Below are 57,671 nucleotides of genomic sequence, written 5' to 3' on the forward strand. Positions count from 1 at the left end.
GCGGGCGTGGTTGGAGGCGGATGCGATAGGCCGCGGGCGTGGTTGGGGGTGGGTGTGATGGGCCGCGGGCGTGGTTGGAGGCGGATGCGATAGGCCGCGGGCGTGGTGCTTGGGCCGTGTTGGCTGTTTGACTGACTGGGCCAGCGGTGGCTTAGTTCTAGCTACTCCCAGTCGTGGTGCTCAGTGGCGTATAACGAGGCCGCCACCGAGCTCGGCAGCCCCACCGAACTGGTGTGGGTTTGTGAAGAGTGCGTGTATGACGAGCCCTGGGACGTCGGCATGGTGGTCGTGAGGAATGCGAGTACTGCATCCTCGGTCAGCTTGGTCATCCCTTGCCAGTTAGCTTCATCGGAGGCATTCATGCCGTATAGAGCGTGAAACGCGGGCCCGTGCGCCATGGGGAAAGAGCACAGCGCCACGATGATCACGTAGAGGTCTTCCGCGGAGACGCCGTAGCGAAATGCACCGATGTCGTGGCCTCGCATTAGCACGCGATCGAGTTGCAAGATAACAGGCGATTGCTCCAGTTCCACCGTTGGTATCTCGTTGCTTTCCCTGCGACCCACATTGTCGGCCACGATGAAAGCGACCTCCGCTGGATGCTGATGGAAGCGGTGGAAAGTGGTGCTGACCAGGTGGCGCAGCGCGTTGACAGGGGTGAGGGTGTACAGCTCCTCATCCATGACCGCATCGAGGTTTTCGTCCAATTCCGGCCAGATCTGAGCGTGCGCGAAGCGCAGACACTCCCCATACAGCTCCGCAATATCCGCGAGTGGCCGCTGGGTCGCGGGTACTCCGCTGCGGTGAGCGAGCTCTTCTTTTTCCTGCTCACTTACTTCTTCTCGACGCCCCGCTAGCAGCGGTAGCGCCTCTGTCATGAGTCTTAGGTAGTCACCGGAAGGTAGCCCGTATCGTGCAGCAGATTGGGGGAGGTTGGACATGTTCCACATCCTACCCAGACGGAAAACCGCAGCGACGGCTAACCTCGAGAGGGTAGCAAGAACCGAGGGATAGTGGTTTTCGCTTAAGGATCACTGGCTCGGCGCACGCACGCTCAATGGAAGGATTACAGAACATCATGAATCAGCAGGTTACGAACCAGCAGTTAGCAAACAATGGCTCCACGCTGAACGATAGTTTCCCAGTTACGGTGACTGTCACCGGCGCGGCTGGTCAGATCGGCTATTCACTCCTCTTCCGGTTGGCTACTGGCGAGGTTTTCGGTCAGCGCAAGGTCAATCTGCGGTTGCTGGAGACGGAAGAGGGCGCGAAGGTTGCCAAGGGCGTAGCCATGGAACTGGCCGATTGCGCGTTCCCCTTGCTGGGTGAGGTGACGATTAGCACTGATCCCGCAGAGGGCTTTAAGGGCGCCAACGCGGCTTTTCTTGTGGGAGCAAAGCCTCGCCAAAAGGGGGAGGAGCGGTCTGACCTGCTCCAAGCCAACGGCAAGATTTTCGCACCGCAGGGTAAAGCGATTGGTGAGGTAGCCGCAGATGACATTCGAGTACTGGTGGTCGGAAACCCAGCAAATACCAATGCGGCCATTGTGGCTGCGCACGCTCAGGGTGTGGCCCCGAAGCAGATTACGGCCCTGACTCGCTTGGATCATAATCGTGCATTAGCGCAGGTCGCAGAAAAGTTGGATGTGGCCGTGACAGATCTGACAAACATGACTGTGTGGGGTAACCACTCGGCCACTCAGTTCCCGGATGTTACCGAGCTAAAGGTCAAGGGGGAACCCGCAGAGGACAAGCTTGACGACCAGTGGGTCAACGATGAGTTCATTCCGCGTGTGGCTAAGCGTGGCGCGGAAATCATCGAAGTTCGTGGGCGTAGCTCCGCGGCGTCTGCTGCTTCTGCGGCATGTGATCATATGCGTACTTGGATTAACGGAACTGCTGAGAATGACTGGGTTTCCGTTGCATTGCCTTCCGATGGCTCGTACGGAGTTCCAGAAGGCCTAGTGAGCAGCTTCCCTTGCCGCAGCGTGGACGGGCAGTGGGAGATTGTCCAAGGTCTAGAGCTCTCAGACGATCAGCGTGACCGGATTAACAATTCCGTGGCGGAACTGCAGGAAGAGCTAGATGCAGTGAAATCTGCTGGATTGGTTTGACAAAGCGCGTTGGTGGGAGCCGTCGCTATATAGGTTGTCAGTCCCCCAGGTGAGCTTGCCAGTCCCGCAGGTGAGGTTGCCAGTCCCCCAGGTGCGGTTGTTGGAGACTAGGTAGTTCGTGAGGGGATAGGAGGCGCTCCCGAACGCCTCAGTGCCGGTGTTTTCGCGCGCAAAGCAGTGCCGGAGCGCTCCCGAACGTACCAGTGCCGGAGTTTTCGTGCGCAACACAGCGCCGGTGTTTTCGCGGTGAAAACGAATGTGCAGCAGAAGTCCAACAAAATCGCGGGAAGGGTCAGGCGGTGAATGCAACATCTTCGGATGGATCGAGGTTAAAGAATACTTCCCTCGGGGTCAGCCCATCTAGCACCACCCGTGGAGTGTCGTTGATCAGGTCTTCATATTCCTGGAGTTGCTCATGGGTCACCGTGGCAAGATCGGTGCCTTTCGGAATGAATCGGCGTAGCTCGGCATTAATATTCTCGTTACTCGGCCGCTGCCATGGGGAGTGCGGATCGCAGAAGTAGAGCTTCAACCCCTCAAAATGTTCGGCCAGCTGACCACTGGCAGCCATTTCCGCGCCCTGATCCCAGGTCAGGGTCTGGACGCGACGGTCTGGGGCGATAGCCATCTGGTTGATCTGCCCGAGCATGTCTTTCAACGCGGTGACCACGGTCTGGGACGTGTGATCGGTGGTTAACAACCTGGCCATGAACAACCGGCTATGCCGTTCTATCAAGGTGATGATCGCGTGCTTTCCACCCTGAGCGCCTCACACGAGATCACCTTCCCAATGCCCTGGCACCGCCCGGTCAGCAGCGTGTGGTGGGCGGGTGGAATATTGTCGCGCCATGAACCCATGGTTTCGCCCCGCGCCCGCGAGTCGGTAGCTTCGAGCGGGGTCGTCGTCCTGTGCGACCTGATCGAAAGGGCGTAGTCGACGGTTAACTCATGGCGTAGCCCACCAGCTGCTTGGACGTAGAGGGCTTGGTACATCGTTTCGTGTGACAAGGTCAACTCCTGATGAATGCCGGATAAACGTTTCAGCCTAGCTACAATACGTTTCGGTGAGACCTGCCGGTTCAAGCAGTCGAATGACGATACGTCGTAACGTGGTATGAGCATCAAGTTTTCGCGGTTTCGGGCGTTTGGCTGCATCGATGCTGCGTTGCTGGGCTATCAGTGGGTGATACACCCCGTCGATACTGTTGCGGGTTACCTCGCGGCTGATCACGCTGGGATGCCTGCCGAGTTGTCGGGCGGTGCGGCGGATGGAATAACTCTGATCTAGGCAAAACTTGATGTAGACCCGGTCGAACGCGGTTAAGCGCATACCCCGGCCGACTTTGACTGTCGCTGGCTGATAATTCACCACCACGGGGTCTACTGACAACACAATGGGTTGATCACGGTTACTTGTCGACGATACCGACGGGCGGGACACAGGCATGACAGAATTATGTACCCACCGGTACACGGTAACTGGGTGGACACCAGTTCTGGCGGCAATATCGTGATCACTTCGCCCAGCACATGCTAAGAACATGACCATCATCTGCGTGGCTGTCTTGTGGGTGGCAAGACCACCACCACGTCCCCGCGCAAGGCGCGCACCTTGGCTTGTGATGTAGTCCCGCAACGCACGGTCGGTACAGCCAGTGGCTTGGGCTGCGTGCAGTGCGCTGTAGCGGTGGTTCGCGATCAGGTCGAAAGCAGCAACAACAGCAGGATCGGGAGTGTAGGACATCATCAACACCTCATGAACAAATCAGGGTGTTGCATTCACCACTAGACCCCACCACGCGTTTTTGTTCGACTTCTGCTGCACATTTTGCATGCTGTGGGGCAGCGTGTCCGGTGGCGGGCACTTCGCTCCGCGTGGTTCGTTCTCGGGGTGCGTGGGGCCAGCGTGTCCGGTGGCGGGCACTTCGCTCCGCGGTGTTTGTTCCCGGGGTGCGGGGGCCAGCTTGATTTTCCAGCTCGTCGCAGCGAGCCATACCGTTACTCACGACCCCAAAAAAATTTTGCGCGGGAAACCGAAATTCGGCCCGCCCCTCGCAGTTGCGTGCCACGATGATGATTATGACGAATTCCGGTGCCAATTCTCACAAACAGTTCCCCGAATCCGCCGATACTCCATCTGTGCCCCGTTACGCGCAAGCTCCCCGAGCGCAAACGCTTCCGCAATATGATCTTTTCACACGGGCCATGGCCGTCGGAAGCAGGGCGATGACCGCGCTCCCTGCGCCTCTTTTGAAACTAGCTGGGACACGCACGAACCGCGATGGCAATGTCTTAGACTCTGACATCGCCCTCACCCTCAAAGTCCTCGGAATCATTCACAGCAAACAATATTGGGAGGTGACCATTGATGAAGCTCGTCAAATGATCGATGACGAAGCTTTCATGGGAGCAGGAAATACGCTTCCCGTAGGAAGCGTGACGGAGCACGACGTGCGGGGAGTGCGCGTTCGCCACTACCGACCCCAGGGGGCGGAATCCCCTGATCGAGCTCAAGCGACCGTTGTTTACTTCCACGGCGGCGGGTGGACCCTCGGCTCGCTGGATTCCCATGATTCGACCTGCCGCTGGATCTGCAACCGGGCAGAAGTAGCGGTACTGTCCGTGGATTATCGCCTCGCACCCGAGCACCGTTTCCCCGCGGGGTTTGACGATGCTTATGCGGTCGTGGATGCTGCCATGTCCACAGGGGAAATCGCTGGCGTGGATTCGCAAAGGATCGCGGTGGCGGGGGATTCCGCCGGCGGTAACTTCGCTGCAGCGGTTTGTTTGCGGCGTCGAGATGAAAAGAAACCCCAGCCGGCCCTGCAGGTACTGATCGTGCCTGTGACCAACTTGGCACAACCCCGATCGGAGAGTTACCACGAGTTTTCCGAAGGGCTTTTCCTCACCAGCGAGCAGATGGATTGGTACGAAAAACAGTACCTCGGGCCAGATGGCGATCGCCAGAATCCCTACGTATCCCCACTTTTGGCGGCCGATGTGGCGGGTGTGGCACCGGCAAATGTGGCGGTCGCGGGCTTTGATCCCCTGCGCGATGAGGGCGAAGCCTACGCAAGGAGGCTGGCGGAGCACGGGGTGCCAGTTACACTGCGACGCCACGCGGGCCTCGTTCACCCATTCGCGAACTCGACGGGGATTTGGTCTGGCGCTCGGCGTGCCATGGATGAAGCGGTGGGAGCTATCCGTTTCGCGCTGCAAGTTTAAGCCGGACCAAGGGACAAATGCGCGTGATCGAGGCAGGTGTATAACGCTTTCCGGTCAATCCCGGCTGTGCAGTGGTGTGTTAGCTGACGAGCTGCAGGGGATGTCCGTACTGTCTACTACACTGGTTCACCGTGAGTGAAAATAGTGAAAACCGTGCGTCCGAGGCCACCGCTGTGCGTGGCACCATTGGTCCAGATCGTTCTGGAGCCCTGCCCAAGGCATGGGACCCATCGATCGTAGAGACAACCCTCTACAACGGCTGGGTTGAGGCCGGTTATTTCACGGCGGATACCAGCAGCGATAAGCCCCCTTTCAGCATTGTTCTGCCACCACCAAACGTGACCGGGCAATTGCACATGGGCCACGCTTTGGACCACACCCTGATGGATGCCATGGCCCGCCGCAAACGCATGCAGGGTTATGAGGTTTTGTGGTTGCCTGGTTCTGACCACGCGGGCATCGCTACCCAAACCAAGGTGGAAGCCACACTCAAGGAAACCGAAGGCAAAGATCGCTTCGACTACGGTCGTGAAGAATTCATTGAGCGCGTGTGGAAGTGGAAGTACCAGTACGGCGATGTTATCTCTAGCCAAATGCGCGCTGTTGGTGACTCCGTCGACTGGTCCCGCGAGCGTTTCACTTTGGACGACGGGCTGTCCCGTGCGGTGCAGACCATGTTTAAGGAACTGTACGACAAGGGATTGATTTACCGCGCCAACCGAATGGTGAACTGGTCGCCAGTACTACAAACTGCCATATCCGACATCGAGGTTGTGTACTCCGATGACGAGGGTGAGTTGGTGAGCATTCGCTACGGTTCTTTGGATGACAACGAACCACACGTGGTCGTTGCCACCACCCGTGTGGAAACGATGCTGGGAGATGTGGCTGTGGCCGTGCACCCAGACGACGAGCGGTATGCGGACATGGTTGGCACCAGCCTGCCACACCCATTCTTGCCTGATCGCCAGATGGTAATCGTGGCCGATGATTACGTGGATCCGGAATTCGGTACCGGTGCGGTGAAGATCACGCCTGCACACGACCCGAATGACTTTGCGCTGGGGCAGCGCCACAACCTGCCAATGCCAATCGTTATGAACGAAACCGGCCATATTGCGGATACCGGCACAGAATTCGACGGCATGGATCGTTACGAAGCCCGTGAGAAGATTCGCTTGGCTCTCGAGGAACAGGGCAGGATTGTGGAACGCAAGTTCCCTTACATCCACTCTGTGGGTCACTCCGAGCGCAGCCACGAAGCGATCGAACCTAGGTTGTCCCTGCAATGGTGGGTGAAGGTGGATGAGCTGGCCAAGATGGCTGGCGATGCCATTCGCAGTGGTGACACCGTGATTCACCCTAAGTCTCAAGAGCCCCGTTGGTTTGACTGGGTCGATGACATGCACGATTGGTGCATTAGTCGTCAGCTGTGGTGGGGGCACCGCATCCCGATTTGGTACGGTCCTGATGGTGAAATTGTCTGCTGTGGTCCCGATGATGAGCCCCCCACGGGTGAGGGCTGGACACAGGACGAAGATGTCCTAGACACCTGGTTCAGTTCCGGCCTGTGGCCATTTTCCACCATGGGTTGGCCCGAAAAGACCCCGGAGCTGGAGAAATTCTATCCCACCTCTGTGCTGGTGACCGGGTACGATATCTTGTTCTTCTGGGTAGCGCGCATGATGATGTTCGCAACCTTCGCGGACAGTTTGGGTACTTCCGTATTAGGCGAAACCAATGGCGGTGAAGGCCATGCCACCCGTACCGATGGTGCAGTGGCTAACGCAGACCACGGGGATCGCCCTCAGATCCCTTTCAAGGACGTGTTCTTGCACGGCTTGGTCCGTGACGAAAAGGGCCGCAAAATGTCCAAGTCCTTGGGCAACGGTATCGATCCGATGGATTGGGTGCGGGACTATGGTGCGGATGCTCTGCGCTTCACGCTTGCTCGCGGTGCCAACCCAGGTTCCGACTTGCCCGTTGGCGAGGATTCTGCGCAGTCGTCCCGCAACTTCGCCACCAAGTTGTTCAATGCAACCAAGTTCGCATTGATGAATGGTGCTCAGGTGGGGCAACTACCGGCCCGCGAGGAACTTACCGATGCTGACCGATGGATTCTGGACCGCCTGGAGCAAGTGCGTGCGCTAGTTGATGACGCCCTGGATCGTTACGAATTCTCCTTGGCTAACGAGAACCTATACAAGTTCGCCTGGGGCGAATTGTGCGACTGGTACCTAGAAATCGCCAAGGTACAGATCCCCCGCGATTGGGATGTGGCAACGGCGGATGAGGTTCAACGGGGCATCAATACCCAGTTAGTGCTGGGCCGTGTGCTGGATGCCGTCCTGCGCCTGCTGCACCCTGCGATGCCATTTGTCACGGAGACCCTGTGGAAGAGCTTGACCAATGGCGCCGAGGGTTACCCTGCTTCCCTGGTCATCGCTCCATGGCCTGGCCAGGAACTCACCAATGGCGGTGCAGAGGCCGACCACGTGGCGGCGCGCCGCATCGATGACATGGTGAAGCTAGTGACCGAGCTGCGCCGGTTCCGTTCAGACCAGGGCGTCAAGCCAACTCAAAAGGTGCCAGCACGAATGGACTTTGCCGCAGCAGATTTGGCGGAGCTCGAACCTGCGACCCGCTCGTTAGTGAAGCTGCAGCAGCCAGCTGAGGACTTTAGGGCAACAGCGTCCATCGAGGTGCGCCTATCCCAGGCAACGATCACCGTGGAGCTCGATACCTCGGGCACGGTGGATATCGCCGCTGAGCGCAAGCGCTTAGAGAAGGATCTCGCCGCAGCGCAAAAGGAACTGGACAATGCAGCTAAGAAGTTGAGCAATGAATCGTTCTTGGCCAAGGCGCCAGAAAAGGTAGTAGAGGGTATCCGCGAACGTCAGCGCGTTGCGCAAGACGACTTTGATCGCATCACTGCCCGTTTGGAGGGACTTCCGAAGGCATGACAGATTCGCAACGCGGGCTCCACAACGACTATGAGTCCGACGACCACGAGCCCAATGCCCCCAAGGCCAATGACCTCGACCACCTCGAAGAAGTCAGCATGGGGGACCTTTCACTCGGAGACACCGGGTTAACACTTCCCATCGATGCAGGCCAGGGGCGATTGGACAGCGGGTTACCCTCCGGTGGCACCACCGCAACCCAAGGTGGTGAGGGTACCGGGTTGCCAGGCCCAACCGGAGCAGATGGCCCGTTGGTGGATGCCGATGGGGAGCAGGTGGTGCCCCCGCGTCCTATCACCACGGAGGACATGAAGGACCTCGCGGAGGTCGAAGCGGAACTGGACCAGCGGTGGCCGGAAACCAAGATCGATCCCACGCTGGAGCGTGTTCAGCTGCTGATGGATTTGCTGGGCAATCCCGAGCGAGCGTTTCCCGTCATCCACGTCGCCGGGACGAACGGTAAAACGTCCACTGTTCGTATGATCGAATCGCTGATGCGTGCGTTCCACCGTCGAACGGGGCGTACTACCAGCCCCCACTTGCAGATCGTTACCGAGCGCATCGCGGTCGACGGCGAACCCATCCACCCTCGTGACTACATAGCCACATGGCGCGAGATTCAGCCATACGTCGAGATGGTGGATGCCAAGAGCCAGGCTAACGGCGGGCCCAAGATGAGCAAGTTCGAAGTGCTCGTCGCGATGGCCTATTCCAGTTTCGCAGATGCCCCGGTGGACGTGGCGGTTGTGGAAACGGGTATGGGCGGCAGGTGGGATGCCACCAATGTGGTCAATGCCGACGTGGCGGTGATCACACCCATCGGGCTGGATCACATGGATTACCTCGGAGACACCATTGAGGAAATCGCTGCCGAAAAGGCGGGTATCATCAAGTCCCGCTGGGATGCTGACGACCTTCTCACCCCACCGGATAATGTCACGGTGATCGCTGAGCAAGACCCCGATGCAATGCGGGTAGTACTGGCAGAAGCCGTTGATAAGGATTCCGCGGTCGCTCGTGCCGGCAGCGAATTCGGTGTCGCTGACGCGCAGATTGCCGTCGGTGGTCAGCAGATCACGCTCAGGGGGCTGGGCGGTATGTATGAAGACATCTTCTTGCCCCTGTCCGGTGAGCATCAAGCGCGCAACGCGGCTGTGGCCCTGGCTGCTGTTGAAGCGTTCTTCGGTGCAGGTAGTGGCCGTCAGCTGGATATCGATACTGTTCGCGAGGGCTTTGCCAAGGTCACCTCACCCGGTCGCCTAGAGCGTGTGCGCTCGGCCCCCAGTGTTTTCATCGATGCCTCACACAACCCCCACGGCGCCAAGGCCTTGGCCGCCGCGGTTGCTCGGGATTTTTCTTTCCGACGCCTCGTTGGTGTCGTCGGCGTGCTTGGCGATAAAGACGCCCGAGGCATCCTTGCAGCTCTAGAACCCGTGCTCGATGAAGTTGTTATCACTCGAACGCAGTCGCCGCGGGCGCTGAATGAAGAAACCCTAGCGGAGTACGCTCGGGATGCTTTCGGGGAAGAACGGGTGCATGTCACCACCAACCTGCCCGGTGCGGTGGAGTTGGCTATCGAGCTGGCCGAAGATGACGGCGATGAAGGCATGGTCAGTGGGGCGGGGGTGCTCATCACCGGCTCGGTGGTGACAGCGGGCGAGGCCCGTACGCTATTCGGCAAGCAACCGTGCTGATCGCCTGCCCCGGTCAGCACAGCGGCTTCGGGTCCAGCGTAACGGGCACGAGGTTTTCGTTACCTCCGCACCCAGGGGGTAGCGTTAATTCCTATGCGACCCTGGGACGTGGGGTCGCGTGGCGTCGGGTGTAAAAAACCACGAGAAATCAAGGAGAAGCAGTGGCAAAAAACCGTGCTCACGATCTGCAGATGGGCCCATTTGGCCCAGGGCATGAGCCGGCGGCGGACCCGCTGAAAGGCCTACGGGGTGTGATGGCGGGTACCCACATTTTGGAGGCTCTCGTTGTCCTACTGGGGCTGACTGTGGTGACCCGGATTCACGACGGGGAATACGCGACAACATTCAACATTGTGTACGTGACCGTCGTGGGCGTGGCGATGATTGTGGCAGCTTTCCTGCAAAAGGCGAAGTTCGCTGACATCTTGAATATCGGGTTGCAGGTTTTTGCGATCGCAGGGTTTGTGGTGCACCCGTCCATTGGTGCGATGGGCCTGCTGTTCGCAGCGGTCTGGTGGTATATCTACCACCTGAAAAAGAATCTCATCGAGCGCATGAAGCGCGGGCTGTTGCCCTCCCAGCACGTGGGACCGGACGGTAAGTTCGATTCGATCAAGCCTGAGTAAGCAGTGCGGAGTACAGCACGGTAGACTTTTGGGCATGACTGAACGTACTTTGATTCTGATCAAGCCAGACGGTGTTAAGAATGGCCACGTAGGCGAGATCATCGCTCGCATCGAGCGCAAGGGCCTGAAGCTGGCTGCTTTGGACCTGCGCGTTACCGACCGGGAGACCGCAGAGAAGCACTACGCGGAGCACTCCGACAAGCCATTTTTCGGTGAGCTCGTGGACTTCATCACCTCCGCCCCGCTGGTTGCGGGCATCGTCGAGGGCGAGCGTGCAATTGAGGCATGGCGCCAGCTCGCGGGTGGCACCGACCCAGTTTCTAAGGCCACGCCGGGCACCATCCGCGGTGACTTCGCCTTGACTGTGGGCGAGAACGTTGTGCACGGTTCCGACTCTCCAGAGTCCGCTGAGCGCGAGATCGGAATCTGGTTCCCTAACCTGTAACCCACCAGCGCTTTATCCCAGCGTTGGCGAATTGACTAACCCGTCACATCCGAGCAACCCCGGAAGTGGCGGGTTTTCCATGCTTATGCGTTGCTGCACTGCTTTGGGCATACAGCAATTTCGGGCTAGCTCACCTGAGGCATTAGTGGCAGCCCCACGCTTTTCTTGAATGCCTCGCGACCCTTTTCGGTGAGCGTTACCCAGTGCACGCGGCCATCGTGGGAGCGGAGTTCCCGGATCAGCACGGCCTGGCCGGAACGTACTAGTTCATCAAGTGCGGCTTGTGTTGCGTTGGCATCCATTCCGTATTGAGCTACGGACTCGATGAGGGCATCGGTTCGAATTTGGTAACCACCGGGGACGATCTGGCTGGCGTAAAGGTACGCGCGCAGCCACTCGGCATCGTTGTGGATGTGAAGGGCGCCGTCACTATCTATGTTTTTCACTAGTGAATAATGAACCGGTCGCCACGCGGGTGAACGCATGGCGATCCACATGATTACTCCGGCGAGAGCGGCGAACACGGTGGCAAACGCCCAACTGGCGAATAATCGAGACATGTTGAGGGGGATGAACATGAGCAGCAGCACGATCACCCCCCGGCCTTCTTCTTTCCAACTCCACGGTGTGCGGGCCAGTTCTGCATCCGTTTTCATGGGGGAGTAGTCGTTACCGCGCTTGCCCTTGTGGCGCAATCTGAACCACCACACCAGTCCAATTGCCAACGCTAGAAGTAGCAGGATGAGCGCAGGTAGTGTGCCCTTCTGGGGCGAAGCGGCCGTGAATGCTGCGATCGCGGTCAATACAGCGACAGTTAGCCTGCCGCCAACGCTAGGTTGGGTAGCCGAACTGATACCGAGGAGCGTGGGTTTGTCCAAAGCCGCGGGAGAATTCATACCAGCGATCGTAACAATCGCGTTCCCGTTTCACACTGCCAACAGGCATGGTTCGCGCAGATGTATGACACAATAGAAAGCAGGTCAGCACCGTCCACAACGATGATGCGACGCAGTAGTGCCGGCCATAAAACTTAAATACACAGCTTTTACAAGGAGAATCGTGGCGAAAATCAGCCCGGAACTTGCAGCTCAGGCTGCCCAAATTAATACCGAGGAGTGGGGGGCCAAGGTGCGAGTCCACCTGCTGGCCAAGCAGCTGGGACTGCGCGCGTCCGAACTACTTCCACATATCGAATCTGCCGGTATCGAGGGCAAGAAGGTGCAGTCTTCCCTCACTAAGCAGGAAGCTGAAAGTGTTGTTGTGGCTTTGTCATCGGGGGATGACGCCACGTCGCAGCCGGAAACGCCTTCCGCGGGGAAGTCGGCGTCGAAGAAAGAAAAGGCAAACAAGCCCCAGCGGAAGAAAACGGCAACGAGGAAGAAAACTCAGGTTGCTGGTGCGAATGCTGCCGAAGCTGGCCGGGAGGACGTGGCGGACAAGCCTGAGAAGACGGAGCCGGTTTCGAAGCCTGAGACCATTGAAAAGGGTCAGGCGGAGCAGGTAGAGCCAGCCGAGCAGGCCGAACCACAGGATCAGTCAGGGCAGGAAGAGCAGAGCGAACAGACCAAGCAGGCCAAGCGGAGCAAGCGGGTCGAGCTGACCGAGCAGGCCGAACCACAGGATCAGTCAGGGCAGGAAGAGCAGAGCGAACAGACTACGCAGGCCGAGCAGAGCGAACAGACTACGCAGGCCGAGCAGACGGGTGGTGGCCAGGGTGGTGCATCGCAGCGGCGTCGTGCTCGCCGCAGGGTAGTGCGCCGCGTGATTGGACGTTCCGCAAACCAGAGCGCGCCCGCGAATGAAGGTGCCGCTGCGCAGACGGAAAACGCTGCGAGCGATAGTGCTGCTCGCGGTGGCGGTGCGGACGACAATGATGCGCAGAAAGCGGGGGCGAATCAGAGTGCTGCCAAGGATGACAAGCGAGCAGGCGCTCAGCGGCGGAAGTCTAAGAATGACCAAGCCGCTTCGACCCCTAAGCGTGTCGAGGAACTGCACCCTGCCGAGCGTGATGAATCCGACGTTGTGGATCAACCTGTTCGTCTGAAGGGGTCCACCCGTTTGGCATCTCAGCGTCAGTGGCGGCGCGAGAACCGCGAACGTACCCAGACTGTAAGTCGATCTGCGTTCTTGGCCCGTCGCGAATCCGTTGAGCGGAAGTTGGTGGTGCGTGATTCTCATCGCTCTGATCACCAAGGCCTGACTACTCAGGTTGGAGTGGTCGAAGACGGCATGCTGGTGGAACACTTCGTAACTAGTGAGACGCAGCAGTCGATGGTGGGCAACATCTACCTCGGCCGCGTACAGAACGTCCTGTCCAGCATGGAGGCCGCGTTCATCGACATTGGTACTGGCCGTAATGCTGTCCTGTATGCGGGCGAGATGAATTGGCACTCGCCCCACCTGCATTCCAAGAACCGCCGTATTGATTCGGCCTTGAAAGCGGGTGACCAGATCCTGGTGCAGGTCATTAAGGACCCAGTCGGGCATAAGGGCGCTCGGTTGAGCAACCGAGTGAGTTTCGCCGGGCGCTACTTGGTTTACTTCCCCGGAGGAACGACCGCGGGTATTTCCCGGAAGTTGCCTGAACCGGAGCGTAAGCGACTGAAAGACATCCTGGCCAATGTGATTCCCGGTGACGGCGGAGCCATTATCCGCACGGCAGCTGAGAATGTCCCTGAAGAACTAATCGGGGAGGACGTGGCACGCCTGCACTCCATCTGGGAAAAGGTCAGCAAGGAAGAAGTGAAAGCTCGCGACCGCAAGGGTGCGAAGCCGATCACGCTCTACGAAGAGCCAAACATGCTGGTCAAGGTTGTCCGTGACATCTTCAATGAGGATTTCAAGGAACTTGTCGTCGATGGCGCAAAGTCGTGGCAAGTGGTTCGTGACTATGTGTCACGCATGGCACCTGACTTGCAAGGTCGGCTCATCAAGTGGAATCCCGATAGGCACGAAGGCGAAGATGTTTTCGCCGCGATGAACCTAGACGAGCAGCTGACGAAGGCGCTGTCGCGGAAGGTATGGCTGCCATCCGGTGGGCACCTCATCATTGATCCGACCGAGGCCATGACGGTCATTGACGTTAACACGGGATCGTTTGTCGGCTCCGGTGGAAACCTCGAGGAAACGGTTACTCAGAACAACCTTGAAGCGGCCGAAGAGATCGTTCGCCAGATGCGCTTGCGTGACCTGGGCGGCATGATTGTCGTGGATTTCATCGACATGGTATTGGAAGAAAACCGGGACCTCGTGCTGCGTCGTCTGACCGAGTACCTTGGCCGGGACCGTACCCGTCACAAGGTCAGTGAAGTGACGTCGCTGGGCTTGGTGCAGATGACCCGTAAGCGTTTAGGTACCGGTTTGCTGGAGACCTTCTCCACGATCTGTACCGAATGCGACGGTCGCGGTGTGATCTTGCACGCTGATCCTGTGGAGCATGAGGAGGAAGAAGCGCCACGCCGCGATCACGGCCACCGGAAGGAACGCCAGCAAGCGCGACGTCAACAAGTCATGCGTGAAGGTACGGGCAAGCCACGTCGCGATGAATCCTCCCGTCGTGGTGACAAAGCACACCGTGACAACAACCAAGCTGGGTCCAGCTCGACTGAGGTGGGATCGCCCGCTGAGTTGGCATCTTCTGCGGAGCAGACCGAGTCGCGCAGTCACGATAAGGCCACATCTACCCGTCGAGTGCGCCGCCGTCGCGTTGTGCGTAGCGTGACGGGATCGCAGCCCGATACCGATGCGCGCAACGTTGATGAGGGCCTGACCCATCGTCGTCGCACCAAGGGCAACAACCTAGCCGATGACGGACAGGCAAAGACTAACCGTCGCCGGCGTGCAAATGACGTGGCTATCGACGACATCGCAGCATCCGCCTTGCGCAATGCAAAAGCTGAGGATCCAGATGAGCCATCGGGTGCTGACTACATGCCCAACGATGCGCATGGTGATGAGAGGGCTTCTCAGCGCATCGCGCGGAATAACCGAGGCAACCGGGGCAACCGCGATTACCGGGACAACCGAGGCAACCAGGGCAACCGCGATAACCGGGACAGCCGCGATAACCAGGACACCCAAGGCAACCGCGACAAGGACAGCGAAGGCGTAAGCGCGTCCCGCCGTCGTCGCGTTCGCCGCGTTGTCCGTGCGCGCCACGTGAATGCCGCGAACACTTTGGAGCAAGGTCAGGCGCCAGCCGATAGGGCCTCATCGAGTACAGAACACACCGATGTCACCCAATCCGAAGCGACGCAGTCTCGTGAATCGCAGTCCAGCGATTCCCGGAAGCAGCGAACGGCACGTGGTCGCCACGCGGACTCGCAGACTTTCGAAGAAGCGAAGGCTGAGTTCGAAGCTTCACCGCGCCGGAAGCGCCAAACGCGCGGTAATTCGCGGTCAGACATTGCACCACAACCGGAGGACTTTGAGCGCACCGGCGCTAAGGACCCCGGTCAAGGTGGGCGCGGTTGGAGCAACCGAACCCGGGACGGCCGCAACCAGAACAACCGCAACAATCGCGGTCATGACGGCCAAGGTCAGGTTAACCGCGGAACGGGACAGCAACTGGATAGTGCTGCCCCACGCGGTGGCCGTGGCACCCGTCGTGTGCGTCGCGTGGTTCGCAAGCGAACCTAGCGGGGAAAGCATGCTGCTCAAGTGCAGACAAAGAGCCTTTTGTGGCGCGTGTGAAACCACACGAGGGTGATTTTGTTTCCAGCCTTTTTAGGGGTAGTCTTGAGCAGTCGCTGTTCAATTGTGAGGTGGCTTGCACACTCATGCGTGCATCCGCCCAGCTCGCAGCCCAGAAGCTTTGCAGGGCTGACCAATTGAACGCAGTGAAAGCAATAAGTCCAGTCAGGGTGCTTCTGCTCGTGCCGTCGTTGTTAGGTACGACCGCGGGGGCTGCCTGAACCGAGTAGAGAAATTTAAAGGGGTAGCCCTACATGTACGCGATCGTCAAGACCGGCGGAAAGCAGTACAAGGTTGCCGAAGGTGACCTCGTCAAGGTCGAGAAGATCGAGGGTGAGCCAGGTTCTTCCGTGGCTCTCACCCCGGTTCTCGTCGTCGACGGTGCAGACGTCACCACCGGTGACAAGCTCGCTTCCGCAAGCGTCAACGCAGAAATCGTAGAACACGTCCGCGGCAAAAAGATCCGCGGCATGCACTACCGCAACAAGACCGGCTACAAGCGCCGCTTCGGCCACCGTCAGGCCCTCACGGTCCTGAAGGTCACCGGTATCAAGTAACTTTACCGAGACACTGATCTTCCTTAAGGAGGGAGAGACACATGGCACACAAGAAGGGTGCATCTAGCTCTAACAACGGTCGTGACTCCGAGTCCAAGCGTCTCGGTGTGAAGCGATTCGGTGGTCAGCAGGTTAAGGCCGGCGAGATCCTGATCCGTCAGCGCGGTACTTCTTTCCACCCAGGCGAGAACGTTGGCCGTGGTGGCGACGATACTTTGTTCGCTCTCAAGGCTGGCGCTGTTAAGTTCTCCACCAAGCGCAACCGTCGCATGGTGAACATAGTCGAGAACGAGACCGTCGAGGCATAACCAGCCTCGCGCACGCCCCGCGACCGCTGCCCGTTGTCCTTTCCTCCCACTACTGTGGGGTGGCGAGGAACGCGGACACGGCGTGGGGCTTTTTCTTTTATTTTGGTCGACGCCCCGCTCGGCCCCGACCACGCAACTCAGCGTGGCGCAAATTCTTAACCGAAAGGACCACCTCAATGGCACAATTCGTCGATCGCGTGGTGCTCCACCTACAAGCAGGTGACGGCGGCCACGGCTGTAGCTCCGTGCACCGAGAAAAGTTCGTCCCCCTAGGTGGTCCTGACGGTGGTAATGGTGGCCACGGCGGTGACATTATCTTGGAAGTCTCCGACCAGGTGCACACGCTGCTGGATTTCCACTTCCACCCCCATATTAAGGCCAGCCGCGGCAACAACGGTGCTGGCGATCACCGCCACGGTGCCCGCGGGGAAGACCTCGTTCTTCCCGTACCCGAAGGCACGGTTGTTATCGACCAAGACGGCGAGGTCATCGCCGATCTTATGGGCAAGGGCACCCGCATGATCGTTGCGGAGGGTGGTCACGGCGGATTGGGCAATGCGGCCTTGGCCTCGAAAACTCGCAAGGCCCCTGGCTTTGCGCTGCTGGGCGAGCCGGGTGAGGTCAAGGACATTACCCTAGAACTCAAGTCCATGGCCGACGTGGGGCTGGTCGGATTTCCCTCTGCCGGCAAGAGCTCCCTGATCTCCGTGCTTTCGGCAGCCCGCCCGAAGATTGGCGACTACCCGTTCACTACGCTCGCGCCGAATCTCGGCGTGGTCAACATTGGGCATAAGGCATTTACTATTGCCGACGTGCCGGGCCTGATCCCGGGGGCTAGCCAAGGTAAGGGACTAGGGTTGGACTTCTTGCGCCACATCGAGCGCACCGCTGTGTTGGCCCATGTGGTGGACGCTGCCAGTTTGGAATCTGACCGCAATCCGGTGGACGACATTCGCGCGCTCGAAAAGGAGCTCGCCACCTACCAGGAAGAACTCACGTCTGATTCGGGCTTGGGTGATTTGCGGGAACGCCCGCGCGTTATCATTTTGAACAAGATGGACGTCCCCGATGCGGAGGACATGGCAGACCTGCAAGAAGAGGAGCTGATGTCCTTCGGCTGGCCCATTTTCCGCATTTCTACCGTCGCCCGCACGGGGCTGAAAGAGCTCACGTACGCGCTGTTGGAGATCGTGGAAACTCACCGCGCCGAGCATCCGGTGACCCGACGGGAAGTGAAAGTGCTGACACCGCAGGGCGTCAAGTCGAAGAGGGGCGGCAGGTTCGCTTCTTTCGAAGTGATGAAGGACTCCGAGAACACTGGAGGGTTCTTGGTCATGGGTGAGAAGGTGGAGCGGTGGATCCGGCAAACCGACTTCGAAAATGACGAAGCCGTGGGATTCCTTGCGGACCGGCTGGCCAAAGCGGGGGTCGAAGAAGAACTATGGAAGATCGGCGCAGTGGAAGGCGATGAGGTCACCATTGGTGATATCACCTTCGAATGGGACCCAACGACCGCGGCGGGGGTGGACATCATGCGCTCTGGACGAGGCACGGATATGCGCTTGGAACAGACCACACGTACCGGCGCTGACGAGCGTAAGCGCGCGTCTCAGGCCCGCCGTGGTCTGATCGACGAATATGACTTTGGAGACGGCGAAGAGGCAGATCGCGAGCGCTGGCAAGGCTAGCTGAGAATAGTTATTTAGTCATGCCAACGTTTTTTGGCTGGCATAATGGGATATATGCCGAATCCCAACCCAGATGTTGAAGATCGAGACGATGAGACTGTGGGGGGAGCCGAACCGGTTCCTGCCTTCGGATCTCGACCCGTTCACACCCCGGGGCCGGTGATCCCTGCCACGACGGTAGAGTTTCCCGACCCCGAGGCGGATCCGGATGATCCCGCGATGGGTCATGAATCCGACGTACGTCGCGATGTAGCACACGCCCGTCGCCTCGTTGTAAAAATCGGTTCGTCTTCCTTGACGGATGACGATGGCCAGGTGAACCCCGAACGCATCGACACCATTGCCGATGCGTTAGAGGCACGGATGGACCGGGGCACGGACGTTATCGTTGTGTCCTCGGGCGCTGTCGCTTGTGGTATGGGCCCTTTGGAACTGTCCCAGCGCCCAACTGATTTGGCTACGAAACAAGCCGCCGCGGCTGTCGGCCAGGTACTGCTTGCACAGGAGTGGGCACGATCATTTGCCCGCTACGGGCGCACGATTGGCCAGGTGTTGCTCACGGCGTCTGATGCTGCGGAGCGTGACCGTGCCCGCAATGCGCAGCGCACGATCGACCGGTTGCGGCAACTGAAGACCGTGCCTATCGTGAATGAGAATGACACGGTTGCGACATCCGAAATGCGGTTCGGTGACAACGATCGCTTAGCCGCCCTGGTTAGTCACCTTGCTTTCGCCGACGCCCTCGTGCTGCTCAGCGACGTAGATGGCTTGTACGACCGTAATCCCGCCGAACCGGATGCCAACTTCATTCCTGAAGTGCGCTCTGGTAAGGATCTGCGGGGTGTGATCGCAGGCGATGGTGGGCGCCTAGGCACAGGTGGCATGGCGGCAAAAGTGTCTGCCGCACGCCTGGCCTCGCGCGCAGGTGTTCCCGTGTTGTTGACATCAACGGAGAACATTGGTGCAGCGCTCGATGATGCCCAGGTGGGAACGTGCTTCTGGCCAGATGAAGACCGCTTGAGCGCCTGGAAGTTCTGGGTGCTGTACGCGGCTGATTCTAGGGGCCGTTTGCACTTGGATGCAGGTGCTGTCGAAGCCGTGACGAACAACCGTAAGTCCTTGCTGGCTGTAGGCATTACCTTGGTAGAAGGAGACTTCTCCCAGGGGGATATCGTGGACATTGTCGATCCTGAGGGTGTTCTGGTAGGCAGGGGAGAGGTAGCTTATGATTCCGTCATGCTCGATGGCATGATCGGTCGGCCAACCCAGGATATGCCCGAGTTTGCGCGCCGCCCCGTGGTTCATGCGGATTACATGTCAACCTATTCCAACCGTGCCCAGCTGAATATACCCAGCTAGTGAGCAAGAACTTCGAACTAGCAGCATATGGCCCAGCTGATAGGGATCAGCTGAAGAGCCCAGCTGATAGGGCTCAGCTGATTGTACCCAGTAGTTTTACGGCACTCTCGGCTCAACTGAATTTATCCAACTAGTAATGAACAACCCCGATACTGTGAAGGTTATGACTGACAACAACGCTAATGTGACCCCCGAACGCCAAGCCGAGCGCGCAGAAGTGTATGACAAGGCGCGCAAGGCCAAAGAAGTAAGCCAGCAGGTTCTGCTTACCACCCTGCAGAAAAATGAGCTGCTGGAAAAAGCCGCTGAAGCTCTCGAAGCCAACACCGAGGAGATCCTGCAGGCAAACGAAGAGGACCTGGCCGCAGGTAAAGAACGCGGCCTGTCTGACAGCTTGCTGGATCGCCTGCAGTTGGATGAGGAGCGGATCAAGGGCATCGCCAACGGCCTGCGCCTCGTTGTCGGCTTGAACGACCCAGTGGGTGAGATCGTCCGGGGACACACTCGCCCCAACGGTTTGCGCCTCAAGCAGGTTCGCGTTCCCCTGGGCGTGATGGGAATGGTCTACGAAGCGCGCCCCAACGTCACCGTCGATGCGTTCGGCCTCGCGGTGAAGTCTGGCAATATTCCGTTGCTCCGCGGTTCCAAGTCCGCTCGGCACACCAACGAAAAACTCGTGGAAATCCTGCAAAACGTGGCCGCTGAATATGGTCTGCCCCGCGAGATCGTGCAGTTGCTGCCATGCGATACACACGACTCGGTACAGGACCTGATCACCGCCCGCGGTTTGGTCGACCTTGTTATCCCGCGCGGTGGCGCCGGTTTGATCAACGCGGTGGTAACCGGTGCGACCGTCCCCACGATTGAAACGGGAACGGGCAACTGCCACTTTTATATCGACAATTCCGCAGATGTCGATACCGCAATCAAGCTGGTGATTAACGGCAAGACCCGCCGTTGCTCCGTGTGCAATGCCACCGAGGTGCTGCTGCTAGATACCAACCTGCCAGACCAGGACAAGAAGCGTGTTCTCAAGGCTCTGCAGGATGAAGGCGTGACGTTACACGGCAAGAAGGCAGAGCTGGACGGGCTTGCCGATGACGTTGTGGAAGCAACCGATGAGGACTGGACTGATGAGTACCTGTCCTTCGACATTGCTGTGGCACTGGTCGATGGCGTGCAAGAGGCCGTTGAGCATATCAAAAAGTACTCCACCGGTCACACCGAAGGCATCGCCGCCCAAGACTACAGCGTGACCAACTATTTCGAGACCTTCGTGGATTCCGCTGCGGTTTCCATCAACACCTCAACCGCGTGGACTGATGGCGAAATGTTCGGCTTTGGTGCCGAGATTGGCATCTCCACCCAGAAGCTGCATGCTCGTGGGCCAATGGGTCTACCGGAATTGACCTCCACCAAGTGGGTTGTCTCTGGCGACGGCCAGGTTCGCCCCTAATCTGATGGTGCAAGTTCGCCCCTCAGCCGGTTGATGACCTTCGCACCACGGTAGCGCGGGAGACCCCGGCGGCGTGGGCGGCATAGGCACGTCGTTTAGACGACTGCTACTCCCGCGGCAATAAGAGCTAAGACCAGCGGAATTTCCCACAACCCCACCTTCTTGGGAGTCCAAGTGGTGGGGTTTTTCTGGGCGTCGGCGGGGATCGCCACGCTGCGCCACCACGCGGCAGTCATGACGGTAATCAGCAACAACGTGCTGGCCAGGTTGCGTCCTCCACCGAAAAACGCCGTCGCGGTGGCCGCGATCGTGAGAACGACGGCGACCGCGTGGTAATTGTGTGACAAATTCTCAAACGGGGCGTTTCCCTTTTCGCGGATCATAGTCTTCACGTAAAAAATCGTGCCCACGTAATACAACGCGGTGGATAAAGCCACCACCCAGATCTCAGCAGGCACGTTGAAAAAGAACCACGGCATGGGCGCGAATTCGCCGGCGCTGACCATCACTAAGAGCAGAGCCGAACTAGCCAACGTGGTTGCGATGCCCGAAATCAGGGAACGCGGGCGGCGTCGAATAATTTCTTCGACAGCTACCGCAACCAAGGGCGCAAAGATTAAAGCCCACCACGCCAAGCCGGGATACTGAATCAGTGCAAAAAGCCCTGCTAGCGCAGAAACTACACCGTACACGAGCATGGGGCGAGCGTACTGGGCTTTGCGGTTGGCCGAGCGAGCCTTGAACCATAACCCGTATGCGAAAAACCAGAAGTATCCCAGCATCCACGCGATTGCGATGGCGGGAATTGCAGCACGGTGGTGTTGACCGGACGGCCCTTCGTAGGCCAATCCGATGATCGCGCCCACCAGCATGGGCGCCACCAGCATTGCCCACGCTCCGTGCTGGTTGGGGACCCAAGGGTTAATCCCACCGGGGTGGCGTTTGCGGGGTGAGGGGCGACGAGGGTGCTCAGCCGAGCTGGTTGAGTGCTGCGAGGACATAGTAAGGCTATTCTAAACCCGTGCACCGCGTGAAAGGTATCCGTGCATGGTGGCCACCATGACCGCCAGCCGGCATTTCCTTGGGCCTCAACGGCAGGTCCGTGGAACCCGAAGCGTGGCTAGCAACCCAGTCCCTCAAGGAGTTAGTTCTACGTGACATCCCCGCAGCCTGACGCGAAACCAGATCCCCGCCAGTACGAATCCCAGCGACATACGCACGACAGTCCGCGTCGTGTAGGAATCATGGGCGGAACGTTCGACCCGATCCACAATGGGCACCTAGTGGCTGGGTCTGAGGTGGCAGACATGTTCGATCTGGACGTAGTGGTGTACGTTCCCACCGGCCAGCCTTGGCAGAAGAAGGGTAAGAACGTTTCGGCGGCGGAGGATCGCTACCTCATGACAGTTATCGCCACCGCGTCCAATCCGAGTTTCGAGGTCTCCCGCGTAGATATCGAGCGCGAGGGGGACACGTTCACCGTCGATACCTTGACGGACATGCGGGAAATCTACCCCGACGCCGAGTTGTTTTTCATCACCGGCGCCGATGCCCTGAATAAGATCGTCACGTGGCGCGATTGGGAATCCATGTTCGAGCTGGCCCACTTTGTCGGGGTGACTCGGCCGGGCTACTCCCTATCTTTTTCCGACGCCACCACCTCCCCGCTCAAGCGCGAGTTGGAAGCCGGGCGACTGCGCTTGGTGGAGATTCCAGCGATGGCCATCAGCTCAACCGATATCCGTGAGCGCGCGGCTTCCGGCCGGCCGGTGTGGTACCTAGTGCCCGACGGGGTGGTGCAATACATCGCAAAGCACCGCATGTATGTGCGGTAACATAGCTAAAAAAGAGATTTTCGAAAGGCTGACCATTTGACTGCCCACGCAGATTCAATTGCAATGGCGGGCTTGGCTGCCCGCGCCGCTGCTGACAAGCTGGCGGAGGATATTTTGGTGATTGACGTTTCCGAACGTCTGGCCATCACCGACTGCTTCGTGATTGCTTCCGGCGATAACGAGCGCCAAGTGAACGCGATCATCGACGAGGTTGAGGATCAGCTGCACGATGAAGGGTTCAAGCCCACCCGCCGCGAAGGACGCGGGGAGGGTCGTTGGGTTCTACTCGATTACGGTGACATTGTTGTCCACATTCAGCGCAAGGATGAGCGCGAATTTTATGCGCTGGATCGTTTGTGGCGAGATGCACCCCAAATTGAGGTCGACGGTGTGGAACAAATCGACCGCGGCCCCGAGTGGAACGCAGCTGAAGTCGATGAGCGTAATGTGAGCAGCGCCGAAGAGCTCCCGCTCGCGGGCCCAACCCCGGACGCGGACGAACTCTAATGACTGCCGCCTACCCAGTTGATCGCCGTTTGGTGCTGATTCGTCATGGCCAAACGGAATACAACGCAACTGGTCGGATGCAGGGGCAGCTGGATACCGAACTGAGCGAGGTCGGCCGAGAGCAGGCCCGCGCCGCAGCCGAGGTGCTGGCGGGATGGACAGTTTCGCGCGTCATCGCCAGCGATTTGGAGCGAGCGGAAGAAACCGCTCGCATTCTGGCAGAACCGTGGGGTGTCGACGTCGAAACGGACCAGCGCCTACGGGAAACGGATCTGGGGGCGTGGCAAGGGGCGTCGCATAAGGAAGTCGACGCCGATTACCCAGGCCAGCGCGCGTACTGGAAACACGACCCCGAGTGGGCTCCGCCGCAGGGAGAATCTCGTGTGCAGGTGGCCGAGCGCGCCTTCGCGGTGGTCGACGAGGTGATGAATACCGATGCGTTTGATCGGGGACTGGTTGTGATCGTAGCCCACGGTGGCACGATTGGTGCGCTGACTGCTCGCCTGTTAAACCTGCCCAGCAGTCACTCGCTGGTGTTTTCCGGTCTAGGAAACGTGTGCTGGTCGCAACTTCTGGCGCGCCCACAGTTTGTTGGTGCCGGGGATTCCAGCGTGCCTGCCGTCGACGGGTCGACGGTCCCACTGGTTCCCAGCGGAGCGAAAGACTGGTGGAAAACACCAAAGTGGTTGCTTGAAGGCTGGAACGTGCATGCGAATGCGGCTGCTCCTGCGGGTGCACCCAGCCCAGATGAGGGCGGTGAGGAAACAAGCGGCGAGGGAAATAGCGCCGCGGGAACCGACAAGACGGGGGAGCAACTGCGATGACCGTTCAAGTGCTGACCGATTCCGCCAGTTGTCTGCCCGTTGAGTTGGCAGCGGCAGCGGGGGTGACCGTGGTGCCCATCCATGCGGGTGGGGAAGGTGAGGAGCGCACCACAGCGGGCTTGAGCGCAATGGAGCTCACCGCTCACTACGCGCGTTTGTTGGAACGTAGTGGTGATGATGGCGTGGTGGCCCTTCACATCGCCAAAGGCCTCAGCGCAACGTGGTCCAATGGCACAACGGCTGCGGGGGTGGTCGGCGATACCGTAGAGACCGCCGATGCCGTTCGAGTTATTGATTCCGAATCCGCTGGGATGGCCATTGGGTACGCAGCCCTCGCCGCGGCTGAATGCGCGAACAAGGGCGGTTCCTTGGACGAGGTGGAATCCACGGCGCGGGAGGCTTTGACGTCCTCTCGGCTGTGGCTGTACGTACACCGTATTGACTCACTGCGCAAGGGTGGCCGTTTGTCCACGGCGCGAAGCCTGTTTACCTCCGCGTTGGCATTCAAGCCGGTCTTCGCGATTTCTGGGGGCAAGCTGACATTGGCCGCCCGTTCCCGCACGCAGAATAAGGCGATGGATCGAATGCTGAACCTGGTCGTGGATCAGGTCAAGCAGGCATCAGTTGAGGTCGCATCCGATGAGGATCCCGCGCAGGTGACCGCCCCGGTAATGCGTGTCGCGGTGCATTACGCAGATGATCCAGAAGCTGCGGCCAGCCTGCTGGCACGGATACAGGTGGCCGTGCAAGAGCTTGGGGATGGAGACATCGGTACTGAGGATGGGGCTTCTGCTTCTTCTACCCCGACGCCCCGCCGCCCGAAAAACGCTCATGATGGGGGTGAAGCGGGCGTGGCGGAAGAAGACACCGCGAAGTCCGCAGTGCGCGAGATTGTTAACGAGGTAGCGAAGTCGGCAACTACGTTCTTGGAGCGCGTTGTTGCAAGTCGGGCCGTGCAGAAGATTGCGGCGGTGGTGGAAGCAGAATCCGCGGAGCCCGAAGCGGCATACGGTGCGACACATGTTGTGCCGAAGGTAGAGCTGCACTTAATTCCCATGGGAGAGGCCGTGCAGGTCCACACAGGTGCCGGTGCCGTAGCGGTTTCAACGGTGCAGCTGGCGCCCGAATAATCCGGTTCGCTTGCAGGGTGAGTATCCGGGTTAGCGCGGGCGCGCGCGGGGATTGCGCGCGGGTTAATTACCGGTTTTCCACAGCCACTCCAGTATTCACAGGCTGCAGGGCTTATGCGGTGCGTCTGGGAGCGACCCAGTAGGAGGCAGTGGCCGGGAGTGTTTTACTTCGACGCATGGGTGCAATGCGGGCGGAAAAATCATCAAAGACAGCGGAGGGCACGCGTCGGCAACTCTTGCACAAGCGAGTGGAGGAGCTTACGCAACCTGTGGCTGAACATCAGATTGCCGAGCTGGATTTGGATACCCGGCGTGGATTCACCATGCGATCGGGCACCATCGTCCTGGCGGCGGTGGTTTTCCTAGCAGTGGTGGTTGGTGCCGTTATGGGAATCCGCGTGTTGGCCGGGACGGACGAGCAAAACGGTAATGGTGGCACTGGAGTGGGTGGTACTCACGCCTTGAGTGTGCCAACGAGCGAAACAACCGTGGTGAGTCACCCGGGATCCGGGGCACCACACGAGCGCGCGGGGAGGGGTGGTGAAGGTACTGGTGGCAGAAGTGGGGATCGTGCGGGCGGTTCGTCTGATGTTGATGGGAAAACCGATGCATCGGGCGAGCGTGCGGACAGTGAGATCACGACCAATGGCTCTGGGATCATCGTCGTCAGCGTGCAAGGCATGGTTGCCCATCCTGGCCTGTTACGGGTGAAAGATGATTTGCGGGTGGGGGATGTTATTTCCTTGGCTGGGCCCACGCATTCGCGGGCACGGGTGGATGGGCTCAATCTTGCGCAGCAGGTTGCCGATGGGATGCAGATCGTCATTGATCCCAGGGGTTCTCGACTAGTGCTGCCCGTTGGAATGACCGGTGGTGCGGATGGGGCTGCTAGCGGTGATGGGGCGGGTGCGCATGCACCGTCTGCAGCAGCGGGAGGCACTACGGGATCCGCCGGAGCAGAAGGTAACAAACCGGGGGAAGCAGGGAAGGTGAACATTAATACCGCTGATGAGGCAGCATTGGAAACCCTCAGTGGGGTGGGGCCCGCTACGGCGAAGGCGATTGTGGAATGGCGCACGACTAATGGCAAGTTCCGATCGGTGGAACAACTCATGGAGGTCCGGGGCATTGGACCCGCCAAGTTCGCCACCATGAAGGATTCGGTAACGGTGTGACGACAAACGACCAGAAATGGGTGTTCCATGAGGGTGACGTTAGATCCGAATGTCGCTGCTGCGCGTGACCCGCGGTCCCCGGAGGCCATTCGGCAGCGGCGCGGTCCCGATGCACGGTTGGTTCCCGTGGCGGCAGCGGTGTGGATTGCCGTGGCGTGGACCATGGTCGATCGCTCGGGTGTGCCCGCTGTCGCGTGCGCGGTGGTAGCTGCACATGCCGGGGGAGTGATTGGGGTGAGCAACGTGCGCTACTGGCGTGGCCGGGGCAAGGCGCGGTCGCAACAGGAGTTCACGCGGCGAAAAATCATGCATGCACTGTGTTGGCAATTGGTGGTGTGTACCGTGGCAGCGGGCACGGTCGCGGGGATGGCTACCGTACGCATTGTGCACGCCGATCAGCTTGCGTGGTTGAGTTCACACAGCACTCAGCATTTCCGAGGAGAGGTAACCATTGCTGGATTGCCGCGACTAATGGATCGAGGCCGGGTGCAGGTTCCCGTGGAGGTTCCGGGAGTGGGAGTTGTGCCTTTATTCGTGGAGCGCGACGAGTTGCGGGGGTTGGATGGGGGCGAAACCGCGCTGCAAGGTGACGGCGGCACAACCCAGGAAACAGAGAGCGGGGCAGCACCGCACACACAGGGCGAAACCGCGCTGAACGGTGACGGCGGCACAACCCAGGAAACAGAGAGCGGGGCAGCACCGCACAAACCACAGTCTAATCGGGTCCGCGATAAACCTTTGAGTACCCTACTGGCACCGGGTAAGCGTGTGAACATCTCCGCCACGGTGCGTCGGACGGATAAAGCGCTCGTCTTGCCTTTGCAATTGTCGTCGCAGCGCGATGTGCGCCCCGTTGAAGGCGGGGAACCGCGCGGCCTGTGGGCCATTGCCCAGCGCCTTCGATGGAGCCTTTGGACGAATATCTCTTGGCTACCGGACGAAATCCGACGATTGGTTCCGGGCATGGTGATGGGGGATGTGAGTATGCAAACTCCTGCGGTGCGCCAGGAATTCGTCAACACAGGTCTTAGTCATTTGAGCGCCGTTTCGGGATCCAATATCGCCATCCTGGCCAGCAGCGTGATGGTGCTTGCGACGGCATGCGGGTTGCGCCGACGGACACGTACTGTCCTCACTGGAATGTCGATATGTGCATTCATGGCGGTCGTCGGTCCGGAGCCGAGCGTGCTACGTGCCACTGTTATGGGTTTGATCGGGGTGATCGCCGTAGCCACCGCGCGTTGGAAGGACATAGTGGTGGCACTGTGCATCAGCATCATCGTGCTGCTCAGCGTGGATCCCAACCTGGCGGTGAATTACGGATTCGTCCTGTCCGTGGTAGCCACCGCGGGCATTGCCGTGCTGGCCCCGCGGTGGTCCGCAGCAACACTGCGGTGGTGGGCTGGTCTCACGGCCCGGCACTTTCACCGTTTCCCGCAGCAATGGGAGGCGCAGTTTATCCGGGTACTGATGGTGGCGATAGCCGCGGACCTAGTCACCATCCCGGTTATTGCGCACATGACGGGACAGTTGCCGGTCGTTACCATCGTCGCCAACGTATTAGTCCTATGGGCTGTCCCCCTCGTCACGACGGTAGGGTTGGCCGTGAGTGTGGTGGGAGCGATAGCGCCCGCTGTCGGAATTGGTAGCGGGGTGACCAAGTGGTTTGCGATCGCTCTTGTTCCACCGGCCCAGTGGATAGCATGGATCGCGTCTTCGTTTGCCAACGGCCCAAAAATCACTGTTCCAGAATCGTGGCCAGGCGCTATTCTCACCGCCACCATTGCTTGTATCGGGGTATGGAGTGTGCGGCACCCTCAACGGATGGGAATACGGTGCGCGTGGCCGGTTGCGATTGTCGCCCTGGTGGTGATGGGGCGAGCGGGACTTGTGGGCGTCGACCAAACAAAAAAGCCGTGGACACAGCAGCGGGAAGTGGTAGCCGACCGGTCCCGCACGGTGGTGGTTCCTAAGGAAGCGCAGGTGATTGCCACTTTTGGGGTAAAGCCTCAGGTAGAAGCCCAGTCCAATGAGCCGCCACCGCCGCGGTCCGAAGTGCAGCCGCGGATGATCGTGGTGGAAGAATGCGGGGAGCCACTGGGACGGCCCTCATTCACAGCTAGCGGGATTCCGGTGATCTATCCCTGCCGTAATGGGACGAAAGTGAGATGGGAATGAGGTGCCGGGGACCGTGGATCGAAAGTGAACCCGAACGCCCCGGCGTGGCAGAATGATCAACATGAACAAGCCCCAGCCGCCCGCGCCTGTGAACCTCATCGTCGGTGAGGACGAGTTTCTGGCAGAACGTCGGCGACGGGGGATTGCACAGCAGGCGCGCCGGGCTAGCGGAAACCCTGATTTGCCCGTAGAGATGCATAAGGCATCGGAGCTCAGCGAGCCGGAGCTGCTAGAACTGCTCAGCCCCAGTTTGTTTGCTGAAGACCGGATCATCTATATCAGCGAGGTCGAGGATAAGGGGAAGGAAGTTGTTGAGCTGGTGGAGGGCGCGATCCGCGATCCAGCTCCGGGAATCGTGCTGATCATCTGGCACAAGGGCAAAGGACGAAATAAAAAACTCGTTCAAACATGGCCGAAGCTCGGCGCGGTTGTGCATGAGGCCGCACCACTGAAAGGCCGGGCGATTCTGAGTTTCATCGATGGGGAGTTCCGCAGTCACGGGGTGCGCGTGGCAACGGATGTGTCCAGTGCGTTGCACGATGCGGTGGGGTCCGATCTTCGCGAACTCGCCAGCGCCGTGAGCCAGCTGGTGGCAGATACGGACGGCAAGGTCACCGTGGAGTCAGTGCACACGTACTACGTGGGGCGTGCGGAGGTTTCTGGATTCGATGTGGCTGACCTCGCGGTCACGGGGCACATCACGAATTCTGTTGCCATGGCCCGCCGCGCCATGCAGGTTGGAGCCAAGCCCATTGCGTTGGCTACGGCTTTAGGTATGGGGGTTACTGGCATCGCCAAGGTGGCCGGGGCCGGTCGGATCGACGCCCGCCGCGATGCCAGCGCCTTTGGGATGAGCCCATGGCAATTGGAGAAAACCGTGCGCAACGCACGCAGTTGGACTCCCGCAGCTATCGCCGAAGCGGTACAGATCGTGGCGGACCTCGATGGCGCCACCAAAGGCAGCGCGCTCGATGAAGAATATGCGGTGGAAGAGGCCGTCCGTGCGATCGCCGAGTTGGCATCGCGGGGAAAGCGATAGAAAAATCCCGCCTGCAAACGTTCTAGCCTCCCTGCCACAAAGGGAAAGAGGAGAAGAAATGCTAGGCGGGATAGTGCTCAACACCGTGGGGTGTTGAACCAAGCAGGCACTTAGGCCATCTTGTTGAAGCGAGCAGCCATGCCGGACTTTTTGTTCGCCGCGTTGTTGCGGTGAATGGTGCCCTTGGTGACGGCCTTATCGTAGAAACGGGAAGCAACGCGCAGCTGCTTCTCGGCGCCTTCCTTGTCGCCCTGCTCTACCAACGCGTTGAACTTACGCGTTTCGGTGCGGAGACGGGAACGGATAGCCTGGTTGCGCTTACGAGCGATCTCGTTGGTGAGAACGCGCTTCTTCTGCTGCTTGATGTTTGCCATGGTTGGCATACCTCTTTCTATACAAATATCGGTTCACGTACTGAACAGTGACCATGCAGCTGGGCGGGGTGTTTGTGCCTTCGTGATCTCTGACATTCCACCCAAGGTCCTGTGAAATGCGACGAACGCTCCAACCCAGCTAAGGTTGTGAACTTTGCATAATCTACCAGCTCACGGCTTGCGAACCAAAAATAGTTCGTGGCTGCGGGAAGGTCCAACGCAGCCTGCTGTGACATCCCCATCGCCTTTCGGCATGACGAGGGGGCTGCAACTCAGCGTGAAACCCACGTGATATTCCGCGTGGCCATCCGGATTTCCTAATGCCACCCAAAACGCTTGCGCAATTGGGTGGCGATGCGTTCATATCGCCGTTCCGGCATGGAAACACCCCGGCGCTGGATGGATGCCTCGGGGAATTGCAGTATTTTGTCCAAACGCACCCAGTTCTCGTCGGCGTCGTAATTCCAAGGGCCATGCCCGATCCGCAACCAGTTGTCCTCGTTAGCATGGTCCGTATTCGAGCTGATCAGCAACCCCATGAGGTGGTTCCGATTACGACCAACGATGACGACCGCGCGCCGTTCCAGCTCGCCCGATTTGTGGGTGCGGATGTTGACCCACACCACCTCGCCGCTATCAGCTTGGCCATCCATGTCTGGGGCATAAATCACGGAACGGGCCAGATCACGGGTTGGGGTTTTGACCGTTTCATCGCGTTCGCGAATGGTCTGCAGACGTGAATCAGTGAGTCCCAACTGGGAATCCATTTCCTGCAACCCCTCATCGAGACTGCCCGAACGCTGGAAAATGGAACGCAGGACGCGCCCTAGAGGATTGCCCTTTCGCTCACTCATGCTGCACCACGTTAACTAAATTTCCACACTGCACATCAACGGTTGAAACCCGAAGCGGGAGGCGGAGGGTTGGGGGATATTTTGGATGTATCGCTCAGCATAGTGGGTGGGGTGTGCCTGCGTGTGCGAGCGGGGGATTTCGCCCCAATTTGGGCTGTTGCGCGCGGGTGATGGTGGCTGTGAAAGAGGAATATGTCGCCGGTGGTTCGCATAGTAGTGTGGACTGGTAAACGAACTAGGAGGGCACCCCATATGGCCGCGAAGCAGAAAAACTATGCGACGGAGACTTTTACCGACCCCTCTCGCATTCGAAATTTCTGCATTATCGCTCACATTGACCACGGCAAATCCACCTTGGCGGATCGCATTCTGCAGATGTCGGGGGTAGTGGATGACCGTGACATGCGCGACCAATACCTCGACAACATGGATATTGAGCGCGAGCGCGGTATCACGATCAAGGCGCAGAACGTGCGACTGCCATGGGTATCTCGAACAGGTGTGCACGCTGGCGAGGAATTAGTGATGCACCTTATTGACACTCCCGGCCACGTGGACTTCACGTACGAAGTCTCCCGTGCATTGGAGGCATGTGAAGGCTGTATCTTGCTGGTTGATGCCGCGCAGGGAATTGAGGCGCAGACCTTGGCCAATCTGTACCTCGCCATGGAAAACGACCTGGAGATCATCCCAGTTCTCAACAAAATTGACCTGCCTGCGGCGGATCCGGACAAATACGCCGCAGAGATTGCTCACATTATTGGTTGTGAGCCAGAGGACGTGCTACGGGTTTCCGGTAAGACCGGCGAGGGTGTGCCGGAGCTGCTGGACCGCGTGTGTGAGCTGGTTCCTGCGCCACAGGGCGATTCCGATGCCCCAGCGCGCGCTATGATTTTCGATTCGGTCTACGACATCTACCGCGGCGTAGTGACCTACGTGCGCATGATGGATGGCCGTCTTGAAAGCCGCCAGAAAATTCAGATGATGAGCACTGGTGCGACTCACGAGACCCTCGAGATCGGCGTGGTTTCTCCGGAACCCGTTAAAACCAAGGGTCTGGGCGTGGGCGAAGTGGGTTACATCATCACCGGTGTGAAGGACGTCCGCCAATCCAAGGTGGGCGATACCATCACGTGGGCTCACAACGGTGCGGATACCCCACTGAAGGGTTACGCCGAGCCCAAGCCCATGGTGTACTCGGGCCTCTTTCCCGTCACCGCTGCACAATACCCCGACCTTCGCGAGGCTATTGAGAAACTACAGCTTAACGACGCCTCGCTGACCTTCGAGCCCGAGACGTCTGTGGCTCTCGGTTTCGGATTCCGTTGTGGCTTCTTGGGGCTGCTCCACATGGAGATCACCCGCACCCGCTTGGAGCGAGAATTCGACCTAGATCTGATTTCCACCGCCCCCAGCGTTGTGTACCGCGTGGTGAAGGAAGATGGGGAAGAACTACTCGTGCGCAACCCCTCGGATTGGCCGGGCGGCAAGTTGCGCGAAGTCTACGAACCCATGGTGGACATGACGATCATCGTTCCAGAACAGTTCCTGGGAGGAACGATGGAGCTGTGCCAGTCTAAGCGTGGCCAGATGAAAAACATGGACTTCCTTTCTCAAGAGCGCGTGGAGCTGCGCTACCACATCCCGTTGGGCGAGATCATCTTTGACTTTTTCGACATGCTGAAGTCCCGCACCAAGGGCTATGCATCCCTCAACTACGAGGAAGCCGGCGACCAACTGGCCGATCTGGTGAAAGTGGATATCTTGCTGCAAGGTGATCCGGTGGATGCCTTTAGTGCCATCGTGCACCGCGACAACGCCCAGTGGTACGGCAACAAGATGACCGTGAAGCTCAAGGAGCTCATCCCGCGGCAGCAGTTTGAGGTGCCCGTCCAGGCTGCGATCGGTTCGAAGATCATTGCCCGAGAGAATATCCGCGCGCTACGCAAGGACGTTCTTGCCAAGTGCTACGGCGGTGACATTTCGCGTAAGCGCAAGCTGCTGGAAAAGCAGAAGGAAGGTAAGAAGCGGATGAAGTCCATCGGCTCGGTTTCCGTGCCGCAAGAGGCCTTCGTGGCTGCTCTATCTACCGATTCGGAGTAGACCGATTCGGTGCAGCGAGTCTGCACCTGGAGAGGGGCTGTGCTTGTGATGCGCAGCCCTTTTTTGTTGTACGAGCCTATGGTTGCGCTCGTTGTGGCTGCGCCAGTTATGGTTGCGCTGGTTGTGGCTGCTCATCGAGACAATTCCGGGCGTTCCTCATCGAGCAATAACCGCACCTGGGCGGCCAGGCGGGACAGGTCGTCGAGGCTGGCCTCGTGGTGCCCCCGCCCGTGACAGTAATCCAGCAGCATATACCCAGTTCGCTGCATGTGCTGGTGCCGTTCCCACACCTCATCGGCCCGCAACGGATGATTCGCCGCCAGGGACATTACGGTACGCCGTTCCGTGAGCAGCTCGTACTGCAAGTCGCGGCGCTCAGGTAGGGCACGGCGGGGCGTCGTCACCAAAAGAGCGCCCAGTAAAGCGCCCATGGCACTGCGGCAGTTCTTGGCTACGAAGCTGTGATAGCGAGCCTCAGCTTTGGGGCGGAGGAACCACAGTACTGCCACGCTGGCCAGGACCGCGATGAAAACCTCCAGGGTTCGAGAAGCGAGGACATGCCCAATGTTCTGGGTGGTGGAACTGCCCATCATCAGGGCGATGGGGGTGGTGAAGATAACGGTGATGGCGTAATTCCGCACCACAAAGATTTCCGCGCCGAATTGACCGATCGCCAAGACGGTGAGCATCCAAAATCCGCCGATCTCAAAGTGGTGAAGTAGCGCGAATATGCCGATGCCGACGATGGAACCGAGCATTCGCTGGATGCCCCGTACCATCCCAGGGATACGTTCCGGTCCCCATTGCAACATGATGACTGCTGAGACCACGGCCCAGTCGGGACGGTCGAATCCCAGCGCGATACCAACGGCGGCTGAGATAACGCCGGCGAAAGCCATGCGCTGCGCGGCCACCATAGCGTGGGAATTCCACGTCAACGAACGATTGATGCGAGTGCGGACATCCGGCCGGGCCAGGGGAATGGTGGCCCGGGAAGGGTCAACGAGGGCTGGGGAGTCGCTCAGCTCATCGCTGACGGGAATCACACCGGACGTGGCATTGATCCGCATTAAATCTTGCCGGGCTTGCAAAGTGCGCTCTACGAGGTGCGATAACTCGGGACGGATGATGCGACCACCGTTGATGATGCCCGCAGAGTCGAGCGCCGACCACGCGCCGGCCAGTGCTGTTTGCGCCTTATGATTGCCGGCGATCGAAGGGTTTTCCTCGAAATCCCGTACTGCCGCGCATAGGTTATCCACCGTTGTTTCCTCCGGCCCATTGGGATTCACGAAAAACGCGGCCATGCCGAAGATCAAACCGGACAACACGCCGAAGGTACACCACAGGCCCACATCCAAGGGGGTGAGTCCTGCGCGTGCGCTCATCGAGGCGCCGCCGGTCACCATGATGATGAAAAACACTCCGGGAGGCGGCAGCAGCAGCGCGTTTTGGATGAACGTGCCCACCAAGCCGAAAACAATGGTCAGCGCGGCCGTCAATCCCAGCCACCAGATCGTGCCACCCGCATCGATGTGGCCCCACACCACGTGGCCCACGGCATTACCTGCCATCACGCCCCCGATTAGTAACGCGCCGGAGATAAGGATGTAGCGCCACCGAGTTCGATAGGGCTGCCCTTCGCCGTAGATGACAGAAAACACACCCGCTGCCAGCAGCAGCATGTGCTGTTCAAAACCCAACGCCAAGCAGATCAGCCCGGGAACGTACAGTGCCAGTGCAGCACGAGTGGCACCCGGCCATCGCGGGGCTGATGTGTGCATCGTGGTGAGTAGGGTCCAGGGGTGTGGTTGTTGTGGTCTTGGTTCAGAAAATTCACTCACACGTTGATTCACACATATAGCTTAGTCTCGCTCACGCGGGCTTGTTTGGCCTAGTCCCGCTCACGCGGGCACGTTTAGCCTAGTCCCGCCCACGCGGGCTCGTTTATCGGCTGGTTAGTGCCCGCCGATGGCTGACCCGAGTTTGCCCCAGGTCCATAGTTTCCCCGGTGGCCGCACCGCTAGCAAAGCTATTTGGATCAAGCCTGCGCCGGCCCATCCGGCTCGATTGGGCATGGGGGAACTCCGCTGCAGCGGCAGCCATCGCCAGTTTCTCGTCGGATTGCAACACCAGTGTTCCTGCGGTGTTTTCCGTCGAATACTCCACAGCATGCGCGCGCTCAATATCCGCCAAGCGCTCGCACACGCTGGCCACGAACCCCGTCATCCAACTGCGCCGTTGAGTCTGCACGGAAATACCCACCACGCGGGCGGGCCGCGAAGCATCATACGCACCGGCCAGCATGTGCGAGACCAGCAATCCGTGCAGCATAATCACCCGATCTACATGGTGCGGGCGGCCGAACATGATGGCTTCCTCCACACGCACCGACCCACGGACTTTGAAGCGCAGCGTGCAGCAGTGCAGCGCGGCACTCAGACCATTGAACAGGGCAAACTGCATGTCCGAATACGCGCCATTGAATTCCTGCTTATGCCGCTTGATCTGCGAACTACCCGCATGCGCGCCCGCTCCGTGCGCACTCGCCCCCTCGGCGGCCAACGCTGCAGCCGACACACCATACTTGGCCATCAACTCAAACGCCTTATTCTCAAACGTTTCCCCCTCCGGCGTGCCCTGGCGATCGCGCGCCAGCGCCAGCAGCTTGTGCACTTTCTCCTTCATCGCCGCGAGGTCGTCACTTCGTTGACTCATACCACACCTTCCCCCTTGTAGGTTCTGTTTTTGTTCCGACGCCCTGCGCCCATCACCATCATTGTGCTTCGCACCCTAGCACCCAGCGGCGACATCGCTTGCGGGATGCGTTGACAACTTGGGTGTAGGAAGTCGGTTTTCCACAGCCTGCTTAGCCTGGGGATTACCACCGGCTAACCGTCGGTACAGTGGAACGCATGAGCACCACTTGGTTCACGAGCGACCTTCACCTCGGTCATCCTTTCGTGGCTAACCTACGCGGATACGACAATGTCGGTGAACACGATCAGCGCATCCTCGACAACCTGCGCGCCACGTTGGGCGCGGGCGATACACTGTGGGTTCTCGGCGATTGCTCCAGTGGTTGGGGACCACAAGAAGAACGCGCACTGCGCTTGCTGGAGGATACGTTTCATTACATCAGAACCCACCTGGGTGTGGATTTCACGGCACATCTAATCTCCGGAAATCATGATTCTTGCCATCCGATGTACACCGATAGTGCCGCGGCACAACGCGACTTCTTGCGGGTTTTCGATTCCGTGCAGCCTTTCCAGTACTACGAATTTGGTGGCGAACCCGCCTGGCTGTGCCACTTCCCGCGGCCAGGTTTCGACCACGAAGGGATGGATTCCCGGCATGATGAACTGCGCTTGCGCGTGGATCGCCTTATCCATGGGCACCTGCACTCCCCAGTCCCGATAACGGGCCGAGGACAGGTGGATGTGGGCCTCGATGCGTGGGGGATGAAACCTGTGAGCGAGGACAGAGTGCACACTGCCCTCTTGAGAAGTTTTGAGGAATTTCCCATGGACTAATATTGTGGGGGCTGATCAGTGCGCCAGATCACTATTCCACTGCCACGGATAGTTGGGAAGGCGCCCAGTGCAGAACGGAATCTATCCTCGTGAAAAAGCTCAACAAGGCTGGGGGAGCATCATTTTTAGTCGCCGTGGTTTGTGCTACGGGTCTTCAGGTTTCCGAGGTGCCAGCACAGGCGGCGCCGTGGCAACCACCGCGCTTCGAGCTGCCACGCGTCCCGCTGCCTGCTGCATCGAACCCAATGGGATCGCTGCAGAATGTGCCGATTCCCGGATTGCCGGGGTTCCCGCAACCCAAGCCCAAGCGTCCCGGGGTCAAACCTGTAGTGCACCGAGTGATCACCGGGGTTCCTGGGCGAAGCACCATCGCCATCATTCATGACAATGGGGCAACGTCGCTGACTCCAAACGCCAGGGAATCTCGTCCAGGTTTGTCCATCGTGAAGATGTATATGGCCGATTACGTTTTGCGCTACCGAAAGCCATCCGCCCAAGACAGGATGCTCTTGGAACGGATGATTCGCCTATCCGATGATGGCGCGGCGTCGACAATTAATCGGAAGTATCCCGGTGCCATTAACGCAATCGCCCGCGATTATGGCCTGACCAGTACAAAGGGAGCACCCCACTGGGGAAACTCCGTAACAAGTGCTTACGATTCCGCCAAGTTCCTTTCTCGCCTGCGCAAGAACCACCCGGGTTCGAGCATCCTGCGCTGGATGCGCCAAGCCGCGCCAGTGGCCGCGGATGGCACGCGCCAGAACTGGGGTACTGCTCACTTGCCACGCGTGCGGGGAACCAAGTGGGGTTGGTCTGATTCCGGCAGCCAGAATGTTGCTAGTGCTTCCTTTGGCGACAACTACACAGCTGCTGCCTTTACTTGGGGATCGGGTGGAACGCAGTCGGCGGATGTAGCGGTAGTCAAGAAGTACCTGCGGTAGGGCATGGAATGCTGGTAGCAGAAGTTTTAGCCGACTATTTGGTGCGCCACGATGTGGCGGCATTCGGAGTGGTTGGTAACGGCAATATCCACATGGTCAGCGCTATGGTTGCCACCGGTGGGAGGTACACTGCGGTGCGCCACGAAGCTGGGGCAGTGGCTGCAGCCGATGCCTATTACCGGGCCAGTGGGACGGTAGCGGTTGCTACGACCACGTATGGGCCGGGGTTTTCCAATACGCTGACCCCTCTCACCGAGGCGCATGCAGCCCGCGTGCCATTGGTTTATGTGACCGCGGACATTCCAACCACGGGGCCGCGCCCGATCGACATCAATCAGCGCGGTGTGTTGGATGCGCTGGGAATTCACTACATCACGTTGACACTCGACAATGTAGCCGACATCATGCCCGAGGCTTTTTCATGGGCGAGACGGCATAGCGCACCGGTTGTTGTGATGGTTGCGCATGACTTGTGTGACCGCGTAGTGCCGGATCCTGCACTACCGAACGGTGCCGTTAGCGATGCGGGCAGCGCAGAGAACAAGGCACTGGTGGGTGCTGTTTCCACCCCCGCCGCGAACTCTCAACTCACTACTGCTGCTGCGTCTCACCTTGGGCAGCTCGCGGCCCAACTCCGTCACGCGCACCGCCCGTTGTTCGTCATCGGCAGAGGAGCCGTTGAATCCGGAACCCAACACGGCATTCTTCACTTAGCGGACACCCTCGGCGCCCTTGTCTGCACCACAGCCTGGGCCACCAATTGCGTGGAAACCGAATGGAGCCTGGGCATCGCCGGCGGTTTCGCGCACCGCGGGCGCTTAGAACTCTTCCGTGCCGCGGATCTCGTTGTTGTCTGTGGCGCCAGCCTTAACAAACTGCAGTCACGCGGTGGGCATCTTTTTGGGGCCGACGCCACGCTGGTCCGCATCGATTCCGCGCCTAGTCCCGGCGGGTTCATCCAACCGGACCAAGAGATCCAAGCCGACCTCGCCGCGGCCATTCCGATCCTCCTCCGCGAATTAGGCACACAGGGGGAGCAGCCCTACTCGGCATCCTCTGCCGAGACGCCGTGCCCAGCTGATGCAACCCTCATGACCGAGACGCCCTCCGACTCCGCTACGACCTGGCGGGACACGATCGGAAAGCTCCCCGAGTGTGAATCGGAAGAACTCGACCCCGGTTGTTTCGCCGAAGTCGATTCAACCGATGGGCGGTTGGATCCGCGCTTCGTTCTGCGTCGCCTGGCTGAATTGTTGCCCCAGCAACGCTCAATTGTCACCGACGGTGGGCATTTCCTGGGCTGGGTTCCGAAATACCTCACGGGTCCTGACCAACACGGATTGGTGCTCGTAGGTTCGGCCATCATGACCATCGGGTTGGGATTGCCTTCCGCGGTGGGAGTAGCAGCCGCGCGGCCGGAACGATTCACCGCTCTTATCACCGGTGATGGCGGATGCCTCATGGCCGCCGCAGATGTCGAATCCTTTTTGCGTGCAGAGCCAAGTGAGAGTCACGCGGGGCGGGGCGTCATCATCCTCAATGATGCAGCGTACGGCGCTGAAGTTCACCAATACAGCCCCAAGGGTTTGCATGTAGAGCCCATGCTGTTGGACGAGGTTCAGTTTGCCCAGTTAGGTGCGCCTTTCGGTGTGGAGGGAATCACCATCACCGCTCCGGAGCAACTGGCCGAAGGTGGGGAGCTGGCGCAATTCTTGGCGCGGAAATTCGACGAGGAACCCAACCCGCGGTTCGTTGTCGACGTGCACATTAGCCGCGGGCCGGTCGCGGATTTCCTGAAAGAGCTATAGCGCCTCAGCCACCCAACAGGACCTCCAGCTATGTGGCGCCCAGCGGTCACCTGGCGAGTCGCCTTGGCGTGCTTACAGGCGTTCGGGCTCGCCAATGCGCTCGCGTTCAGCCCGGATCACGTCCTTGATCAGCTGCGCTTCGGAAATATCCATGGCCTCGGGGTTGATTTCGGCGGCTTCGGACTCGCGCGCATAACGCTCAAACAGTGCGCGTTTATCCGCCAGCATCGCGTGCAGTTGCTCCTCGACAGAATCTGGAGTGAGTAAGCGGTGCACTTCCACCGTCCGAATTTGTCCCATCCGGTGCGCACGCGCCACAGCCTGGGCCTCCACGGCAGGATTCAATTGGGGTTCGAACAGAACCACCCGGCTGGCCGCCTGAATATTTAATCCTTCGCTGGCAGCTGTGATCTGGCATACCAATACCGCACCGGGGCCAGCGACTGTGAAATCATCAACTGCTTTCTGACGCTCCTGGTGGCTCACCCCGCCGGCAATCGGCCCGAATGCCCGATCGCCCAATTGCGCCACCACGCCGTCAAGCACCGAACGAAAGTAAGTGAACACGATCGTTTTCGCATCATCGGCGCCATCTTCCAGCAGCTCGATCATACGCTCCATCTTGGCGCTGCGCGGCCCGCTGAAAGCTTGACGCATATCCATGAAATGCCCACGTTGCACGGCATTTTCATAAGCGGTGACATCGTCCGGCTTCGGTTCGATCCACTCTTCGACCTCCAGCAGTGGCGGTAGCTCAGCCAGCACATCGGACTGATTGCGGCGTAAGTAATGGGGCGCGATTGTCTTCTTGAACTTCCCCGCGTGCCCGCGCACCCGTTCCAGTTGCGTGGTGATCTCTGGATCCAGGTACCCCAGCAGCGCTTCAAACTCCGCCACGCGGTTTTCTAGCGGTGTGCCCGTGAGGTACACGCAGATCTCTGCGCGCTTCGTCAGTGCCTGCACCCCTTGAGATTGCAGTGACTTGGGGTTCTTCGCACGGTGGGCCTCGTCAACCACCAGCACATCGACGGGCCGCTCGCTGTCTGCACCCGTAAGCTGATCGTTGGCACGGACTTCGGGGTAACCGGCGATGGCCACTCCGCCGCGTTTCGTCCACGCCTCATACGTCGCTTCCTTGTTGGGGCCGTGCAGAATAAGCGGCTCCAACTCCGTGAATTTACGTACTTCGCGTTCCCAGTTGATGCGCAAGCTGGGCGGGCACACCACCAGTGCATGCGTTCTACCTTGGGCGGCCATGTGCACGATGGCGGCGAGGGCCTGCAGAGTCTTTCCCAAACCCATTTCGTCGCCGATCAGTACCTTGCGTTGCGCCAATGCGAATTTCGCGCCAAACGCCTGATAGCCACGCAGGTTGGCCTTGATGGTGCCTTGCAGATTGATGTCCTCAATCCGCCGCGCCACTTCCTCGGGCACGTCGCTCGTGTGTTCGCCGTCGCCATACGCGTGGAACTCCGCTGCGCGAATGGCATAGATATTCCAGGCTTCCTCGGCCGACAGATTCGGGGTGGGGCGGTGGGCCTCCACTTCTGTAAGCAAACTGTTGGCACCGGCTATCGCTACCTTATATTCCGACGCCACCCGCTCCAGTTGAATCACGTCCGTGGGTAGGCCTCGGATGTCATCGCGGAATGTCAGCAGGTTGGCCAGCGCCGTCACATAGCCTGTGGAGGCGTGTTTTTGCTGGTAATCAATTCGCGGAATCTGTGACCGCTCGACGTCTTCAATGAAACTGCGCGCTGCTGCAATGGCTTGCGTGGCCGTCTTTTCCCCCACCCCGTCGTAAGGAGTGAGGTCAGCGGGCGTGGCGTGCGCGATCTGGTGCAAGGTGAGGTGCTGTAACGGGCCCAACCGCAAACGACCGTCGGTGATCTGATCCAACACGGAGATGTCTGTGCGCTGGATCTCCGCGCGCGCCTGTTGCTCGCACAACTGGCGCGCGGCCTCCTGCACACGCTGTTCCAACATCCGCTCGGTAGCCAGTTGGGTTTCGATACGTTCTGCGGCGGCAACGTGGGTGTTGACCTGCTGAGCATCCACCCATTCCACCGGACGGTTGGTGAGTTGCATCAGGTCGCGCGTGATGGCTTCCGTGGCCGCGGAGAGACTAATGCCCGTAAATTCATTCGTTGGAGTGGAGCCCAGGGCGGCGTCAATCCCCGAAAGAATTGAGTGCACCGCCGCAACATCCAGCGATCGCATCCAGGCGATGGCCTGCTCCCCGGCGACGGGGCGTTTGCGGAAGAACCGTAGAAAACCGGTGGAATCGGGAACCTTGCGGGCCTCGGCGGCGGAGAGCTCGAATTCGGTGGGGGAGGGGAGCGCGATCTGGGCAACCTCTTGGTGTAGATAATCGAAGTTGGTGCGGTTGATCTTGGCAAGGTATGCCGCGGTCTGAAGGTTGGGGCCGAATGCGAACACCCGAGTCTCGTCGTTACTGCCGATGGTGGGCGCCACCCCACCAGCCGCGATGGTATCGACGCGCCACCTCGTGGCCTCGAGGTGCTGACACGCACCACGCACATCGGCAATGAGGGTTTCTAGTTCTACAGCCGTGATCGTCACATTCAGCAGATTCTAATGCGCTGTGGCTAAGCGATGTCTGCAGTAGGTGGTAAAACAAGTGACTATGAATCCACGGTCCAGTACTCCCGACACGGGTGGAGCAACCGCAACAAAGGTCGAGACCGATAGCCGGAGAGCCTCAGCGTGTAAAGGCACAGCCCGTAAAGGCGCGGCCCGTAAAGCTGTCACCCGCCCGGCAGGGCTTGCCCGCAAACAGGTGACCAAGGTGCGAAGCACCCGGATGGTGCCACGCATTTTGGGAATTGCCGTGTGTAGCTACGCCATGCTCGGCATGCTGATGATCGTGTTCTTCCCGTTGCGCCAGGAGCTACACGGGTTCCGAAAGTTCATGGATACCGTGTTCTTGCCCTTGCCGGGGTTGTCCTTGGCCTGGACGGTGGCCCTGTTTCTGTTGGGCGGGGCGCTATTGGCTGGTAAGCGGGCCGGTTGGTGGATCGCACTGGTGGCACTGGGATCGATCGTGATCGCGGACCTATTGCTGGTGCTTGCTCCCGGCGCGTTCGACGTGCCCGCTCGGGAGTTGCCGCTACTGCGTTTGGGGGCGATCGTCCAAACACTCATGTTCTGCACATTGTTGGTCGCAAAGCCCGCGTTCCCCGCACTTTCACGCCCTGGGTCGAGGCGCCAAGCATTCCTGGTGTGGCTGGGTGGCACCACAGTGGTTTTCCTCTTCGGGTGCGCCCTCATCACGTGGTTCCCGGGGACTCTGCATGGATGGGACCGCTACGGATGGGTGCTCAACCACGCGGTGACGTTATCGCTGTTCGATCCCTCCCAATTCAACGGCCATGCCTCCAGGGGTGACGCGTTCATTCTGTCTGCGCTTTCCGCCGTGGTGATCGTTGCTGCGGTGTGGACGTTGCTTCGATCCCAACAACGCGTAGCGGCCATCAGCCAGACGGACGAGAAGATCATCCGTACCATGATCGCGCGGTTCAACACGGATGATTCCTTGGCGTATTTCGCCACGCGCCACGATAAGGCCGTCGTGTTTGCTCCCAACGGGCAAGCAGCGGTGACGTACTCCGTATTTGCCGGTGTGAGTCTGGCCTCCGCTGATCCCATCGGTGCAGAAGATGCGTGGGATGAGGCGATCAATGCCTGGCTGAAACGCTCCCGCGAATACGGTTGGACTCCGGCAGTTATGGGCGCCTCGGAGAAGGGTGCGCGGTACTACAAACGCCACGGATTGTCCGCCATTCAGCTAGGTGATGAAGCTATCATCTATCCGGAAAAGTTCCACTTGGGCGACCCTGAACTGCGCGGTGTGCGCCAAGCGGTCAATCGCACGAACCGGGTGGGCATGACATTCCGTGTGCGCCAGCACAGTGAACTTACTGAAGAAGAAATGGAGTTGGTTAAGCAGCGCTCCGACCAGTGGCGTGATACCACCGACGAGCGAGGGTTTTCTATGGCCTTATCGCGTTTGGGTAATCCGAGTGATGGTGGTTGCACGATCATTGAGGCGCTCATCGACGGCGAGGTTGTCGCACATTTGTCCTTCGTGCCCTGGGGGCGTAACGGATTGAGCCTAGACCTGATGCGTCGCGCGCCGGGTTCACCTAACGGAACGATTGAAGCCATGGTGGCCCACCTGTGTACTAACGAACGCTTGGCCATTCAGCGGATCTCACTAAACTTCGCGGTTTTCCGCAAGATCTTCGCGACTGAAACGAAGGTCGATACTGGGCCAGTCACCCGCGCCGTGCGTAAGGCTTTGGTGTTCTTTTCCCGCTGGTGGCAAATGGAGGCACTGTACCGTTCGAACGTGAAATACAACCCGGAATGGGCCCCGCGCTATATGTGCTTCGGTGAATCCGCTTCATTCGTCCGAACTGCGTTGGCAGCCGGAATGGCAGAGGGCTTCGTGCCCGCGCCCCTGCGTGCGAATACGATCCAAGCTCAAGGAGAAACGGAAAACACAGTCGGCGGGCAGGCCGCCCTGGCGCTGCTGCCTGTGTGGGAAGAAGATATTGCGCAGGGCCGCCGGCGCCGGCGCAGCATTGGTGATCAAAACCGGGTACGTATTGATACAGCCCGCCGCTTGCAGAGCCGAGGGATCGATCCGTGGCAGCACGGTGGCAAGCCAACTCATGGCTGCGGTGAGATCACCCACCTCCCGGCCGATTCCGTAGCTAGCGTTGCCGGGCGGATCATCGGTCGTCGTTACTTCGGAGGGGTGCTGTTCCTCGACGTGCAGGATCACACTGGCCTGGCACAGGTCATCGTTGAACGCGATAGTTTTTCGGGTGCCCTTTCACCTGGTTCTTTATTCGACGCCAAGCCCGAGCGGCTTCGCTTAGCGACACTGGAAAGCTCCATTGATTTGGCAGATCTGGTGCGGGTGACGGGTACGGTCGGCACGTCGCGCAAGGGGCATCCGTCGTTGCTGGCGCAAGAGGTGCAGATAGAGGCGAAATCCTTGCACCCATTGCCGGACAAGCGAAAGGGGTTGCAGAATCCGGAAACGCGCCTGCGCAATCGGCACCTCGATATGACTTTGAATCCTCAAGTTTTGCAGTCCCTCAAGGCACGCTCTGCAGTATTAAACGCAATGCGTGGCGAACTTGTACGCGGGGACTATTTGGAAGTTGAAACGCCCATTCTGCAGCCCATTCACGGTGGAGCTAACGCGCGCCCATTCCGCACGTATATCAATGCTTATAACATGGATTTATACTTGCGAATCGCACCCGAGCTTTACCTCAAACGCCTGATGTGCGGCGGGTTACCAAGAGTATTTGAGTTGGGCCGCGATTTTCGCAATGAGGGAGCGGATAACAAGCACAACCCGGAGTTCACGGTGCTCGAGGCATACGAAGCACATGGTGATTACCGCACGATGATGGCACTGGCCCGAAAGCTCATTTGTGCTGCAGCCACAGCCGTTCATGGCAAGCCGGTCATTCGGGATCCCCGTACTGGAGAGTTTGTGGATATTTCGGGGGAGTGGCCCGTTCGCAGCGTGATCGATTCGATTAATCATGCGCTGCAGGATCGGATGATTACACAGGCGCAGGACCGCACGGTTACACAGGCGCAGGAACATCCCGATATAGGAGATGCGACCTTCGCATGTATTGGATTGGACAGCGACCTAGGGCACTTGCGCCAGGTCGCGCAGGCCGTGGGTGTGCATCCGCAGTCCACGTGGGATGCAGGCAAAATAATCGAGGAAATCTACGGCGAGATTGTGGAAGACTCCACCACACTGCCAACGTTCTATATCGATTTTCCCGCTAGTGTTTCTCCGCTGACACGCCCGCATCCCGATAACCCTGATCTTTGCCAGCGGTGGGATTTGGTTGCCTTCGGTATGGAGCTTGGCACCGCTTATTCCGAATTGACGGACCCATTGCTACAGCGCGAGCGACTTGAACAGCAGTCTCTGCTGGCTGCGGGCGGTGACGTTGAAGCAATGGAAGTCGACGAGGATTTCCTGCGCGCACTTGAGTTCGGCATGCCTCCGGCAGGTGGACTGGGCCTAGGTGTTGATCGCATCATCATGCTGATCAATGGTGGCAGCATGAGGGAGAATTTGGCTTTCCCTCTGGTGAAGTAACGGCCAGCGGGAGAGACCGAAGTAGCGGCCAGCGGGGGAGGAACACTGGCACAAACAAGAAACCCCAGATGGAAAACCATCCGGGGAAACTTGCTGACGTTTCAAGAGGAGTAATAAATGACCGTTCGTATTCCTAGGATCCTTTCTGTCGACCGCTGAGCACTAATTTAGGTCATGATCCTGAAGAGCTTCTGTGAGGCCACTGCGAGATCTTTACACATTATTTGCTATTTTCCGGTCGGCTGTGTGTGGCGTGGCTGACCCGCTGAGTGCCCCCACAATCCTGCGAAGTTATGAATGCAGCAGGGGTGAGGCATTAGACTGCTGAACCGGTTAATAAAAACCTTAGCGATGCAGCTACGGGTCTCACCGGACAAGGGTGCGTCGGTGGAAAGGTAAACACGAAAGGACGGGCGTAGGCCATGAGCCGCCTCCAAACTAATGCCGCTGTGGAAGAATCCTCAGCGGTACCCGGTCACGAATTCAGTAATCCTGACAACAAGAAGGGCTCGGCAGATCCTCTCATTTTTGGCCTCTCAGTAGGCTTCATTGGTGTCTTCGTTCTTGCAACGATCATCTTCAAAGGCAGAGCGCGCGAATTCTTCAGCGCGATCGCCGGATGGCTTCTCTCCAACCTGAACTGGATGTACATCGGAGGTGTATCCATCTCGTTCTTGTTCCTCATTGGTATCTTCGTCTCTCACTTTGGCCGCATGCGTTTGGGCGGAGACGGTGAGCAGCCGGAGCACTCCACTGCCAGCTGGTTTGCGATGCTCTTTGCCGGTGGTATCGGTAGTGTACTGATGTTTTTCGGTGTAGCTGAACCCCTCAACCACGTCACTAACGTGCCCATGCAGGACACGCAGCCGCTGAGTCGAGAAGCAATTCGCGAAGCCATGGGCTTCACGATGTACCACTTTGGTGTGCACATGTGGGTGATTTCCGCGCTGCCTGGCCTGGCAATGGGGTACTTCATTTACAAGCGCCACTTGCCACCGCGCATTTCCTCCATCTTTGCGCCGATTCTTGGGGCCAAGATTTACAGCTGGCCAGGTAAATTGATCGACGCCCTCGCGATCATCGGGACCGTGTTCGGTATTGCAGTCTCGGTTGGTCTGGGTGCGCTTCAGATCAACGCCGGGTTGGCCAAACTTTTTGGCGCACCCACGGTGGCATGGGTCCAGGTTGCTGTTATCGCTGTGATTTGCGTCATCGCTTGCTTCTCAGTAGCGAGTGGTCTGAACAAGGGGATTAAGATTCTGTCCAATGCCAACATCCTCATGGCTGTGGTGTTGATGATCTTCATCCTCGCAACAGGCCCCACTTTGGTGTTGCTGCGTGGCAGCATGGATACGGCATCCATCTACGCTGATTACCTGCCAAAGATTATGTTCTGGTCTGATTCTCAAGATGTGAACCCAGGTTGGCAGGGCAAGTGGACGGTCTTCTACTGGGCGTGGACCATCTGTTGGTCGCCATTTGTGGGTATGTTCGTTGCCCGTATTTCCCGCGGTCGCACGGTGCGCGAATTCATCGGTGGTGTTTTGGCGCTGCCAACGATTTTCTCCATTGTGTGGTTCTCCGTATTTGGCTTCGCCGGTTTGGACATTGAGCAGAATCAACCCGGCGCTCTCACGGATCGGGTTGTTCAGGAGCAGGATACTGCGTTCGCATTATTCGGGTTCCTAGAGCACTTCCCGTGGGTATTCCCCGTCTCCGTTTTCGCGCTGATCATCGTCGCGATCTTTTTCATCACTTCGATCGACTCCGCGGCGATGATCACCGATATGTTCTCTGCCGGTGAAGAGAACAAGACACCAACGCTGTACCGTGTTTTGTGGGCGTTGCTCATCGGAGCGGTGGCAGGTGCGATCTTGGTCATGGCGCCAGAAGACGGCATCTCCACCCTGCAGGAAGTTGTGATCATCATTGGCTTCCCGTTCTTCGTGATCAACTTCGTCATGATGTACTCTCTCTTGCGCGGCATGCACGACGATTACGCAGCGCGACCAGAGCCCGTCACCCGGCAATGGGGTCGTACGGATTCCGCGGAGAAACTGGAAGAGCACGAGTCGCGCCCAGCTCCGGGTTACGACGAAGAGGGCAATGAGCTTCCGCGTTTCGAGTTTGATGAAGACGGTAGCTTAGTGATCCCCGGTAACGTGCGCATTCAAGGCAACCTCGGTGTTGACGGTGACGTCGATGAGGACCCAGAACCCGTCAAGGACAAGCCACAGTACAACCAAGATGGGGACTTGGTTGATGACGAAGGGCGCCTGATCAACGACGAGGGCGAACTAATCGATGAGGACGGCAACCGTGTCGACGAAAACGGTGTGCCTCTCGACGAGGACGACCAGCAGATCAAGCCTGTTGCGGACGATCGCAACTAGCGCACCTCGATTCCACGCATCTTTATCCCTCATGTGCCACTGGCTCATGGGGGATTTTGGCGTCAAGTAAAAGAAAGCCGGCCCCCGGCGGTGGGAACGTCGTTACACTGGTAAGAAGTAAAGAACATATACCCGTATACAGATTTCAAGGAGCGAATATGGTTCAGCGCGTAGGTGTAATTGGTGCCGGCCTCATGGGCGCAGGTATCGCCGAGGTGGCGGCTAAGGCAGGTAGCGATGTTTTGGTGTGGGAGGCGAAGCAGGAATTTGCCGACGCCGGTAAGGCCCGCATCGAAAAGTCTCTCGCTAAGGCAGTTGAGCGCGGCAAGCTGTCAGAAGAAGACCGCGATGCAGCGGTACAGCGACTGTCGTTCACCACCAACCTCGAGGATTTCGCAGACCGTGAGATGGTCATGGAAGCGATCATCGAAAACGAGGATGTGAAAAAGGATGTCTTCGCCAAGCTGGATGCCATCGTGGAAGACAAGAAGGCTCCACTGTGCTCCAACACTTCCTCACTGCCAATCCAGACGATCGCATCCGCGACCGACAACCCACAACGCGTGATGGGGCTGCACTTCTTCAACCCAGTACCAGTGCTGCCGCTGGTGGAGGTCATCCCTGCGCTAACCACCGATGAGGAAATCGTGGAGCGTGCGCAGAAGTACGCCACCGAGCAGCTGGGTAAGACCGCGATCCGCGCGAAGGATCGCTCCGGCTTCATCGTGAACTTCCTGCTGGTGCCTTACATGCTGTCCGCTATCCGCATGGTGGAACAGGGTGTGGCGACTGCAGAGGACATCGATAACGGCATGAAGCTGGGTGCAGCGCACCCCATGGGTCCATTGACACTGGCCGATATGGTTGGCTTGGATACTTGTGCCTTCATCGCAGACGTGATGTACCAGGAGTACGGCGACCCTTCTTACGCTTGCCCACCACTGCTGCGCCGCATGGTTACCGCAGGTCACACCGGCCGTAAATCCGGCAAGGGATTCTACGACTACTCCAAGTAGTTTGCCGTTGATGTTGATGCGGGGCGGACCATGCAGACCTCGCCTCGAGGCGAGGGCCACGTGATCTAAAGGTGGAAGCCACCCCACGGGGTCGCATCAACGCGTACAGTGGAAAACGTACGTTATATTCTCCGATCCAATACGCGATCGGCGAATCCTACACCGACGAAAGGAAGTTAACCATGGGTGCAGACGAGCTGAAGAACAAGGCAGAGGGCCTGGCTGGTAAGGCCAAGGAGACCGCTGGCGATGCTACCGGCAACGAGAGCCTGAAGAACGAAGGCCGCGCAGATCAGACGCAGGCTTCCGTGAAGGAAAAGGCAAACGAGGTCAAGAACAAGGCCGCGGATGCCATTAACAAGGTTATTGGCGACGCTGGCGATAAGTAAACCATCGCAGTCCTGCACCAATAGCAGGGCCAAGGCCCTATCTGGGAGGTGTGTTGCACTTCCTTGGATAGGGCCTTTAGCTTGTTTGGCGCCGTTTTACTATTCGGCGGTGTTAGCTGCCCGGCGCCGTTTTACTATTCGGCGGTGTTAGCTGCCCGGCGTGTTCTCATTACCCCGCCCGAAAACCCGTCCAGGAATTTCAGCGCGCAGGTTACGCCACCGCAGCAATAGCCTTATCCAATTGCTCCAGCGCAAACATCAGGTCGGCTTCGCTCGTCACCAAGGGTGGCGCAACGTGAATGCGGTGGCCGGAAACAACTGGCCAGATACCGGCCTGCTTTAGCGCACCGCCGATCTTGCCCATGGTTGCACCATCCAAAGGGGTCTTCGCTTCCGCGTCCTGCACAAACTCCAACGCCCAGAAGAATCCCAAGCCACGAACGTTTCCAACAATTCCGTACCTCTCGCCGATCCGCTGCAACCCCGGGCCTAGAACTTCCTTGCCCAAGGTGGCAACGCGATCGAAGATTCCCTCTGCCTCGTATACCTCCAGCGCGGCAACACCTGGAGCCACTGCCAGTGGGTGACCGGAATACGTCAAACCACCGGGGTAGGGGCGCTCTTCGAAGGTCTTCTCCACGTCGGCCGTCATCATCACACCACCGAGGGGAACCATTCCGGCATTAACCCCTTTGGCGAAGGTCACCAGATCAGGCTGCAGGTCAGAACCGCCGTGCTCGTAAGCGAACAGCTTTCCTGTGCGGCCGAATCCAACCATGACCTCGTCGGCGATCCACAACGCACCGTGGCGATCGCAGATTTCACGTATGCCCTCGAGGTAACCGGCTGGGGGAGCGATCACACCGCTGGAGCCGACCATCGACTCGATCAGTACGGCGGCGACATCGTCTTCGGCGATCAACGTTTGTTCTAAGTGCTCCAGCGCGCGCTCGCACTCTTGTTCTGGAGAGCTAGCGTAGAACGCACTGCGGTAATTGAATGGCCCCCAGAAGTGCCGGATGTCCCCATCGGTAGTGGGATTGCCGTGACGGCGGGCCTCACCAGTGGCCATCATCGCTGAGCCCGTAGCGCCGTGGTAACTGCGGTAGGCCGTGAGGATCTTCGATTTTCCGGTACTGAGACGTGCCATGCGGATAGCGTGCTCAACAGCATCCGCGCCACCGTTGGTGAAGAAGACATGACTGAACTCACCTTGTGCACGCGCAATGATGCCAGCGGCGAGCTCACTGCGCTGGTCGTTGGCGAATGCCGGGTTGAGGTTGGAGATCCGTGCAGCTTGGCGTTGAATGGCCCGCACCAATGCCGGATGTCCGTGGCCCAGATTGGCGGAAACCAGCTGGGAGCCCAAATCCAGGTATCCCTTGCCTTCGTAATCGAAAACCCACGCACCGCTGGCTGCTGCCAATGGTTGCGGATCAATCTTTGCTTGCGCCGACCAGCTGTGGAAAACGTGGGCGCGGTCGTTGGTGCGGGTTTGTTTCTCTTCTAGCCGAGCTTTTTCTTCTTTGACGCCGACCAGTTCGCCTTTCGTGTTCACATAACTCTCGATGCGGCGAGGTCCGCCGTCCTGACCGAGAATGTCAATGGTGGGAATCGAAAACTCTTCTTCTGCCTGAGACAACGCTTGGGCCTTTCCGTCAATGGGGTTTAGCTACTCAAAAGATGTATGCAAGCGCTTCGGGGTGCAAAACTTAAAAGCGCTGGTAGATACGCCCACTGTACGGCGATATATTGGGATTTTCATCCCATAATGCAAGACGAAGTGAATCTGCCCCATTTTTGGCCGTTTTAGTGTTGCTCGATCAGTTTTTCTTCGTCTTCGTCTTCGTCCTCGCCCTCGGCGTGGTCGTAGAACCCGAAAGCTTTCAACCGCTTGCGATCTGCCGCCGAATTGGAGTTAGTCAATCGCAACAGTTCGGAGTAGATGCCACCCGAAACGGCCAATTCCGCGGGGGAACCACATTCATCCACGCGGCCGTTATCCAAGGTGATGATTTTATCTACGTCCGCGATCGTCGACAGTCGGTGGGCGATCACCAAAGTGGTGCGCCCCACCATCAGCTCATCTAGGCCGGCCTGGACTACGCGTTCGGCCTTGGTATCTAACGCTGAGGTGGCTTCGTCCAGAATGAGCACGGGAGCATCCTTGAGCATGGCCCGGGCCACCGCGATACGCTGCTTCTGGCCACCAGACAGGCGCAGGCCCCGCTCGCCAATCAGGGTGTCGTACCCATCGGTGAATCCCATGATGAAGTCATGGGCAAAGGCTCGCTTCGCGACATCCTCGATTTCTTCCTGGGTGGCCCCTGGCTTGGCATAGGCAATGTTCTCGCGGATCGTGCCGGAAAACAGCGCAGGTTCTTGGAAAACCACCCCCACGGAGCTGCGCAGTTCAGCGGCGGTAAGTTCCGTGACGTCGCGACCGCACACTCGCAGGGTTCCCGAACTGGGCCGGTACAGACCCAGCAGTAGATTGACCAGTGTGGATTTTCCGCCACCGGATTCACCTACCAGAGCCATGGTTTCGTTTTCAGAAGCCGCAAACGACACATCGTGAATCACCGGTTCATTGGCGAGGTAGCCGAACGTGACGGCGTCGAATTCAATAACTGGCCCAGAAGAAGGAGCCTGCAGCTGGGGTACGGCGGCCGACTTAATATCACCCTCGTCCACCAACATCGGACCCCCGGGACGCGCGGCCTCCAAAAGAGGGCGAGTCGCTGAGGGCTCGTCCAGCTCCTCCATCACTTCGAAGTATTCGCGTGAACCTGCGGCTGCACGTTGCGCGGTATCCACCATCCAGCTCATCATGGAGGCTGGCTGGCGGGCCATAGTCACAAGCTGCAGCAGCAAAACCATGTCGCCGATGGAAAAATCTCCGTGGAGCGTGCGCCAAAACAGCGTGAGGTAGATGGCCGCGAAGATGACGTTCATACCACCCATGCGCAGCACATCCATCCAGTGCCAGAAGCGGGACTGCACCTTGGTGAGCTTGATAGTTTCAGCAAAGTGACCTTGGAACAGGCGCAGTTCGCGAAGCTCGGTGACGAAAGACTTTACGACCTTAACTTGTCCGATGACTTCAGCGAAGCGACCTTGAGCGATATCGATGTGCTCATTTTTGTCCTTCTCCCACACAATCCACTTTCTAGACGTGAGCATGGTGAGGTAGAGATACAGCGGAAAGATAATCGCCAGCAGCAGAGCGAGTGGCCAATAGTAGATTGCGGTAATCACCAAGATCATGATCACCGTGATGAGCATGGAGAAAAAGTTGTTGGCGAAGGATTTGATGAAATCCGTCAACCCCAAGATCGAGCGGTCTAGACGAGAAATGATGGTGCCGGTGACCTGCTTGTCGTAGTACGACTGCGGGAGGGCAAGCAGCTTGGCGAAATAGCGATTAGACAGGATTTGGCGCATCCGCATACTCATCACATCGCCGTACCAACCGCCGATATTGCGAACGATCGTGCTGAGTAGTTCGGCACCCAGTAACGCCAGGGCTAGGTAAATCACCGTGCGGGAGGCATCGGATACGGCCTGGGGGTTTTCGCCACGGCTGTTGACGGCTGCCACGATTGCGTCTGTAGCTTCCTTGACGAGGAAAGGGGCAACCAAGGCTAGTATCGCGGTAGCCAAACTGGCGATCACCACGATGATGTAGAAGGGCCAGAGCTCACGGGTAGTGCGGAAGATCCGCGCGAAGGATGCAATCACCCAACCAACGCTAGTCGGTGAATGAGACAGCCTCCAACCGGTCTAGAATTTCATTAAGAATAGCGCGTGACGTCGCAAAATTGATACGTACGTGCCCTTCGCCCTCGTCACCGAAACTGGTGCCTTCGCTGAAGGCCACACGCGCACGTTCCAGAATCTTGGCAGCCGGCTTTTCTGCCAGTCCGGGTACCCCGCGCAGATCTACCCACAGCAGAAAGCTGGCTTCCGGCCGCTCGAACTGGGCGCCCGGCAGGGCCTGGGGAAGTCGCTGTTCCAGCAGATCGAGGTTCCCGGAGAGGTAAGCTAGCTCTTCATCCAGCCACTCTTGCCCTTGCACATATGCGGCCATCATGGATACTTGCCCCAAGGTAGAAGCCGCACCTGTGCGCAATGGATGCACCTTGTCCATGACCGCGCGGTCTTCTGGATTGGTGAATACCATCTGCGCGCAGTGCAGCCCTGCGGTGTTCCACCCCTTCGACGTCGCTGTCACGGTGACAGTTACCTGCGCTGCCACATCGGAAATCGACGCGGTGGGGGTGTGCGTGGCGGGGGAATACACCACGGGCGCGTGGATCTCGTCGGAAATCAGGCGCACCCCGTGCCGATCGGCTAACTCCACTAGCCGCTGCAGTTCCTCGGGACGGAATGCGCGCCCCAGCGGGTTGTAGGGGTTGCACACGATCATGGAACCGGCCTGCTCAAAGGCGCTATCTAGAGCGTCGTAATCAAAAGCCCACTCCTCAGAACCCGATCCGCCTGTACCAGATCCAGCCGTGCGCACCATCGGCACGAAGATCGCCGGGCGTTTGGTGGCACGTGGCACGTCGAAAAACGGGAAGTAACTGGGCGTGGTGATAACGATGGCGCTGTCGGCGGGCGTTAGTTCGTCAATGGCGACCGCCACGCCCTTCACCACGTCCGGCACCAAGCGCACCCACTTCGGGTCCACATCCCACCCAAAACGCTCGCGCTGGAACTCTGCAAACGCGCGCTGCGGGGAGCCATCTCGGCGCTCATACCCGAAGTACTCGTTATCCACGGCCTGTCTGATGGCATCGTGCACCACAGGGCAGGTGGCGAAATCGCTCTCGGCTACCCATGCGGGCAGGACGTCATCCGGGTAGACCGTCCACTTCATCGTCCCGCGACGTCGCAACGTGGTTTCGTCGGGAACGCACACCAGCTTGAGATCAGTTGAATCGGTCATGGTTCCCACCATAGTGGACGGTTAATCGGCAAAGGGGAATAGCCGGCGCACCTCACGTAGCGGATCGCTGGCCACAGATTCGGAGCAATCGCTCATATCGAACAACTTCGTCAGTCGCTCACCGTGGGGCTGGTAGCGGGGCCAATCGGGATCCTTGCCATGCGCGAAATCCACCACGATGTGATGGAAACGCGTTGCCAGTGGTTGCAGGCGCGCGGGCGCGTCTTTGCCACAGAAGCCTTCGACGGACTCGGGCTCGGTGGTGAGATCATCGAAAACCAACGGAAGGTCCCCACAGTGCTGCGCATCGGAATCCTTGCAGTGTTGCTCCGGAGAATGCTGGCTCGCCTCCCCACGCCCACTGTGGAATTCATATGCCCAGGTAGGCGCATCACCGCGCGCCTCCAATGCAGCGGACACAAAGCGGCGAATTGTTGAATCGCCCACCATGTGACCGATTGGCCGAAAGGGCTGCTCGCCGCGCTCGTAACGGTAGTAGGCCCGCTCATCGTGTGTCAGGGCTCGCCAATTTGTTTTCGACGCCACCCCGATCCCCAACCCCATAGTCTTAGCGGCAAGCACCGCTACTGCGCGGGCTACAAGGCGTTTGGCGGGGTTCTTGCTGGTGAAATACGGATCCCATTTCGTGGCAATCGGCGTACGTACGAACTCATCTCGCATGCTACCCATGATCATAGGTAGATCGCGCAGGGCCGTTGGGTCCCAGGGGAACGGTCCGACTGCACAATCCGACGGGTATTTGGCAGCGAAACTCTGATATGCAGATTTCACTTGTTGCCGGCTTAAGCTGCCGATGTGGTCCATGGTCAGCGGACCGCCGAGGACTTTGCGAGCCATATCCACGCGTTCCGGCCAGCCCGTGCGTGGCAACCCCATAGATAGGCACACACCGCGGTGCACCAACCCCTGGCTGCGGGGATCCGAAAGCACCCAGTGCGTCAAGGCGCCACCGGCGGACTGACCCATGAGCGTGACGTTGCTCGGATCACCACCGAAACTGGCGATGTTGCGCTGCACCCACTGCAGCGCGCAAAAGATATCTTCCACACCCCGGTATATCGGTCGACGCTGAGATTGCGCCACATCTGGTTCGTCGGCAAGTGGCAAGAATCCCTCAAAACGCAGACGGTAGTTCACGGCCACATAAACACAGTTGTCCCTAGCAAAATTGCTGCCACGGTACCACAGGGAATCAGCCTCACCCATCTCGTACCGACCACCATGGATAAACACGACGACGGGGCGCGCGGCGTCGGATAAACAAGCCCCAGCAGGAGAGGCAATGCTCAAAGTATGTCGCGAACCGCGACGGGAGCGATCGGCGATTAAAAGACCGTCAGGGTAAGGGGAGGGGGCAGTGGGAAGGGAGAACAGATCCGCCGTATTGGCCAGATCATTGGCATAGGGGACAGCGGTCCAATGGTCGGCAACATCTCCTCGCCAGCCACGAACCGTTCCTTGTTCAGTGGCGATATCCAGCGGAGGGTGAGCTTGCGAGGTGGGTGCAGTCATGAAAACAGATGCTAATTGAGAGCTGGTGAACTCGTGTGTCGAACCAAATAATTAGAGTGGGTGGCTATGAACTACTTCCTGCAACCTTCCGAATTGCCCTATGAGCTTCCTGACTTCGAAGCAGTGGATAAGGCGCTGGAAGACGGCTCGATAATCCCGGCTTTCCAGACCGCCATCGATGATCACGCGGCAGAGATCGCAGCGATCGCCAACAATCCCAGTCAGCCGACGTGGGAGAACACGTTCGAGGCACTCGAAGAATCCGGCGAGATGCTGGACCGAGTATTGGCAATTGTCTTTAACTATTCCGGCTCCATGGCCACCGACAAGATTCAAGACATCGAGGCCAAGATTTCCCCTGTACTGGCAGCGCACACCAGCGACATGCTGCTGAACGAGAAACTGTGGAAGCGGATCCAGGCTATCCCGGCTGCACCCGAGGGTGGGGAAGAAGAAGCACTGCAAAAGTACTGGACGCGCCGATTCGTGCGCGGTGGGGCCAACTTGGATAAGGATCAGCGCGCCACGCTGTGTGAAATCGATGCACAATTGGCCGAACTGACGACTGCTTTCGGCACTACCTTGCAACAAGCCACCGCCGATAACGCGGTTCTTTTCACCGATGCCGATCAGGTGGAAGGCCTGAGTGAGAGCGAAAAAGCCTACTTTGCGCAGGCCGCGAAGGATGAAGGCAAGCAGGGATGGCTCATCCGGTTGGGATTGCCTTCCGTGCAGCCGATTCTGGAAAGTTTGACCAATCCCGAAGCACGAGCCCACATCCACGAGGCATCTCTGCACCGTGCCAAGGGCGCCACGCACAAGGCGTTGCTGCAGATCGCGCAATTGCGGGCGCGCCGGGCTAACTTGCTGGGGTATGACACACACGCGGATTTCGTGGCGGAGGTGGAAACCGCAGGCAGTCGCCAGGCTGTGGAGGAACTGCTGAACCAGTTGACCCCGGCGGCCGTGGCCAACGCGTGGGGTGAGTACAAGCGGGCAGCGGATAAACGCGCGGTCTCCGAAGGCGCAGAAGGTACATTATCCAGCGCCGATTGGCCATATTGGGCAGGAAAGCTGCGCTCCGAAGAACTCAGCGTAGATGAAGCCGAGTTGAAGAAGTACTTCCCGCTGGATTCCGTGTTGGAGGCTGGGGCATTCTATGCAGCCGAACGCCTGTATGGCATCAAGGTCACCCGGCGCGAGGACCTCACGGGTTACCACCCGGATGTCAAGGTGTGGGAGGTGACCGAAGGGGATAGCGGCGAAGGCATCGGCTTGCTGCTCACCGATATGTACGCGCGCCCCACCAAACGCGGTGGCGCGTGGATGAGCAGCTTCGTGGACCAATCGAACCTCAAAGGCCAAGCCCCCGTTGTGGTCAATGTGATGAACATTGCGAAACCTGCGGCAGGTGAGCAGGCGCTGCTAACGATCGATGAGGTCATGACCGTGTTCCACGAGTTTGGGCATGGATTGCACGGTTTGCTCTCTGACGTGCGGTATCCCAGCTTGTCTGGCACCAGCGTGCCCCGCGACTTTGTAGAGTTCCCATCCCAGATCAACGAAAACTGGGCGCTGGAGCCGGAGATCCTGGCTAACTATGCGCGTCACGTGGATACAGGTGAACCACTGCCGGCAGAGCTGGTGCAGGCTGTTCGTGAGCAGTCGAAGTGGGGCCAGGGATTTGCCACTACCGAGTACCTCGCGGCGTGCTGGGTGGACTTGGCTTGGCATACACTTTCTTTTGACGACGCCCAACAGGTCACCGATGTAGAGGATTTCGAGGCGTC

At 58.8% G+C, this 57,671-nt stretch carries 41 protein-coding genes and 1 pseudogene (1 of these 42 only partly in view); 28 read left to right on the plus strand and 14 right to left on the minus strand.

The features are described 5' to 3' along the window. Nucleotides 1–161: 161 nt before the first annotated feature. Nucleotides 162–941 carry a hypothetical protein gene (locus CAURIC_RS03145; RefSeq protein ID WP_084588165.1) on the minus strand — a complete coding sequence of 260 codons (780 nt, stop codon included), beginning with the start codon at nt 939–941 and terminating at the stop codon, nt 162–164. Between the two features lie 137 nt (nt 942–1,078). Between CAURIC_RS03145 and CAURIC_RS03150 the strand changes: the two genes are divergently transcribed. Continuing rightward, nucleotides 1,079–2,113 carry a malate dehydrogenase gene (locus CAURIC_RS03150; protein WP_290183290.1) on the plus strand — a complete coding sequence of 345 codons (1,035 nt, stop codon included), beginning with the start codon at nt 1,079–1,081 and terminating at the stop codon, nt 2,111–2,113. A 292-nt stretch (nt 2,114–2,405) separates the two neighbouring features. Here the strand turns inward: CAURIC_RS03150 and CAURIC_RS03155 are convergent. Together CAURIC_RS03155 and CAURIC_RS03160 are read right to left on the minus strand one after the other, a co-directional pair. After that, a pseudogene (locus tag CAURIC_RS03155) lies at nt 2,406–2,864 on the minus strand (IS30 family transposase); the annotation flags it as partial. Between the two features lie 294 nt (nt 2,865–3,158). Next, entirely contained in the window at nt 3,159–3,860 is a 702-nt protein-coding gene (locus tag CAURIC_RS03160; protein WP_290183291.1) for a helix-turn-helix domain-containing protein, read from the minus strand. A gap of 332 nt (nt 3,861–4,192) precedes the next feature. On the opposite strand from CAURIC_RS03160, the gene CAURIC_RS03165 reads away from it, so the two are divergent. The 5 genes from CAURIC_RS03165 to ndk all read left to right on the plus strand — a co-directional run bounded on the left by CAURIC_RS03165 (nt 4,193) and on the right by ndk (nt 11,066). Beyond that, on the plus strand, nt 4,193–5,338 hold the full coding sequence (locus CAURIC_RS03165) for an alpha/beta hydrolase (RefSeq protein ID WP_290183292.1): 1,146 nt from the start codon (nt 4,193–4,195) through the stop codon (nt 5,336–5,338). A gap of 173 nt (nt 5,339–5,511) precedes the next feature. Continuing rightward, nucleotides 5,512–8,301, plus strand: a complete 2,790-nt coding sequence (locus tag CAURIC_RS03170) for a valine--tRNA ligase (protein WP_290183415.1) — start codon at nt 5,512–5,514, stop codon at nt 8,299–8,301. Beyond that, nucleotides 8,298–9,995, plus strand: a complete 1,698-nt coding sequence (folC, locus tag CAURIC_RS03175; protein ID WP_425474814.1) for a bifunctional tetrahydrofolate synthase/dihydrofolate synthase — start codon at nt 8,298–8,300, stop codon at nt 9,993–9,995. Before CAURIC_RS03170 ends, folC begins: the two co-directional genes overlap by 4 nt. 161 nt (nt 9,996–10,156) lie before the next feature. Then, nucleotides 10,157–10,621, plus strand: coding sequence for a DUF4233 domain-containing protein (locus CAURIC_RS03180; protein ID WP_035113276.1), 465 nt, complete (start codon nt 10,157–10,159; stop codon nt 10,619–10,621). Between the two features lie 34 nt (nt 10,622–10,655). Beyond that, entirely contained in the window at nt 10,656–11,066 is a 411-nt protein-coding gene (gene ndk, locus CAURIC_RS03185; RefSeq protein ID WP_035113277.1) for a nucleoside-diphosphate kinase, read from the plus strand. Nucleotides 11,067–11,191: 125 nt separating this feature from the next. Here the strand turns inward: ndk and CAURIC_RS03190 are convergent, their stop codons facing one another. Next, nucleotides 11,192–11,962 (minus strand): helix-turn-helix domain-containing protein, encoded by a 771-nt coding sequence (locus CAURIC_RS03190; RefSeq protein ID WP_052094800.1) that lies wholly within the window; start codon nt 11,960–11,962, stop codon nt 11,192–11,194. A gap of 163 nt (nt 11,963–12,125) precedes the next feature. Here CAURIC_RS03190 and CAURIC_RS03195 point away from each other — a divergent pair, with 163 nt between their 5' ends. The 6 genes from CAURIC_RS03195 (at nt 12,126) to CAURIC_RS03220 (ending at nt 21,126) form a co-directional block, all read left to right on the plus strand. Next, complete coding sequence (locus CAURIC_RS03195; RefSeq protein WP_290183293.1) at nt 12,126–15,704, plus strand: Rne/Rng family ribonuclease; 3,579 nt, start codon at nt 12,126–12,128, stop codon at nt 15,702–15,704. 308 nt (nt 15,705–16,012) lie between these two features. Beyond that, complete coding sequence (gene rplU / locus CAURIC_RS03200) at nt 16,013–16,315, plus strand: 50S ribosomal protein L21 (protein ID WP_035113279.1); 303 nt, start codon at nt 16,013–16,015, stop codon at nt 16,313–16,315. Nucleotides 16,316–16,356: 41 nt separating this feature from the next. After that, nucleotides 16,357–16,623: a 50S ribosomal protein L27 gene (rpmA, locus tag CAURIC_RS03205; protein ID WP_013888020.1), complete on the plus strand. Its 267-nt coding sequence runs from the start codon at nt 16,357–16,359 to the stop codon at nt 16,621–16,623. 176 nt (nt 16,624–16,799) lie between these two features. After that, entirely contained in the window at nt 16,800–18,311 is a 1,512-nt protein-coding gene (gene obgE, locus CAURIC_RS03210) for a GTPase ObgE (protein WP_035113280.1), read from the plus strand. A gap of 219 nt (nt 18,312–18,530) precedes the next feature. Continuing rightward, nucleotides 18,531–19,670 carry a glutamate 5-kinase gene (gene proB, locus CAURIC_RS03215; RefSeq protein ID WP_425474819.1) on the plus strand — a complete coding sequence of 380 codons (1,140 nt, stop codon included), beginning with the start codon at nt 18,531–18,533 and terminating at the stop codon, nt 19,668–19,670. 163 nt (nt 19,671–19,833) lie between these two features. Next, on the plus strand, nt 19,834–21,126 hold the full coding sequence (locus CAURIC_RS03220) for a glutamate-5-semialdehyde dehydrogenase (RefSeq protein WP_035113452.1): 1,293 nt from the start codon (nt 19,834–19,836) through the stop codon (nt 21,124–21,126). 95 nt (nt 21,127–21,221) lie between these two features. Here the strand turns inward: CAURIC_RS03220 and CAURIC_RS03225 are convergent, their stop codons facing one another. Beyond that, complete coding sequence (locus CAURIC_RS03225; protein WP_084588085.1) at nt 21,222–22,127, minus strand: YwiC-like family protein; 906 nt, start codon at nt 22,125–22,127, stop codon at nt 21,222–21,224. A 153-nt stretch (nt 22,128–22,280) separates the two neighbouring features. Here CAURIC_RS03225 and nadD point away from each other — a divergent pair, with 153 nt between their 5' ends. From nadD to holA, 7 genes are all read left to right on the plus strand, one after another. Then, entirely contained in the window at nt 22,281–22,961 is a 681-nt protein-coding gene (gene nadD, locus CAURIC_RS03230; protein WP_172644035.1) for a nicotinate-nucleotide adenylyltransferase, read from the plus strand. A gap of 36 nt (nt 22,962–22,997) precedes the next feature. Further along, nucleotides 22,998–23,468, plus strand: coding sequence for a ribosome silencing factor (gene rsfS, locus CAURIC_RS03235; RefSeq protein ID WP_035113282.1), 471 nt, complete (start codon nt 22,998–23,000; stop codon nt 23,466–23,468). Beyond that, nucleotides 23,468–24,292 (plus strand): histidine phosphatase family protein, encoded by an 825-nt coding sequence (locus CAURIC_RS03240; RefSeq protein ID WP_282939213.1) that lies wholly within the window; start codon nt 23,468–23,470, stop codon nt 24,290–24,292. The genes rsfS and CAURIC_RS03240 overlap by 1 nt, the downstream gene beginning before the upstream one ends. After that, nucleotides 24,289–25,422 (plus strand): DegV family protein, encoded by a 1,134-nt coding sequence (locus CAURIC_RS03245; protein WP_035113283.1) that lies wholly within the window; start codon nt 24,289–24,291, stop codon nt 25,420–25,422. Before CAURIC_RS03240 ends, CAURIC_RS03245 begins: the two co-directional genes overlap by 4 nt. Nucleotides 25,423–25,691: 269 nt before the next feature. Continuing rightward, nucleotides 25,692–26,597, plus strand: a complete 906-nt coding sequence (locus CAURIC_RS03250; RefSeq protein ID WP_172644036.1) for a ComEA family DNA-binding protein — start codon at nt 25,692–25,694, stop codon at nt 26,595–26,597. A gap of 27 nt (nt 26,598–26,624) precedes the next feature. Further along, complete coding sequence (locus CAURIC_RS03255; RefSeq protein ID WP_290183301.1) at nt 26,625–28,775, plus strand: ComEC/Rec2 family competence protein; 2,151 nt, start codon at nt 26,625–26,627, stop codon at nt 28,773–28,775. 61 nt (nt 28,776–28,836) lie between these two features. Then, nucleotides 28,837–29,814 carry a DNA polymerase III subunit delta gene (holA, locus tag CAURIC_RS03260; protein WP_290183303.1) on the plus strand — a complete coding sequence of 326 codons (978 nt, stop codon included), beginning with the start codon at nt 28,837–28,839 and terminating at the stop codon, nt 29,812–29,814. Nucleotides 29,815–29,924: 110 nt separating this feature from the next. Here the strand turns inward: holA and rpsT are convergent, their stop codons facing one another. Both rpsT and CAURIC_RS03270 read right to left on the minus strand, forming a co-directional pair. Further along, a complete protein-coding gene (gene rpsT / locus CAURIC_RS03265; protein ID WP_035113456.1) occupies nt 29,925–30,188 on the minus strand; it encodes a 30S ribosomal protein S20 in 264 nt (87 codons plus the stop codon). 317 nt (nt 30,189–30,505) lie between these two features. Next, nucleotides 30,506–31,042, minus strand: coding sequence for a type II toxin-antitoxin system PemK/MazF family toxin (locus CAURIC_RS03270; RefSeq protein ID WP_035113284.1), 537 nt, complete (start codon nt 31,040–31,042; stop codon nt 30,506–30,508). Between the two features lie 252 nt (nt 31,043–31,294). Here CAURIC_RS03270 and lepA point away from each other — a divergent pair, with 252 nt between their 5' ends. Continuing rightward, nucleotides 31,295–33,145 (plus strand): translation elongation factor 4, encoded by a 1,851-nt coding sequence (gene lepA, locus CAURIC_RS03275; RefSeq protein WP_290183306.1) that lies wholly within the window; start codon nt 31,295–31,297, stop codon nt 33,143–33,145. Nucleotides 33,146–33,276: 131 nt separating this feature from the next. On the opposite strand, the gene CAURIC_RS03280 is transcribed toward lepA, so the two are convergent. Both CAURIC_RS03280 and CAURIC_RS03285 read right to left on the minus strand, forming a co-directional pair. Then, complete coding sequence (locus tag CAURIC_RS03280) at nt 33,277–34,929, minus strand: FUSC family protein (RefSeq protein ID WP_290183308.1); 1,653 nt, start codon at nt 34,927–34,929, stop codon at nt 33,277–33,279. A gap of 163 nt (nt 34,930–35,092) precedes the next feature. Continuing rightward, the gene (locus CAURIC_RS03285; RefSeq protein ID WP_084588087.1) at nt 35,093–35,863 is read right to left on the minus strand and encodes a DUF2786 domain-containing protein; all 771 of its coding nucleotides are present in this window, start codon (nt 35,861–35,863) and stop codon (nt 35,093–35,095) included. A gap of 197 nt (nt 35,864–36,060) precedes the next feature. On the opposite strand from CAURIC_RS03285, the gene CAURIC_RS03290 reads away from it, so the two are divergent. The 3 genes from CAURIC_RS03290 (at nt 36,061) to CAURIC_RS03300 (ending at nt 39,433) form a co-directional block, all read left to right on the plus strand. After that, nucleotides 36,061–36,681, plus strand: coding sequence for a metallophosphoesterase (locus CAURIC_RS03290; RefSeq protein WP_035113286.1), 621 nt, complete (start codon nt 36,061–36,063; stop codon nt 36,679–36,681). 89 nt (nt 36,682–36,770) lie between these two features. After that, on the plus strand, nt 36,771–37,625 hold the full coding sequence (locus CAURIC_RS03295) for a serine hydrolase (protein ID WP_035113457.1): 855 nt from the start codon (nt 36,771–36,773) through the stop codon (nt 37,623–37,625). Nucleotides 37,626–37,633: 8 nt separating this feature from the next. Further along, nucleotides 37,634–39,433, plus strand: a complete 1,800-nt coding sequence (locus CAURIC_RS03300; RefSeq protein ID WP_052094815.1) for a thiamine pyrophosphate-binding protein — start codon at nt 37,634–37,636, stop codon at nt 39,431–39,433. A 72-nt stretch (nt 39,434–39,505) separates the two neighbouring features. Here the strand turns inward: CAURIC_RS03300 and CAURIC_RS03305 are convergent, their stop codons facing one another. Further along, nucleotides 39,506–42,016: a DEAD/DEAH box helicase gene (locus CAURIC_RS03305; RefSeq protein ID WP_265914775.1), complete on the minus strand. Its 2,511-nt coding sequence runs from the start codon at nt 42,014–42,016 to the stop codon at nt 39,506–39,508. Between the two features lie 64 nt (nt 42,017–42,080). On the opposite strand from CAURIC_RS03305, the gene lysX reads away from it, so the two are divergent. From lysX to CAURIC_RS03325, 4 genes are all read left to right on the plus strand, one after another. After that, complete coding sequence (gene lysX / locus CAURIC_RS03310) at nt 42,081–45,599, plus strand: bifunctional lysylphosphatidylglycerol synthetase/lysine--tRNA ligase LysX (protein WP_290183417.1); 3,519 nt, start codon at nt 42,081–42,083, stop codon at nt 45,597–45,599. Nucleotides 45,600–46,021: 422 nt separating this feature from the next. Continuing rightward, the gene (locus CAURIC_RS03315; RefSeq protein ID WP_035113290.1) at nt 46,022–47,992 is read left to right on the plus strand and encodes a BCCT family transporter; all 1,971 of its coding nucleotides are present in this window, start codon (nt 46,022–46,024) and stop codon (nt 47,990–47,992) included. A 158-nt stretch (nt 47,993–48,150) separates the two neighbouring features. Further along, nucleotides 48,151–49,008 carry a 3-hydroxybutyryl-CoA dehydrogenase gene (locus CAURIC_RS03320; RefSeq protein ID WP_035113291.1) on the plus strand — a complete coding sequence of 286 codons (858 nt, stop codon included), beginning with the start codon at nt 48,151–48,153 and terminating at the stop codon, nt 49,006–49,008. 182 nt (nt 49,009–49,190) lie between these two features. Beyond that, a complete protein-coding gene (locus CAURIC_RS03325; protein ID WP_035113292.1) occupies nt 49,191–49,397 on the plus strand; it encodes a CsbD family protein in 207 nt (68 codons plus the stop codon). A gap of 211 nt (nt 49,398–49,608) precedes the next feature. Here CAURIC_RS03325 and CAURIC_RS03330 read toward each other — a convergent pair whose 3' ends face one another. The 4 genes from CAURIC_RS03330 to CAURIC_RS03345 all read right to left on the minus strand — a co-directional run bounded on the left by CAURIC_RS03330 (nt 49,609) and on the right by CAURIC_RS03345 (nt 55,881). Beyond that, on the minus strand, nt 49,609–50,955 hold the full coding sequence (locus tag CAURIC_RS03330) for an aminotransferase class III-fold pyridoxal phosphate-dependent enzyme (RefSeq protein WP_235700684.1): 1,347 nt from the start codon (nt 50,953–50,955) through the stop codon (nt 49,609–49,611). A 251-nt stretch (nt 50,956–51,206) separates the two neighbouring features. Beyond that, nucleotides 51,207–53,138, minus strand: coding sequence for an ABC transporter ATP-binding protein (locus CAURIC_RS03335; RefSeq protein ID WP_282940346.1), 1,932 nt, complete (start codon nt 53,136–53,138; stop codon nt 51,207–51,209). Nucleotides 53,139–53,148: 10 nt separating this feature from the next. Beyond that, nucleotides 53,149–54,348 carry a MalY/PatB family protein gene (locus CAURIC_RS03340; protein WP_035113293.1) on the minus strand — a complete coding sequence of 400 codons (1,200 nt, stop codon included), beginning with the start codon at nt 54,346–54,348 and terminating at the stop codon, nt 53,149–53,151. A 21-nt stretch (nt 54,349–54,369) separates the two neighbouring features. Beyond that, nucleotides 54,370–55,881, minus strand: coding sequence for a carboxylesterase family protein (locus CAURIC_RS03345; protein ID WP_084588088.1), 1,512 nt, complete (start codon nt 55,879–55,881; stop codon nt 54,370–54,372). A gap of 66 nt (nt 55,882–55,947) precedes the next feature. Between CAURIC_RS03345 and CAURIC_RS03350 the strand changes: the two genes are divergently transcribed. Continuing rightward, nucleotides 55,948–57,671, plus strand: the 5' portion of a protein-coding gene (locus CAURIC_RS03350; RefSeq protein WP_035113294.1) for a M3 family metallopeptidase. The gene runs 361 nt beyond the window's last position; only the first 1,724 of its 2,085 coding nucleotides appear in the window; it begins with the start codon at nt 55,948–55,950; its stop codon lies beyond the right edge, outside the window.

Origin of the sequence: Corynebacterium auriscanis (assembly GCF_030408435.1) — a bacterium.
Classification (GTDB): domain Bacteria; phylum Actinomycetota; class Actinomycetes; order Mycobacteriales; family Mycobacteriaceae; genus Corynebacterium; species Corynebacterium auriscanis.

Coding starts and splice junctions, on each gene's coding strand:
- CAURIC_RS03220 (WP_035113452.1), top strand. CDS start 19,834: ATGACTGACAACAACGCTAATGTGACCCCCGAACGCCAAGCCGAGCGC.
- lepA (WP_290183306.1), top strand. CDS start 31,295: ATGGCCGCGAAGCAGAAAAACTATGCGACGGAGACTTTTACCGACCCC.
- CAURIC_RS03340 (WP_035113293.1), bottom strand. CDS start 54,348: ATGACCGATTCAACTGATCTCAAGCTGGTGTGCGTTCCCGACGAAACC.
- CAURIC_RS03190 (WP_052094800.1), bottom strand. CDS start 11,962: ATGAATTCTCCCGCGGCTTTGGACAAACCCACGCTCCTCGGTATCAGT.
- CAURIC_RS03280 (WP_290183308.1), bottom strand. CDS start 34,929: ATGCACACATCAGCCCCGCGATGGCCGGGTGCCACTCGTGCTGCACTG.
- CAURIC_RS03225 (WP_084588085.1), bottom strand. CDS start 22,127: ATGTCCTCGCAGCACTCAACCAGCTCGGCTGAGCACCCTCGTCGCCCC.
- folC (WP_425474814.1), top strand. CDS start 8,298: ATGACAGATTCGCAACGCGGGCTCCACAACGACTATGAGTCCGACGAC.
- CAURIC_RS03145 (WP_084588165.1), bottom strand. CDS start 941: ATGTCCAACCTCCCCCAATCTGCTGCACGATACGGGCTACCTTCCGGT.
- CAURIC_RS03325 (WP_035113292.1), top strand. CDS start 49,191: ATGGGTGCAGACGAGCTGAAGAACAAGGCAGAGGGCCTGGCTGGTAAG.
- holA (WP_290183303.1), top strand. CDS start 28,837: ATGAACAAGCCCCAGCCGCCCGCGCCTGTGAACCTCATCGTCGGTGAG.
- obgE (WP_035113280.1), top strand. CDS start 16,800: ATGGCACAATTCGTCGATCGCGTGGTGCTCCACCTACAAGCAGGTGAC.
- CAURIC_RS03270 (WP_035113284.1), bottom strand. CDS start 31,042: ATGAGTGAGCGAAAGGGCAATCCTCTAGGGCGCGTCCTGCGTTCCATT.
- CAURIC_RS03320 (WP_035113291.1), top strand. CDS start 48,151: ATGGTTCAGCGCGTAGGTGTAATTGGTGCCGGCCTCATGGGCGCAGGT.
- CAURIC_RS03150 (WP_290183290.1), top strand. CDS start 1,079: ATGAATCAGCAGGTTACGAACCAGCAGTTAGCAAACAATGGCTCCACG.
- rpmA (WP_013888020.1), top strand. CDS start 16,357: ATGGCACACAAGAAGGGTGCATCTAGCTCTAACAACGGTCGTGACTCC.
- CAURIC_RS03245 (WP_035113283.1), top strand. CDS start 24,289: ATGACCGTTCAAGTGCTGACCGATTCCGCCAGTTGTCTGCCCGTTGAG.
- CAURIC_RS03285 (WP_084588087.1), bottom strand. CDS start 35,863: ATGAGTCAACGAAGTGACGACCTCGCGGCGATGAAGGAGAAAGTGCAC.
- ndk (WP_035113277.1), top strand. CDS start 10,656: ATGACTGAACGTACTTTGATTCTGATCAAGCCAGACGGTGTTAAGAAT.
- CAURIC_RS03165 (WP_290183292.1), top strand. CDS start 4,193: ATGACGAATTCCGGTGCCAATTCTCACAAACAGTTCCCCGAATCCGCC.
- rplU (WP_035113279.1), top strand. CDS start 16,013: ATGTACGCGATCGTCAAGACCGGCGGAAAGCAGTACAAGGTTGCCGAA.
- lysX (WP_290183417.1), top strand. CDS start 42,081: ATGAATCCACGGTCCAGTACTCCCGACACGGGTGGAGCAACCGCAACA.
- CAURIC_RS03345 (WP_084588088.1), bottom strand. CDS start 55,881: ATGACTGCACCCACCTCGCAAGCTCACCCTCCGCTGGATATCGCCACT.
- CAURIC_RS03255 (WP_290183301.1), top strand. CDS start 26,625: ATGAGGGTGACGTTAGATCCGAATGTCGCTGCTGCGCGTGACCCGCGG.
- rpsT (WP_035113456.1), bottom strand. CDS start 30,188: ATGGCAAACATCAAGCAGCAGAAGAAGCGCGTTCTCACCAACGAGATC.
- CAURIC_RS03240 (WP_282939213.1), top strand. CDS start 23,468: ATGACTGCCGCCTACCCAGTTGATCGCCGTTTGGTGCTGATTCGTCAT.
- CAURIC_RS03290 (WP_035113286.1), top strand. CDS start 36,061: ATGAGCACCACTTGGTTCACGAGCGACCTTCACCTCGGTCATCCTTTC.
- CAURIC_RS03300 (WP_052094815.1), top strand. CDS start 37,634: ATGCTGGTAGCAGAAGTTTTAGCCGACTATTTGGTGCGCCACGATGTG.
- CAURIC_RS03160 (WP_290183291.1), bottom strand. CDS start 3,860: ATGATGTCCTACACTCCCGATCCTGCTGTTGTTGCTGCTTTCGACCTG.
- proB (WP_425474819.1), top strand. CDS start 18,531: ATGGGTCATGAATCCGACGTACGTCGCGATGTAGCACACGCCCGTCGC.
- CAURIC_RS03315 (WP_035113290.1), top strand. CDS start 46,022: ATGAGCCGCCTCCAAACTAATGCCGCTGTGGAAGAATCCTCAGCGGTA.